43 protein-coding genes (2 of these 43 only partly in view) are annotated in these 57,671 nt (G+C 63.5%); 21 read left to right on the plus strand and 22 right to left on the minus strand.

Features of this window, described 5'->3' with window-relative positions:
* The 4 genes from ACDK93_RS02525 to ACDK93_RS02540 form a co-directional block, all read left to right on the plus strand.
* Nucleotides 1-354, plus strand: partial view of an efflux RND transporter permease subunit gene (locus ACDK93_RS02525; RefSeq protein ID WP_458071013.1) — the end only. It extends 2,853 nt beyond the left edge of the window; the window shows 354 of its 3,207 coding nt (coding positions 2,854-3,207); its start codon lies off the left edge, out of view; it ends in the stop codon at nt 352-354.
* A gap of 76 nt (nt 355-430) precedes the next feature.
* Complete coding sequence (locus ACDK93_RS02530; RefSeq protein ID WP_458071014.1) at nt 431-1,558, plus strand: efflux RND transporter periplasmic adaptor subunit; 1,128 nt, start codon at nt 431-433, stop codon at nt 1,556-1,558.
* The gene (locus ACDK93_RS02535) at nt 1,545-3,044 is read left to right on the plus strand and encodes an efflux transporter outer membrane subunit (protein ID WP_458071016.1); all 1,500 of its coding nucleotides are present in this window, start codon (nt 1,545-1,547) and stop codon (nt 3,042-3,044) included. Before ACDK93_RS02530 ends, ACDK93_RS02535 begins: the two co-directional genes overlap by 14 nt.
* A 225-nt stretch (nt 3,045-3,269) precedes the next feature.
* Nucleotides 3,270-3,665, plus strand: a complete 396-nt coding sequence (locus ACDK93_RS02540) for a hypothetical protein (RefSeq protein ID WP_458071017.1) — start codon at nt 3,270-3,272, stop codon at nt 3,663-3,665.
* A 71-nt stretch (nt 3,666-3,736) separates the two neighbouring features.
* Here the strand turns inward: ACDK93_RS02540 and ACDK93_RS02545 are convergent, their stop codons facing one another.
* Nucleotides 3,737-5,128: a S41 family peptidase gene (locus ACDK93_RS02545; protein WP_458071018.1), complete on the minus strand. Its 1,392-nt coding sequence runs from the start codon at nt 5,126-5,128 to the stop codon at nt 3,737-3,739.
* A 159-nt stretch (nt 5,129-5,287) separates the two neighbouring features.
* The gene (locus tag ACDK93_RS02550) at nt 5,288-6,544 is read right to left on the minus strand and encodes a murein hydrolase activator EnvC family protein (protein ID WP_458071019.1); all 1,257 of its coding nucleotides are present in this window, start codon (nt 6,542-6,544) and stop codon (nt 5,288-5,290) included.
* 324 nt (nt 6,545-6,868) lie between these two features.
* On the opposite strand from ACDK93_RS02550, the gene gltB reads away from it, so the two are divergent.
* From gltB to ligB, 5 genes are all read left to right on the plus strand, one after another.
* Nucleotides 6,869-11,323: a glutamate synthase large subunit gene (gltB, locus tag ACDK93_RS02555; RefSeq protein ID WP_458071020.1), complete on the plus strand. Its 4,455-nt coding sequence runs from the start codon at nt 6,869-6,871 to the stop codon at nt 11,321-11,323.
* Complete coding sequence (locus tag ACDK93_RS02560; RefSeq protein ID WP_458071021.1) at nt 11,320-12,759, plus strand: glutamate synthase subunit beta; 1,440 nt, start codon at nt 11,320-11,322, stop codon at nt 12,757-12,759. The genes gltB and ACDK93_RS02560 overlap by 4 nt, the downstream gene beginning before the upstream one ends.
* A gap of 138 nt (nt 12,760-12,897) precedes the next feature.
* Nucleotides 12,898-14,136: a nucleoside recognition domain-containing protein gene (locus ACDK93_RS02565; RefSeq protein ID WP_458071022.1), complete on the plus strand. Its 1,239-nt coding sequence runs from the start codon at nt 12,898-12,900 to the stop codon at nt 14,134-14,136.
* 34 nt (nt 14,137-14,170) lie between these two features.
* The gene (locus ACDK93_RS02570; protein ID WP_458071023.1) at nt 14,171-14,950 is read left to right on the plus strand and encodes an NRDE family protein; all 780 of its coding nucleotides are present in this window, start codon (nt 14,171-14,173) and stop codon (nt 14,948-14,950) included.
* A 129-nt stretch (nt 14,951-15,079) separates the two neighbouring features.
* Nucleotides 15,080-16,768 (plus strand): NAD-dependent DNA ligase LigB, encoded by a 1,689-nt coding sequence (ligB, locus tag ACDK93_RS02575; RefSeq protein WP_458071024.1) that lies wholly within the window; start codon nt 15,080-15,082, stop codon nt 16,766-16,768.
* A 13-nt stretch (nt 16,769-16,781) separates the two neighbouring features.
* On the opposite strand, the gene ACDK93_RS02580 is transcribed toward ligB, so the two are convergent.
* The 5 genes from ACDK93_RS02580 to dinG all read right to left on the minus strand — a co-directional run bounded on the left by ACDK93_RS02580 (nt 16,782) and on the right by dinG (nt 20,888).
* Nucleotides 16,782-17,180: a YchJ family protein gene (locus ACDK93_RS02580; protein WP_458071025.1), complete on the minus strand. Its 399-nt coding sequence runs from the start codon at nt 17,178-17,180 to the stop codon at nt 16,782-16,784.
* A gap of 42 nt (nt 17,181-17,222) precedes the next feature.
* Nucleotides 17,223-17,819, minus strand: a complete 597-nt coding sequence (locus ACDK93_RS02585; protein ID WP_458071026.1) for a DUF938 domain-containing protein — start codon at nt 17,817-17,819, stop codon at nt 17,223-17,225.
* A gap of 64 nt (nt 17,820-17,883) precedes the next feature.
* Nucleotides 17,884-18,081, minus strand: coding sequence for a hypothetical protein (locus ACDK93_RS02590; RefSeq protein WP_458071028.1), 198 nt, complete (start codon nt 18,079-18,081; stop codon nt 17,884-17,886).
* Nucleotides 18,082-18,207: 126 nt separating this feature from the next.
* The gene (locus ACDK93_RS02595) at nt 18,208-18,786 is read right to left on the minus strand and encodes a HutD/Ves family protein (RefSeq protein WP_458071029.1); all 579 of its coding nucleotides are present in this window, start codon (nt 18,784-18,786) and stop codon (nt 18,208-18,210) included.
* Nucleotides 18,783-20,888 (minus strand): ATP-dependent DNA helicase DinG, encoded by a 2,106-nt coding sequence (gene dinG / locus ACDK93_RS02600; RefSeq protein ID WP_458071030.1) that lies wholly within the window; start codon nt 20,886-20,888, stop codon nt 18,783-18,785. Before dinG ends, ACDK93_RS02595 begins: the two co-directional genes overlap by 4 nt.
* Nucleotides 20,889-21,130: 242 nt before the next feature.
* Between dinG and ACDK93_RS02605 the strand changes: the two genes are divergently transcribed.
* Nucleotides 21,131-24,085 carry an EAL domain-containing protein gene (locus tag ACDK93_RS02605; RefSeq protein ID WP_458071031.1) on the plus strand — a complete coding sequence of 985 codons (2,955 nt, stop codon included), beginning with the start codon at nt 21,131-21,133 and terminating at the stop codon, nt 24,083-24,085.
* 30 nt (nt 24,086-24,115) lie between these two features.
* Here the strand turns inward: ACDK93_RS02605 and ACDK93_RS02610 are convergent, their stop codons facing one another.
* The 8 genes from ACDK93_RS02610 to hemH form a co-directional block, all read right to left on the minus strand.
* Nucleotides 24,116-24,808 carry a DsbA family oxidoreductase gene (locus tag ACDK93_RS02610; protein WP_458071032.1) on the minus strand — a complete coding sequence of 231 codons (693 nt, stop codon included), beginning with the start codon at nt 24,806-24,808 and terminating at the stop codon, nt 24,116-24,118.
* 83 nt (nt 24,809-24,891) lie between these two features.
* The gene (locus ACDK93_RS02615; RefSeq protein ID WP_458071033.1) at nt 24,892-26,553 is read right to left on the minus strand and encodes an NAD(P)/FAD-dependent oxidoreductase; all 1,662 of its coding nucleotides are present in this window, start codon (nt 26,551-26,553) and stop codon (nt 24,892-24,894) included.
* Between the two features lie 170 nt (nt 26,554-26,723).
* Nucleotides 26,724-27,161 carry an outer membrane protein assembly factor BamE domain-containing protein gene (gene bamE / locus ACDK93_RS02620; protein WP_458071034.1) on the minus strand — a complete coding sequence of 146 codons (438 nt, stop codon included), beginning with the start codon at nt 27,159-27,161 and terminating at the stop codon, nt 26,724-26,726.
* Nucleotides 27,162-27,423: 262 nt separating this feature from the next.
* Complete coding sequence (locus ACDK93_RS02625) at nt 27,424-27,642, minus strand: hypothetical protein (protein ID WP_458071035.1); 219 nt, start codon at nt 27,640-27,642, stop codon at nt 27,424-27,426.
* A 144-nt stretch (nt 27,643-27,786) separates the two neighbouring features.
* Nucleotides 27,787-28,293, minus strand: a complete 507-nt coding sequence (locus ACDK93_RS02630) for a DUF1993 domain-containing protein (RefSeq protein WP_458071036.1) — start codon at nt 28,291-28,293, stop codon at nt 27,787-27,789.
* Nucleotides 28,290-29,669 (minus strand): TCR/Tet family MFS transporter, encoded by a 1,380-nt coding sequence (locus tag ACDK93_RS02635; RefSeq protein ID WP_458071037.1) that lies wholly within the window; start codon nt 29,667-29,669, stop codon nt 28,290-28,292. The genes ACDK93_RS02630 and ACDK93_RS02635 overlap by 4 nt, the downstream gene beginning before the upstream one ends.
* Before the next feature lie 90 nt (nt 29,670-29,759).
* A complete protein-coding gene (locus tag ACDK93_RS02640) occupies nt 29,760-30,605 on the minus strand; it encodes an alpha/beta fold hydrolase (protein WP_458071038.1) in 846 nt (281 codons plus the stop codon).
* The gene (gene hemH / locus ACDK93_RS02645) at nt 30,589-31,722 is read right to left on the minus strand and encodes a ferrochelatase (protein WP_458071039.1); all 1,134 of its coding nucleotides are present in this window, start codon (nt 31,720-31,722) and stop codon (nt 30,589-30,591) included. The genes ACDK93_RS02640 and hemH overlap by 17 nt, the downstream gene beginning before the upstream one ends.
* 122 nt (nt 31,723-31,844) lie before the next feature.
* Here hemH and ACDK93_RS02650 point away from each other — a divergent pair, with 122 nt between their 5' ends.
* The 4 genes from ACDK93_RS02650 (at nt 31,845) to tatC (ending at nt 34,215) form a co-directional block, all read left to right on the plus strand.
* Complete coding sequence (locus ACDK93_RS02650) at nt 31,845-32,534, plus strand: lipid-binding SYLF domain-containing protein (protein WP_458071040.1); 690 nt, start codon at nt 31,845-31,847, stop codon at nt 32,532-32,534.
* Nucleotides 32,535-32,597: 63 nt separating this feature from the next.
* Nucleotides 32,598-32,864: a twin-arginine translocase TatA/TatE family subunit gene (tatA, locus tag ACDK93_RS02655; RefSeq protein ID WP_458071041.1), complete on the plus strand. Its 267-nt coding sequence runs from the start codon at nt 32,598-32,600 to the stop codon at nt 32,862-32,864.
* A gap of 24 nt (nt 32,865-32,888) precedes the next feature.
* Nucleotides 32,889-33,455: a Sec-independent protein translocase protein TatB gene (tatB, locus tag ACDK93_RS02660; protein WP_458071042.1), complete on the plus strand. Its 567-nt coding sequence runs from the start codon at nt 32,889-32,891 to the stop codon at nt 33,453-33,455.
* Nucleotides 33,442-34,215, plus strand: coding sequence for a twin-arginine translocase subunit TatC (gene tatC / locus ACDK93_RS02665; protein WP_458071043.1), 774 nt, complete (start codon nt 33,442-33,444; stop codon nt 34,213-34,215). The genes tatB and tatC overlap by 14 nt, the downstream gene beginning before the upstream one ends.
* A gap of 25 nt (nt 34,216-34,240) precedes the next feature.
* On the opposite strand, the gene ACDK93_RS02670 is transcribed toward tatC, so the two are convergent.
* Nucleotides 34,241-36,415 carry a primosomal protein N' gene (locus ACDK93_RS02670; protein WP_458071044.1) on the minus strand — a complete coding sequence of 725 codons (2,175 nt, stop codon included), beginning with the start codon at nt 36,413-36,415 and terminating at the stop codon, nt 34,241-34,243.
* Nucleotides 36,416-36,848: 433 nt separating this feature from the next.
* On the minus strand, nt 36,849-38,054 hold the full coding sequence (locus tag ACDK93_RS02675) for a DUF3667 domain-containing protein (protein WP_458071045.1): 1,206 nt from the start codon (nt 38,052-38,054) through the stop codon (nt 36,849-36,851).
* 135 nt (nt 38,055-38,189) lie between these two features.
* On the opposite strand from ACDK93_RS02675, the gene ACDK93_RS02680 reads away from it, so the two are divergent.
* Nucleotides 38,190-39,593: an MATE family efflux transporter gene (locus tag ACDK93_RS02680; RefSeq protein ID WP_458071046.1), complete on the plus strand. Its 1,404-nt coding sequence runs from the start codon at nt 38,190-38,192 to the stop codon at nt 39,591-39,593.
* A gap of 42 nt (nt 39,594-39,635) precedes the next feature.
* Nucleotides 39,636-41,516 (plus strand): signal peptide peptidase SppA, encoded by a 1,881-nt coding sequence (sppA, locus tag ACDK93_RS02685; protein ID WP_458071047.1) that lies wholly within the window; start codon nt 39,636-39,638, stop codon nt 41,514-41,516.
* A gap of 39 nt (nt 41,517-41,555) precedes the next feature.
* Here the strand turns inward: sppA and ACDK93_RS02690 are convergent, their stop codons facing one another.
* Complete coding sequence (locus tag ACDK93_RS02690) at nt 41,556-41,759, minus strand: hypothetical protein (protein ID WP_458071048.1); 204 nt, start codon at nt 41,757-41,759, stop codon at nt 41,556-41,558.
* Nucleotides 41,760-41,873: 114 nt separating this feature from the next.
* On the opposite strand from ACDK93_RS02690, the gene ACDK93_RS02695 reads away from it, so the two are divergent.
* A complete protein-coding gene (locus tag ACDK93_RS02695) occupies nt 41,874-42,656 on the plus strand; it encodes an SDR family oxidoreductase (protein ID WP_458071049.1) in 783 nt (260 codons plus the stop codon).
* 37 nt (nt 42,657-42,693) lie between these two features.
* On the opposite strand, the gene ACDK93_RS02700 is transcribed toward ACDK93_RS02695, so the two are convergent.
* Entirely contained in the window at nt 42,694-43,638 is a 945-nt protein-coding gene (locus tag ACDK93_RS02700; RefSeq protein WP_458071050.1) for a DegV family protein, read from the minus strand.
* Between the two features lie 604 nt (nt 43,639-44,242).
* On the opposite strand from ACDK93_RS02700, the gene ACDK93_RS02705 reads away from it, so the two are divergent.
* The 3 genes from ACDK93_RS02705 to ACDK93_RS02715 all read left to right on the plus strand — a co-directional run bounded on the left by ACDK93_RS02705 (nt 44,243) and on the right by ACDK93_RS02715 (nt 49,644).
* Nucleotides 44,243-47,137, plus strand: a complete 2,895-nt coding sequence (locus tag ACDK93_RS02705) for a TonB-dependent receptor plug domain-containing protein (protein ID WP_458071051.1) — start codon at nt 44,243-44,245, stop codon at nt 47,135-47,137.
* Nucleotides 47,138-47,216: 79 nt separating this feature from the next.
* A complete protein-coding gene (locus tag ACDK93_RS02710) occupies nt 47,217-49,058 on the plus strand; it encodes a tetratricopeptide repeat-containing sulfotransferase family protein (protein ID WP_458071052.1) in 1,842 nt (613 codons plus the stop codon).
* Nucleotides 49,036-49,644, plus strand: a complete 609-nt coding sequence (locus tag ACDK93_RS02715; protein WP_458071053.1) for a 2OG-Fe(II) oxygenase — start codon at nt 49,036-49,038, stop codon at nt 49,642-49,644. Before ACDK93_RS02710 ends, ACDK93_RS02715 begins: the two co-directional genes overlap by 23 nt.
* An 80-nt stretch (nt 49,645-49,724) precedes the next feature.
* Here ACDK93_RS02715 and ACDK93_RS02720 read toward each other — a convergent pair whose 3' ends face one another.
* From ACDK93_RS02720 to ACDK93_RS02730, 3 genes are all read right to left on the minus strand, one after another.
* Nucleotides 49,725-51,344 carry a tetratricopeptide repeat-containing sulfotransferase family protein gene (locus ACDK93_RS02720; RefSeq protein ID WP_458071054.1) on the minus strand — a complete coding sequence of 540 codons (1,620 nt, stop codon included), beginning with the start codon at nt 51,342-51,344 and terminating at the stop codon, nt 49,725-49,727.
* 21 nt (nt 51,345-51,365) lie between these two features.
* Entirely contained in the window at nt 51,366-52,955 is a 1,590-nt protein-coding gene (locus ACDK93_RS02725) for a tetratricopeptide repeat-containing sulfotransferase family protein (RefSeq protein WP_458071055.1), read from the minus strand.
* A 260-nt stretch (nt 52,956-53,215) separates the two neighbouring features.
* On the minus strand, nt 53,216-54,520 hold the full coding sequence (locus ACDK93_RS02730) for an aspartyl/asparaginyl beta-hydroxylase domain-containing protein (protein WP_458071056.1): 1,305 nt from the start codon (nt 54,518-54,520) through the stop codon (nt 53,216-53,218).
* A gap of 740 nt (nt 54,521-55,260) precedes the next feature.
* Between ACDK93_RS02730 and ACDK93_RS02735 the strand changes: the two genes are divergently transcribed.
* A protein-coding gene (locus tag ACDK93_RS02735; RefSeq protein WP_458071057.1) for a TonB-dependent receptor crosses the window boundary here: on the plus strand, nt 55,261-57,671 show its 5' portion. 844 nt of this gene lie beyond the right edge of the window; the window shows 2,411 of its 3,255 coding nt (coding positions 1-2,411); its start codon is at nt 55,261-55,263; its stop codon lies beyond the right edge, outside the window.

The raw sequence follows: 57,671 nt of genomic DNA on the forward strand, positions 1-57,671 counted from the left end.
GTGGCCACGGCCAACTCGATCCTGGTGGTGAGCTTCTGCCGCGAGCGCCTGCACGATCACGGCAACGCGCTGGATGCGGCGCTGGAAGGCGGCTTTGTCCGTTTCCGCCCGGTGCTGATGACCGCGCTGGCGATGATCATCGGCATGGCGCCGATGGCGCTTGGCCTCGGCGAGGGCGGCGAACAGAACGCGCCGCTCGGTCGCGCGGTGATCGGCGGCCTGATTTTCGCGACAACCGCGACCCTGCTTTTCGTGCCCGTGGTGTTCAGCATGATCCACGCGCGCTATGTGCATAAACCCGATCCCCACAAACCCGATCCGGCGCCCGCTTCCGGAGAGCCTGCCCATGTCTGATACAAGCCGGTCCGAGTCAAACTCAACCTTTCCCGCGCCCCGGCCGCCTTCGCGTCGAGGAGTTCGGCTGGCCGGCGTGATCGCGCTTGTCGTGATCGTCGTCGTGGTGATTCTCGGCCTCGCCACGCGCGTGTTCGATGCCAGGCGTCTGAAGACCTGGACCGACGAGCAGAACGTGCCGACGGTCAACGTCGCCATGCCCGAGCAGAAGGGCGCCGGCGCATCGCTGCAGCTGCCCGGACGCATCGAGGCGTATACGCAGGCGCCGATGTACGCGCGCACCGGCGGCTATCTCAAATCCTGGAAGGTCGACATCGGCGGCAAGGTCAAGGCCGGCCAGCTGCTGGCCGAGATCGAAACGCCCGATCTGGACCAGCAGCTGCTGCAGGCCAAGGCCGACCTGGCCAGCGCGCAGGCGAACGAGGCGCTGGCAGCGACGACCGCCAAGCGCTGGCAGGCGATGCTGGCTTCCGATTCGGTGGCCAAGCAGGAGGTCGACGAAAAAACCGGCGACTACACCGCCAAGCGCGCGCTGGCCAACGCGGCCAAGGCCAACGTCGACCGCATCGAGGCGACCAAGGGCTACTCGCGTATCGTGGCGCCGTTCGACGGTGTGGTCACCGCGCGCAACACCGACGTCGGTGCGCTGATCAACGAGGGCAGCAGCGGCGGCGGTCAGCCGCTGTTCGTGGTCTCCGATGTCAGCAAGCTGCGCGTCTACGTGCAGGTACCGCAGGCATTCGTGCCGTCCATCCCGGCCGGTGCCACCGCGCAGCTGACCGTACCGGAATACCCCGGCCGCACGTTTACCGCCAAGGTCGAGGCGTCGGCGCAGGCGGTCAACGCCAGCTCGGGCAGCACGCTGATCCAGCTGTCGGTCGACAACGCCGACGGCAAGCTGATGCCGGGCAGCTTCACCAACGTGCAGTTCAAGCTCGACGCCCATGCGGCCGGCTTGCGCGTGCCGGCCAGCGCGCTGATCTTCAACGCCAGCGGCCTGCATCTGGCGACGGTCGGCAGCGACAACAAAGTCACCTTCAAGACGGTGACGATCCAGCACGATTACGGCAAGACGGTGGAAATCGGTTCGGGTATCAGCGCCAACGATCGCGTGATCGACAGTCCGCCCGATGGGCTGGTCGACGGCGACCAGGTGAAGATTGCCCAGCCGCAGGCCAAGGACAAGCCCGATGCCAAAGCCTGAGATGCCGGGCCGATTCCGCGCGGCGCGCCCGGCCCTGTTTTCGCGCAGCCTGCCGTTGGCGTTCATGGTTGCGCTGGCCGGCTGCTCGCTGGCACCGCCGTACAAGGTCCCGGCTGTGCCCGTGGCGCCGTCGTACCAGAACGCGCCGGCCGACGGCAGCCTGTGGCAGGCCGCGCAGCCGTCCGACCAGCTGCCGCGCGATCGCTGGTGGCAGCTCTATCACGACCCGCAGCTTGATCAGCTGCAGCAGCGCCTGCTGGCCAGCAACGCCGACATCGCCGCCGCGCTGGCGCACTACCGTCAGGCCCAGGCGTTCGATCTGCAATCCCGCTCGGCACTGTTTCCCACGGTGAGTACCAACGCCAATGGACAGCGCGATCGGCAGTCGGACACCAAGCCACTGCGCGGGCCACTAAGCGGACCGAACGCCTCGCCTGCCGACTACAACGCCTTTACCGTCGGTGCCGAGGTCGATTACGAGATTGACCTCTGGGGCCGCATCCGCAACACGGTCGAGGCCAGCAGGGCCGAGACGCAGGCGTCGGCCGCCGATCTGGCTTCGGCGCAGCTGAGCCTGCAGGCGCAGCTCGCCGACAACTACATCCAGCTGCGTGGGCTCGATCAGCAGATTGCGCTGTTCCAGCAAAGCATCGATGCCTTTCAGAAAGCGCTCACCCTGACCCAGACCCTGCACACCGGCGGCATTGTGTCCGGGCTGGACGTGGCGCGCGCGCAGTCGCAGCTGTCCTCGGCCAAGTCGCTGTGGTCGCAGGCGCAGGCGCAGCGCGCGCTGATCCAGGACGCCATTGCGGTGCTGGTCGGCGAATCGGCCAGCACCTTCAAGCTCGCCGCCCGGACCGACATCATCAAGCTGCCGCCGGTGCCGACCGGTCTGCCAAGCACCCTGCTGCAGCGCCGGCCGGATATCGCCGCCGCCGAACGCCGTGTGGCCGAAGCGAACGCGCGCATCGGCATCGCGCGTGTGGCCTATTTTCCGTCGCTGACGCTGAGCGCACAGGGCGGCTTCCAGAGCGCGCAATATCCCAGCCTGCTGACCGCGCCCAATCACTTCTGGGCGATCGGGCCGTCGCTGTTCGAGACAATTTTCGACGGCGGCAAGCGCAAGGCCGGCGTGCGCGCCGCCAAGGCGGCCACCGACGAGGCCGGCGCGCGCTATCGCGGTGTGGCGCTCAATGCGTTCGCGCAGGTCGAGGACAACCTCGCCCAGATCGATCACATCGGCGTCGCCCGTACCGACCAGAAAGACGCTGCCGACGCGGCCCAGCATTCGGTCGACCTGTCGCTGGAGCGCTACAAGCAGGGCGCGGTCGGCTATCTCGACGTGGTGCAGGCCCAGACCACCGCGCTGGACGCCCAGCGCAGCCTGCTCAGCCTCAACACAAACCAGCTGCGCGCCAGCGTGCAGCTGATCAAGGCGCTGGGCGGCGGCTGGTCAACCGCCGAGATCACGCCAGCCACGCGTTGAGTGGCCTATAGTCAATGCGCAGGGCGCGGTTTGAACTGCCCGTCGTGAAGCGGACGACGGCCGTGCCGGGTTGCGTCCCACGTCGCAGCCACTCGTGTATGGCGCGCGATACCATGATCGCGGCTTGTCACGCGCTGTCTGCCGATCCACGGGTTATGGGTGGATCGGCACCCGAGCCGAAAGGCGGACGAGTTCACGGTCCTCGCATCAGGAACATTTCTACCCATGACCGATCCCAAACCGCCGACAAAAAAATCGACCAGCCGCGTCGATTGGAGCGATCCCCGGCTTGAGGCTCTGCTGAAAAAGACGGAGAGCTGGCAGCTGGACAACCGTGGCAGCTTTCAGCCACAGGACATCGGTGTTCAGATTGGCTGGAGCGGCGACGCCGGCGTCGGCGCCGTGGATTCCAGTCGGCCAGGCGTGCTGGTGTGGGAGCACCAGCAGGTGATGGTGATAGAGACGAATTTTCCGATCGAGCAGGGTGAGCTGGTACGGATCGATCGTCTGGTGGGCGACGGCGTACAGATCGTCTGGGGAAGCCTGATCGAAAGTCGGCCCGGCCTGCGTACCGAGGACGGCGAAAGCGGCATCCATGTGCACTGGGTCAACATGCGCTGATACGTTGATGCGTCATCGCATGCCTTCGCTGCTGGCCAGTCCCGCGTTTTGTCGCAGGGCTCTTTGCCCCATCAGCGATGCACGCCAGCCGCACGCCCCAGGGCCATGCCTTTCAACACGTTCAGCGCCTGCGACAGCGCGTAGTCGCCGGTGGCGAGTTTGGCGTCGTCGGCGCTGCCGTCGTTGTTGATGTCACCGCTGGCGTTCTTGTTCTCGTTGGCCAGGTGGTTGGGTAGATCGGACTCGGAGTTGATCAACGAAGCGGGGCTGTCGGCTTTCTTCACCGTGAGATCGGCCAGCGCGATATCCGGCTTGATGCCTTCGGCCTGGATCGAGGTGCCGTTGGGCGTGTAATAGCGCGCTGTGGTGATCTTTACCGCGTGGTCGGCGTCCAGCGGCAGTACGGTCTGCACCACGCCCTTACCGAAAGTGCGCTGGCCCATCAGCAGCGCGCGATGGTTGTCCTTCAGCGCGCCAGAGACGATTTCGGCGGCCGATGCGGTGCCGTTGTTGGTGAGCACGATCATCGGCGCACCGTTGAGCAGGTCGCCCGGATGCGCGCTGAAGCTCATGTTGGAATCCTGCAGCCGGCCGCGCGTGCTGACGATCACACCACTGTCGAGGAAATCGTCGCTGACCGCGACGGCGGCGGTGAGCAGGCCGCCAGGGTTGTTGCGCAGGTCGAGTACCGCGCCTTTCTGCGGGCCGCTCTTCCTGATCAGTTCGCCCAGCTTCTTGTCGAGATCTTCGCCGGTATCGTCCTGGAACTGGCTGATGCGGATGTACGCATAGCCGGGCTCCAGCTCGCGCACCTTGACGCTGCTGACCGCGATGGTTTCGCGCACCAGGTGCAAGTCGATCAGCTTGTCGCTTTTGGCGTGCACGATGGTCAGGTCGATCTTGCTGCCGGGTTTGCCGCGCAGCTTGGCGTACATGTCGTCGATGTTTTCCGAGTTGATCACGGTACCGTCGATCTTGACGATGGTGTCGCCGGCCTGGATGCCGGCGCGCGAGGCGGGCGTGTCGTCGATCGGCGACACGATGCGCAGCACGTCGCCGTCCTGCAGCACCTCGATACCTAGGCCGCTGTACTGGCCGGTGGTGTCCTCGTTGAGCTGCGCCAGGCCGTCCTTGTCGAGGTATTCGCTGTGCGGATCCAGCCCGCTGAGCATGCCGGTGATCGCCGCTTTCATCAGCGTCTTGTTGTCGACCTTTTCCACGTACGCCTGCTTCACCACTTCGTAGACGCGGCTGAAGTTGCGGATGTCTTCAAGATCCACCTGATCGGCGCCGGCGGAGCTGGCGCTGGCCGGTGCTGCCGCGGTGCCGGCGGATGCCGGAATATCGGCAGGCGCCGCGCTGCTCGCGGCGGCGGGTGCCGTCTGCGACTGCGCGAACGGCAGCGCTAGCAGCAGGGGTAGTGAGGTCAGCAGAGCGATCTGGCGGCGAAGCGAACGACGCATGAAATGACTTCCTGTAACCATTGACGATGGAGCGATGGGACGCCGCGCCGTAGCGGGGCGAACGAGGTTGGCGGACGGTACCGCCAGGCGTGTGACAACCAAATGCCGGCGTAATTCATCCTCCGCGCGACGCTAGCCTGCGTCGGCATGCCGGCGGCGTCAACGGCGCTGGCTCAGCCAGCTGCGCGGGTCGACCGGCTGGTTGTCGCGGCGCAGTTCGAAATACACGCCGGTGTTGACGCCGGTGGTCGGGCTGGCGGTGCCGATGGCGGCGCCTGCCTCGACCTGATCGCCGACGCCGTGCAGCAGGGTTTCGTTATTGCCGTACATGCTGAGCCAGCCGTTGCCGTGGTTGACGATCAGCAGCATGCCGTAGCCGCGCAGAAAGCCGGCGTAAATGACTTTGCCCCGCGCGACCGCGTGGATCTCGCTGCCGCCGGCCGCCTTGATCAGCACGCCGTTGCCGAAGGTATTGACGACGCCGGCGGCGGGCCATGGCAAATTGCCGCGGATGTTGGCGCTGGCCTTGCCCACATCCATCGGCGGCGGCGGCGCGTTCTTGCCAGGGTGGCTGCGGCGCGCCGCCTCCCGCGCAGCGGCGGCCTGCGCCTGCGCTTCGCGCGCGGCATCGTCGATGGCTTTCTGCAGTTTGGCGACCAGGTCGTTCAAGGCCTGCGCGTTCTGCTTCAGCACGGCCAGCTTCTGCGCCTGATCCTTGTATTGCGCGTCAGTCTCGGCGGCCAGCTTCTGCTGGGCGAGGCGCTGTTGCGCCAGGGTTTTGGCCTGCTGCTGGCGCTGATCGCGCGTGGCTTCCAGCGACTGCTGCTCGGCGGTGATGGCGGTCTGCAGCTCCTGCAGCTTGGCCAGGTCGGCCATCAGCTGCTGCACTCGCTGCACGCGATCCTGCTGGAAATACTTCGAATACATCAGCGCGCGGGAAATCTGCGCCACGTCTTCATCGCCCAGCAGCAGGCGCAGGTCCGAACCCTGGCCCAGGGCATAGGTGGCGCGCAGCAGCTCGCCGATGGCCGCGTGCTGGCTGTCCAGACTCTGCTTCAGCGTGGCCTGCTGCTGTTGCAGCTCATCCAGCTGCTTTTGTTTGGCGGCCAGCTCGGTATCCGTCTGGTGCACCGCGCGCGCGGCGGTCGCCAGCGCGGCGGCCTGCTTGGCCAGTTCGGCGTTGGCGCTGTCGCGCCTCGCTGCGGTGTCGGCCTGCTGTTTGGCCAGCGCATTCATCCTGGCCTGGATAGCGGCCAGCTTCTGCTTCGCATCCGCCTGCTCGCTGCCGCTTTTGCCATCCTGCCGCGCCTGTGCCGACGAGGCGGCCAGCGCACAGCCCAGCGCGACAGCGACCAGCAGTCCACGGATGATGGGTCGGGATGCGGGCGGTCGGGTAACGCGGGCGGTTGGCGGCATCCGGCAATTATCACCGAGCCGGGGATGCGTAGCGAGCCGTCTGACGAACCGGCGTCGCCGAACTGGTATGCCCGCGCAGACCGCGCCAGCCAAGGGCTGGCGTTGTTGTTAAAACAAACGTAGCCAGATACAGGCTGCGACAGGTGCTGCGGCGCGCCGGTCCATTGCTTCGGCAGCGTGCCGCATGGTCGCCGTATGGCCGTCCAAATGCTTTGACGCTTCGCAGCAAGTGTGTTTTAGTCGGGATCACCCTGCTCGTCGTCAAGGCGCTAATCACTTCGCCGGCTTCGTGCGCTCAGTCATTCCATCTGCCGCGGAGGCCCGATGGCGCAGCAAGTGTCCACCACGTTGTACGACCCGGCTTTCGAACACGATAGCTGCGGCTTTGGTCTGGTCGCGCAAGTCGACGGCCGCGCCAGCGCGTGGGTGGTCGATACCGCATTCGAGGCGCTGGCCAAGCTGTCGCATCGCGGCGGCGTCAACGCCGACGGCATCAGCGGCGACGGCTGCGGGGTGCTGATTCATACGCCCGCGCCGTGGCTGCGCGTGCTGGCCGAAGAGGCTGGTATCACTTTGGCCGAACGTTTCGCCGCCGGCCTGGTGTTTCTCGATCCCGCACGCAGCGATGGCGCCGCGGTGCTGGAAACATTTCTGGTCGAAGAGGGACTCAGCGTTGCCGGATGGCGCGAGATCAAGGTGAATGCGGACGCCTGCGGTCCGATGGCTTTTTCCAGCTGCCCGCAGATGCGCCAGGTATTTGTCGACGTTGCCGAGGGCATGGACGATGAGAAGTTCGAGCGCGCGCTGTTTCGCGCCCGCCGCCGTGCCGAAGCCGCGCTGAAGGACGATCCGTCGTTCTATGTGGTGACGCTCTCCTCGCACGTCATTGGCTACAAGGCGATGGCCGCGCCGGGCCAGCTGCGCGAGGTGTTTGCCGATCTTCGCCATCCGGCGCTGGTCAGCGATGCGGTGGTCTTTCATCAGCGCTTTTCCACCAACACCTCGCCGCAGTGGCGGCTGGCGCAGCCGTTCCGTTTACTGGCGCACAACGGCGAGATCAATACCATTCGCGGCAACCGCCGCTGGATGCAGGCGCGCGAAGCGATCCTGCATTCGCCGCTGGTGGATCTCAGCGACATCGGCCCGCTGGTGCGACAGGTCGGCTCCGATTCGGAGAGCCTGGACAACGCGCTCGAAGTGCTGCTGGCCGGTGGCCTCGACATGCTTACCGCGATGCGCGTACTGGTGCCGCCGGCCTATGCCGCACGCGAGGACATGGACGAGGATCTAGCCGCGTTCTACGAGTATTACGCGCTGCATATGGAGCCGTGGGATGGTCCCGCGGGGCTCGTGATGTGCGGCAGCCATTACGCCGCCTGCGCGCTGGACCGCAACGGCCTGCGCCCGGCGCGCTGGGCGCTGTCGGATGACAACCATCTGATCGTCGCGTCCGAAGCGGGCCTGTGGGACATGCCTGCATCGAAAGTCATCGGCAAGGGCCGGCTCGGGCCAGGCCAGATGCTGGCGGTGGATTTTCGCGCCGGCAAGCTGTTGTTCGATGCCGACATCGACGCGATCAACCGCAAGCGCGCGCCGTTCCAGCAGTGGCTGCGCGAAGGCATCACCTACCTCGAATCCGACCTGATCGATCCCAGCCTGGCAGCCGAGCCGCTGCCGACCCAAGAGCTGCATCGCTGGCAGAAGCTTTACGGGCTCACCCGCGAAGAGCGCGAAACGGTGCTCAAGGTGCTCGCCGAAACCGAAGCCGAACCGACCGGGTCGATGGGTGACGACACGCCGATGGCAGCGATGTCGCGCCAGGTGCGGCCGCTGTTCGATCGTTTTCGCGAAGGCTTTGCGCAGGTCACTAATCCGCCGATCGATCCGCTGCGCGAGCTGCTGGTGATGTCGCTGATGACGCAGATCGGCGCCGAGGGAAATATCTTTGAGCTGTCGGCGCAAAACGCCAAGCAGATCCTGCTCAATTCGCCGATCTGCTCGCAGCGCAAGCTGCGTCAGATTCTGGCGCTGCCGCAGTACGTCAACGGCACGGTGCAGATCGATCTTTGCTACTCACCCAGCGAAGGACTCGAAGCGGCGCTGCGGCGCTTTTGCCGCGAGGCCGAAGCCGGCGTGCGCGGCGGCGCGGGCATTGTCTTCATCACCGATCGCTACCCGAATAAAAAAACCCTGCCGGCGCACGCGCTGCTCGCCGTCGGCGCCATCCACGCGCATCTGACCGAAAGCGGCCTGCGCTGCCAGTGCAACCTGCTGGTCGAGACCGCTACCGCGCGCGACGCGCATCAGTTCGCCTGCCTGATCGGCTTCGGTGCCACGGCGATTTATCCATGGCTGGCGTATCAGAGTCTGTTCGAACTCGGCCGCGATGGGCATATCCATCATGGCGACAACAACCAGCGCGAAATCGGCCGCAGCTATCGGCGCGGCATCCGCAAAGGCCTGCTGAAAATCCTCTCGAAGATGGGCATCTCCACCGTCGCCGGCTATCGCGGCTCACAGCTGTTCGAGATCATCGGACTGGCGCCGGAAGTCGTATCGCTATGCTTCCCCGGCACGCCGTCGCGCGTGGGCGGCGCGGGTTTTGCGGAGCTGCAGAACGATCAGCGCCTGCTCGCGGCCGAGGCGTTCAACGAGGCCAAGCCGCTTCACGCCGGCGGACTGTACAAATTCGTCTACGGCGGCGAGTACCACATGTACAACCCCGACGTGATCGACACCTTGCAGCACGCGGTGCGTACAGGCGAGATGGCCGACTATCGCCGCTACGCGCAGCAGGTCGATTCGCGGCCGCCGTCGGCGCTGCGCGACTTGCTGTTGCCGCACGGCATGGGCGAGCCGATTCCGCTGGACGAGGTCGAGCCGGTCGAGGCGATCCTCAAGCGCTTCGATTCCGCCGGCATGTCGCTCGGCGCGCTGTCGCCGGAAGCGCACGAGGCGCTGGCCACCGCGATGAATCGTCTCGGCGGCCGCAGCAATTCCGGTGAGGGCGGCGAAGATCCCGCGCGCTACGGCACCGAGCGCATGTCGAAGATCAAGCAGGTGGCTTCGGGCCGCTTCGGCGTCACGCCGACGTATCTGATCAACGCCGAAGTGCTGCAGATCAAGATCGCGCAGGGCGCCAAGCCCGGCGAGGGTGGCCAGCTGCCCGGCCACAAGGTGGATGCCACCATCGCGCGGCTGCGCTTCGCCAAGCCCGGCATCGGTTTGATTTCGCCGCCGCCGCATCACGACATCTATTCGATCGAGGATCTGGCCGAACTGATCCATGATCTCAAGGAAGTGAATCCGACTGCGCTGATTTCGGTGAAGCTGGTCTCGCACGCTGGCGTCGGTACGGTTGCTGCGGGCGTGGTGAAAGCCGGCGCGGATCTCATCACCATTTCCGGCCACGACGGCGGCACCGGCGCCAGCCCGCTCACCTCGATCAAGTACGCCGGCACGCCGTGGGAACTGGGCATGGCCGAGGTGCAGCAGACGCTGCGCCGCAACGGCCTGCGCGGCCGCGTGCGCCTGCAGACCGACGGCGGCCTCAAGACCGGCCTGGACGTGATCAAGGCCGCGATGCTGGGCGCGGACAGCTACGGCTTCGGCACCGGCCCGATGGTCGCGCTGGGCTGCAAATACCTGCGCATCTGCCATCTGAACAACTGCGCCACCGGCGTGGCCACGCAGAACGAGCGGCTGCGCAAGGATCACTTCATCGGCCTGCCGCAGATGGTGATGAACTACTTCCGCTTCGTCGCCGAAGACGTGCGCCTGCACATGGCCGCGCTGGGCGTGCGCACGCTCGGCGAACTGGTCGGCCGCAGCGATCTGCTGACGCAGGCCGAGGGCAGCACGCCGGTGCAGCGCAAGCTCGATCTGTCGCGGCTGATTTCCAGTGATGGACTCGGCGTAGACGTCGACAGCGCCTGCGTAATGCCGCGCAACCCGATGCGCGATCCTGCCGCGCTCGCCTCGCGCATCAGCGCTGACGCCGACGAGGCGATCACCAGCGGGCACAGCGCAAACTTCAGTTACGCCATCGCCAATACCGATCGCGCGATCGGCGCGCGGCTGTCGGGCGATATCGCGCGTCTGTACGGCGACCACGGCATGGACGCCACGCCGATTACGCTGAAGCTGGAGGGCGCGGCGGGCCAGAGCCTGGGCGCGTGGAACGCGGGCGGCGTGCATATCGATCTCACCGGCGAAGCCAACGACGGCGTGGGCAAGGGGATGACCGGCGGACGCATCATCGTGCGGCCGCCGCCGGAATCGCCGTTTGCCAGCCAGGACGCGTCGATTCTCGGCAATACCTGCCTGTACGGTGCGACCGGCGGCGAACTGTTTGCTGCTGGTCGCGCCGGCGAGCGCTTCGGCGTGCGCAACTCCGGCGCGCTGGCGGTGATCGAAGGCGCCGGCGACCACTGCTGCGAATACATGACCGGCGGCGTGGTCGCCGTGCTCGGCGCGTGCGGCCTGAATTTCGGCGCGGGCATGACCGGCGGCTTCGCCTACGTGCTCGATCTGCAGCGCACCTTTGTCGACTGCTACAACCACGAGCTGGTCGACATCGTGCGCATTTCGCCCGAAGGTATGGAGAACTATATGCAGCATCTGCGCGGACTGATCGCGCAGCATGCCGAACATACCGGCAGCGCCTGGGCTCGACATTTGCTGGGCGATTTCCGCGGCCTGCTGCAGCGCTTCTGGCTGGTCAAGCCGAAAGCCGCGAGCCTGGCTGCACTGGCCGATGAACTGCGGAGAGCCGCGTGAGCCACAAGTTATTTCGCTTCATGGATTTACCGCGACAGCCGCCGCGCTACGTGCCGGTGGCCATTCGCGTGCTCGGCTACGGCGAGATCAGCGGCGACTTCGCCTCGACCGAAGCCAGCGCGCAGGCGGGGCGCTGCATCGACTGCGGCAACCCGTATTGTGAAAACGCCTGCCCGGTGCACAACTACATTCCGAACTGGCTGAAGCTTGTCGAAGAGGGCCGCCTGTTCGAAGCCGCCACGCTGATGCACGAGACCAATCCGCTGCCGGAGATCTGCGGCCGCGTCTGCCCGCAGGATCGCCTGTGCGAAGGCGCCTGCACGCTGGAGCAGGGCGACTTCGGCGCGGTGACCATCGGCAGCATCGAGCGCTCGATCACCGACGAGGCATTTCGCCAGGGCTGGCGGCCGGATCTGTCGCACGTGGTCGAAAGCGGTCGTCGCGTGGCCGTGGTCGGCGCGGGGCCCGCGGGTCTGGCCTGCGCCGATCGGCTGCGTCGCGCGGGTATCGCCGCCGACGTGTTCGATCGCCAGCGCGAAATCGGCGGCCTGCTGACCTTCGGCATTCCGCCGTTCAAGCTCGACAAGAGCGTGGTGCGCACGCGCCGCGACGTGCTCGAAGGCATGGGCGTGCAGTTTCATCTTGGTGTGGAGATCGGTCGCGATATCGCGTTCGAGCAACTGCTTGCCGACTACGATGCCGTGTTCATCGGCACCGGCGCCTATACCTTTGTCGATGGCCAGCTGCCCGGCGCCGAGCTCGACGGCGTGCATTACGCGCTGTCGTTTCTAATCGCCAACGTCGATCGGCTGATCGACGAGTTGCCGGTGCCGGCTGCGCTCGACCTCAACGGCAAGCATGTGGTGGTGCTCGGCGGCGGCGACACCGGCATGGACTGCAATCGGACGTCCATACGTCTGGGCGCCGCCTCGGTGACCTGCGTCTACCGCCGCGACGAAATGAGCATGCCCGGCTCGCGTCGCGAAGTCGGCTCCAGCCGCGACGAGGGCGTGCAGTTTCTGTTCAATCGCCAACCGACCGCATTGATCGGTGAAGGCAACAAGGTGCGTGCGGTGCAGGTCGTCACCACCGAACTCGTCGACGACGGCAAGGGCGGCGTGCAACTGCGCAACGTGGAAGGCAGCGAGAAGGAGCTGCCCGCCGACGTGGTGATCCAGGCCTTCGGCTTTCGCGCCAGCCCGCCGGCGTGGTGCGACGCCTACGGCATCGAGCGCGATCGCAGCGGCCGCATCCTCGCCGGCCACGAGGGCAGGCTGCCGTTCCAGACCAGCCACCCGAAGGTGTTTGCCGGCGGCGACACCATGCGCGGCGCTGATCTGGTCGTGCGCGCCGTGTATGACGGGCGCGAGGCCGCCGGGTCCATGGCGCAGATGTTCAGCGAGATGGGGCTGGCGGAAGTCGAATACGCGGGCTGATCGAAGGCGAGGCTTTTGGATGCAGTGACCTTTAGCGGCATGCGCGATCACTCGCCCAGGGGCTTCGCTCGGCGTCCGCTGTCCAAGTGCCCGCGCGGCCGCTAAGCTCCTGCGTGATGACAGCCGACGGCGCGTTGCGTGCTCAATAGACTCTGGTTTGGATTTTTTCTGGTGGCCGCCGTGGCGGCGCTGTCGCGCTGGCTGATCGGTGGCGATGAGACCGTCTTCGCCGCGGTGGTCGGCTCGCTGTTCGACATGGCCGATCTGTCGGTCAAGGTGATGCTGCTGCTGTTCGGCACGCTGGCGCTGTGGCTGGGCTTTCTCAATATCGCCGAGGACGCCGGGCTGGTCGAACGCACGGCGCGCATGCTGGGTCCGCTGTTTTCGCGCCTGATGCCGGGCGTGCCGCGTGGTCATCCGGCGATCGGACTGATCACCATGAACTTCGCTGCCAACGCGCTGGGCCTGGACAACGCAGCCACGCCGATCGGCCTGCGCGCGATGCGCGAGCTGCAGACGATCAATCCGTCGGCGGATACGGCCAGCAACGCGCAGATTCTTTTCCTGGTGCTGAATGCGTCGTCGCTGACGCTGCTGCCGGTCACGGTGTTCGTCTATCGCGCGCAGGCCGGTGCGCACGACCCGACCCTGGTGTTTCTGCCGATCCTGCTGGCGCACTTTGCGGCCAACCTCACCGGCCTGCTGTCGGTGGCCTATATGCAGCGCCTGAGGCTGTGGGATCCGGTGGTGATCGCCTGGCTGGGCGGCGGCGCCCTGCTGCTCGCTGGTTTCATCGCGCTGCTGACCTCGCTCACGGCGGTGGCGCTGGCATCGTTCTCGTCGCTGCTGGGCAACCTGATGCTGTTCGGCGTGATCATCGCCTTTTTGTGCGCGGGTGCGTGGAAGCGCGTGCCGCTGTTCGAAAGCTTCATCAACGGTGCCAAGCAGGGCTTCGACGTGGCGAAGGACATCCTGCCTTACATGATTGCAATGCTGTGCGCCGTCGGCGTGCTTCGTGCGTCGGGCGCGCTGGACTTTGTGCTGAACGGCATTCGCTGGCTGGTGCTGCATGCGGGCCTGGACGATCGTTTCGTCGACGCGCTGCCGACGGCCCTGGTAAAACCTTTCTCCGGCAGCGCGGCGCGCGCGATGCTGATCGAGACGATGCATCACTCCGGTGTGGATAGCTTTCAGGCGCTGCTCGCGGCGGTGATCCAGGGCAGCACGGAGACGACGTTCTACGTGGTCGCCGTGTACTTCGGCGCGGTCGGTATCAAGCGCGTGCGGCATACCATCGGCTGTGCGCTGCTGGCCGATCTGGCCGGCGTGCTGGCGTCGATCGGCGTGTGCTACTGGTTTTTTGGAGCGATCAAATAATGCGGCAGCGTGTATTTGCTGGAGCGCCGCGGCCGTGTGCGTAATTGCGCTGGCCTGGAACGCGCATCCGCGCTGGCGGCTTGTGCTGGCCGGCAATCGCGACGAGTTTTATGCACGGCCCAGCGCGGCGCTGGCGCAATGGCCCGACGCCGATATCATCGCTGGCCGCGATCTGGAAGCGGGTGGCACCTGGCTCGGGGTAACAGCCCAAGGTCGATGCAGCGTGGTTACGAATGTGCGCAATCCCCGCGATGCGCAAACCGGCTTGTCGCGTGGTTTGCTGGTAACCGATTACCTTGCGCATTCTGATGACGCCGCCAAGCATGCCGTGCGCCTGCAGTCGGCTGCAGCGGGGTATCGGCCTTTCAATCTGCTGATATTCGATGCAGATCGGGCGTTTCATATCGGAAATCGTCCGCTGCCAGTCATTCATGCGTTGAGCGATGGCATACATGGCCTGTCCAACGCCGAGCTGGATACGCCGTGGCCGAAAACCCGCCGGCTGTGTGCACGCATGCGGGAGTGGATCGACGGGAATCGCGGCGCGACTGATGCCGAGGATTTCACGGCGCTGTTCACCGCGCTGGCCGATGAGGAAATCGCCGCGGACGCGGACCTGCCGGATACCGGCATTGGGCTGGAACGCGAGCGGTGGCTGTCGGCGGCGTTTATCCGCGGCGAGTCGTACGGCACACGCGCCAGTACGGTCGTGGCGATCGGCAACGATGGTCGTGGTGTGATCATCGAACGCCGCTTCGGACCGAATGGGCGCTTCGATGGTGAAACACGGTTGTCTATCGAAGGGCCGCCGTGACGCTGGCGTTTTGAGCCGGGGCGCACCCGCCATCGCGCCGCCTGCCTACGCAAGCCGTCGGCGCGTTCGCCTTGGTGCCGGACCTCCTTCGGCCTAGGCTTCGGTTTCCACCACGGACGGGTGATATCGATGCGCAAAGCATGGCTGCTGCTGATGGTTTTTCTCACCGTACGCTGCAGTCCCGACGTGCGAGCACAAGATTGCCCGGCCTGGTCGCGTGCGCAGGCAAGCGCAGAAATGCTCGCCTTGCACGATCGGCTGGACGGCTGGAATCGTGCGTATCGTGCGGGCGATCAGTCGCCCGTCGACGATGCGGTTTACGATCAGGCCCTGCAACGTTTTCTGCACTGGCGACGCTGCTTTCCGGAACAGGCGCTGGCGGTTCCTGCGCATCTGGCGGATGCGAGCGGCAACGTGCGTGCGCCGGTCGCGCAGACCGGCCTGGCCAAACTGCCCGATGCGGCGGCGGTCGCCGCGTGGATGCGTGCGCGCGGAAACAAGGATCTCTGGGTGCAGCCGAAGGCCGACGGCGTGGCCGTGACGCTTTTGTATATAGACGGCCAATTGAGCGAAGCCATCAGCCGGGGTGACGGCGTGCACGGTTCGGATTGGACGGATAAAGCCCAGGCCATCGATGCGATTCCCAAGCATCTGCCGCATGCGCCGGCGCGCGTGGTGCTGCAGGGTGAAATCTACTGGCGCATTCCTAATCATGTGCAGGCCGAGGATGGCGGCATCAACGCACGCTCGGCCGTCGCAGGCGCGATGGCGCGCGACACGCTCGACGCGGCGACCGCCGCACGCATCGGACTGTTTGTCTGGGACTGGCCGACGGGCCCTGCCGACATGCCGTCGCGACTGGCAGGCATGCAGGCCATGGGCTTGAGCGATGGGGTGAAATACACGCAGGCGGTGCATTCCATCGACGATGTGCAGCGCTGGCGCGAGCAATGGTATCGCCACGGCGTGCCGTTCGCGGCCGATGGCACGGTGGTGCGTGAGGGTCACCGGCCAGCCGCATCGAGCTGGCAGGCCACGCCGCCGGCGTGGGCCGTGGCGTGGAAATATCCGGCGGCGCAGGCGCTGGCCGAAGTGCGGGCGGTAACCTTCACCGTGGGTCGCAGCGGCCGCATCACGCCCGTGCTGGAACTGGAGCCGGTGCAGCTGGACGATCATCGCGTGCAGCGCGTCAGCGTCGGTTCGGTGGCACGCTGGAAAGCGCTCGATATCCGTCCCGGCGATCAGGTCGAGATTGCGCTGGCCGGCCTCACCATTCCCCGGCTGCAGTCGGTGGTCTGGCGTACGCAGGTGCGCGCGCCGGTGACTGTGCCGGACCCGGATGCGCACGATCCGCTGAGTTGCTGGGCGATAGCGCCGGAATGCGAAGCACAGTTTCGCGCGCGGCTGGTCTGGCTCGGCGGCAAGCAAGGCCTGCATCTGGATGGTATCGGCGCGGATACCTGGCAGGCATTGATCGACGCGGGGCTGATCCACGATCTGCTGGACTGGCTTAGCCTGACGCCGACGCAGCTGGCCAAGGTGCCGGGTCTGGGTCAGGCGCGCGCTACGGCGCTGGCGCAAACCTTTGCCGACGCGCGCAAACGGCCTTTCGCCGACTGGCTGCGAGCGATGGGCATGCCGCCGGCGGCCGGTATGGCGTTGCCGGACTGGCCTGCGCTGGGCGCGCGCAGCGCGGAGGACTGGCAAACGGCGGGTGCGGGTCGTGCAAAGTCCGCGCATCTGGCGGCATTCTTCGAACATCCCGAGGTGCGCGCCCACGCGGCGCGGCTGCATGCGATCGGCGTGCAGGGTTTCTGATGCTCCCAACGAATCAGCGCTTCAAGTGCCCATCGAGGTAATACCACCGGCCGTCTTCCCGTACGAAACGGCTCGTCTCGTGCTGGCGCTGCGCGCGCCCGCCGCCAAGCCGATAGCGTGCGACGAACTCTACGCTGGCGTGGCTTTCATCCGCGTCGTGATGCTGACGAACGTCCAGTCCCAGCCAGGTGGGTGGGGGCCGCTGCGCCGATAGATTGAGTGATGCGGGTCGCGAGGTGGCGTGCCAGCTGGCCAGCAGAAAATCCTCGCGCTTCAGCACGTAGGCGCTGTAGCGGGCCCGCATCAGCTGCTCGGCGGACGCCGTCGGCTGGCCTTCGTGCCAACGGCCGCAGCAGGATTTGTATTCGCTTGGCATGCCGCAGGGGCAAGGCATGGTATCGATCGACTTCATGGCGTCTTTTTACGCGAATCGCGGAGCTTTACCCAGTGCGCATCAAACATCGTGGCGACGCCATACCCGGCAGCGATTGTTGGCCGGCATCGCAACGTCCTCGACCAGGATGAAGCCGGCGTGTGTCGCCAGCGCGTCCACTGCTTCAGTTTCGCGTATACCCATATGCGAGCCACGCGCCCGCAGCGATCGATCGAACGCGGCGTTGCTTTCGCTGCTGTAGCGGCCGCCCTCGTTGAACGGACCGTAGATGATCAGCGTGGCGCCAATCTCTGTCACGTGTGGCAACCGGGCGAACAGCTGCTGGACCTCGGACCACGCCATGATGTGCAGCGTGTTGGCACTGAACACGGCGTCGAAGCGATCGTCGGGCCATGGACCGCTCACGTCCAGCGGCAGCGCGGTCGGAGTATTCGACAAATCGGCCTCGTGCAGCCAGGCGCGAATGCCGGGAAGATTTTCCTCGCGGTCCGAGGCCTGCCAGATCAGCTGTGGCAAATGGCTGGCGAAATACGCTGCATGCTGGCCGGTACCGCTGCCGATTTCCAGCACCCGTCGGGCACCGGCAAAGTGCTCGCGCAACACGGCGAGAATCGGATCGCGATTGCGTTCGCAGGCAGGCGAATGTGGTTTGTTCATACCGTCAGTGCAACCGGAACAGGACGGTCGAGCCAGCCGCGGACGCCGGAATTACGCGAGCTACTCAGGCCGCATGGCCGCGCAGCACGCGCGCCGGCAGAAAAAGAATGGCGGTGAGCAGTGCGAATACGGCGCCGACCGTGATGCCGACCAGCCGGAACGGCAGGGCGATCAGCCAGACGATGGGATAAAGCACCAGCGCGAGCAGCGCCAGCGGCCAGCAAACGACCAGCAGCAATAGCCAGAGCACGAACCCGACCATGACACGCCCTCCGCGTAGGTAGTGCGACAACTCTAGCGCAGACGGCTGGCGCTGCGTAGATGACTCTCGACACCCTGCGGGGGCGATGTTCGGCATCTGGCGTATCGCCGGCGCGATGCCGAAGCCTCAGCCCCTGGGGCAAACGTGGATGACCACCGCCACGGCGCCATGATGAAGTGTGACGCGGCTCGGCGAGGAGCCGCTCAGCCAGGCGTCCCCGGCTTGCAGGACGCCGTCCGATGTCCCGATGTCGCCCCGTGCCGCATAGACCAGAACCACGTCCGACTCGAGTCGGTGTAGGCCGGGTTCGTCTAGCACCGCGACGTCGCCGCAAGCGTCGGAACGGCGCACCATCAGGTTGAAATCACGCGTCGGGCCGTCGATCAGCGCGACCGCCACGGTGGATTCGCCGGCAAATGCGAACGGCTTGAAACGCGTGTCCAGCGTATGCGTGCGATCGCCGTCCAGCGTCATGCGGAAGCCCGCGCCGTCAAGCAGCGCGATGTGCCGCTCGACGCCAGGGAAAGAAGAAAATGGCGCGGCGCTGTTTACTTCAGCAACGCTGACGCGCCATAGAAAATCATCCGTTCCGGATAGGGACGGCTGGACGGCTATTTCCCGTGTCGTGCCCATGCCGTTCTTCCACGGCGCGATGGGACAATCGTGTCCGCGAATAATCGAGGAGCGTTCAAGCGGCTTGTTCATGCGGTGCGCTCGATCACGCGCTGAAACGGCGGCAGCGCACGCAGCATGCCGGCGCCGTAGCGCTTCAGGATTACCCGGCGATCCAGCAGCACGATGCGGCCCTGGTCGGTTTCGTTGCGGATAAGGCGGCCGCAGTATTGCGTCAACAAGCGCGTCGCCTCGGGTACGCTCACTTCAAGGAAAGGATTGCGCCCGCGCGATTCCAGCCACTCGGCGTAGGTAGCGCCGACCGGGTCGGTCGGCACGGCGAACGGCAGCTGGGTGATCACCACGGTTTCGCACAGCTTGCCGGGCAGGTCCAGGCCTTCGCCGAATGAGGCCAGACCGAACAGCGTGCTGCCCTTGCCTGCCTCGATGTCGGCGCAGTGTTCGGCGACCAGCTGCGATTTGCCCAGTGAGCCCTGCGCGCGCACCTTGCGCACGTGGGCGATCGGCAGCTTCTGCAGCACGCGATCGAGCTTGGCGCGCGAGGTGAACAGCACCAGGTTGCCGGCGTCCCAGTCGAGGTTGTCGGCGAGCCACTCGCTGATTTCCTCGGCGTGCGCCTCGCGCGCTTCCGGCAGGGTGCGCATGGCAGGAATCTCCAGCCGCGCCTGGCTGGCCAGGTCGAACGGCGAGGGCAGGCTGAGGCAGACCGCGTCATCGGGCAGGCCGACCGCGTCGGCGAAGCCGCGAAAATTGCCGCCCGCGCTCAGCGTGGCCGAGGTCATCACCACGCCGCTGGCGTTGCCCCACAGCACGGCGCCGAGCATGCCGCCAGCAGATACGGCCGAGGCGTGGCAGACCAGCTGCTGGTCGCCGGTGAGGGTGACCCAGCGGGCCAGCGGCGGCGCGTTGTCGCTGTCGGTGGCGGCCCAGGATCGCCAGCAGCGCGCCTGTTTCTCCAGCCGCTCCAGCGCAATGCCGAGTTCGCGCGACAGCGCTTCCTGCGTCGGGCCGCCGTCGGTCATCTCGACCACGGCGCGGCGCACCGCATTGAGCCAGCGCTGGATCTCGTCGGTATAGACGCTCAGCACCCGCGCATGTTCTACCCAAGGCTCGGGCAGCTGGCCGAGCGAGCCGCGGTATATCGGCTCGGCCTCGGCGGGATCGGGCAGCCAGCCGAGGCGGATCTCGCGTTCGAGTTCTTCCAGCGCGTTGCTGAGTTCCTGCAGTTTTTCGTCGCCCTTGTCGAGGCTGATCTTGCCGATCGACTCCTTGTCGGTGAGCGAATAGGCGGCGTGCACCTGCCGGCCGAGCCGGCTGAGCTGGCGCGCGCTGAGGTTCATGTAGACCTCGGCGGTGCCGCGATCAATCGCCTTGGCCGCCACGTGGTGGCCCTCATCGAAGATGTACAGCGTTTCGTCCGGCCGCGGCAGGATGATGCCACCCCAGCCTTCGTCCTCGCCCGGCATGGTGAGGTCGGCCAGCACCAGATCCTGATTGGCAACGATGATCTCGGCGTCGTCCACCGCGCGGCGCGCGGCGAAAAACGGGCAGACCATGAAATGCGGGCACTTGCGGCTGGTGCAGCCACCGGCGCTGGTGGTCACCATGGGACGCAGCAGGTCGCTTACCGGCTCCGGCGCGGTGTCCATGTCGCCGTCCCATTCGCGGTGATCGAACGCGGCGCTGAGCTTGACCAGCGCCTGCTTGTCGCGCGGCGCCGGCGGCTTGAGCCAGATCGCCAGGTCGGCGTCCATGCCGGCCAGACCCATCTGGCCGGAGTCGTTGAGGCTGGCGGTGGCCGTGGCGAGATTGCGCGGGCACAGGTAGCGCCCGCGGCCCTTCGCCAGCGCGACCTTGGCCTCGATACCGTTCAGACGCAGATACTGCGGAATATCCCGCTGCACCAGCTGTTCCTGCAGGGCGACGGTGGCGGTGGCAATCAGCAGCCGCTTTTTCTGGAAACGCGCCACTTCGACGCCGGCAATCAGATAGGCCATCGACTTGCCGGTGCCGGTAGGCGCCTCGATCACCGCCACGCCGCCGGTTTGCGCGAGCGCCTTAGCGACCTCGGCGATCATCCTTCCCTGCGACGCACGCGCACGAAAACCCGGCAAGCCGCTTTTGATGCGTGCATAGGAAGCGCGGATGGCATCTTTTGTGCTGTCAGCGAGCATGTCGGGTGGAACGGCCTGTCAGGGGGCAGTGAGCGTGTCCGGCTTTCGGCGCTGCGGATGGACCATCGGGTGCGACTTGCGGCGCAAGATCATCCGGGCGGCGATCGGATAGTTTATCGGTATTGACGGTCGAACCTCTGCGCACGGCCGGTGCCGGCAGTGTGCCCATTGCCGGCAGCGTCGAAAGGGTATGCTAATCAAATGGCGCAAGCCGGCGAGCGGGGGCTCAGCAGAAACCGATAATGAACGATCACGGTGCGGTAACACCGGCGCCAGCCAGCAGTCAGATGCAGCTGAGCTGGCTGACTCGTCTGATCAAAGCGGTGAGCCCCGACGAAGTGGCCGGCGTTATCGTGAGGATTATCCTCGAACGGCCGACCTGCGAAGACGCATCGGTCGTATGGCGCATCGACAAGCCGGGCAAACATCGCAGCGTTCCCGCCACGTTGATCCACGACGAGGACTGGTCCTGGCTGCGTGCCAGTGTCGGTGCTGACCACGGCCTGTGGAGTCCGGCTGGCGATCGTCTGGCCATCTGCCTGTGCAAACGGCCGGAGCCGGCGCTGTTGATCGTGCGGGTGAAGCCCGGTTTTGAACGCGCTCCGGTGCCGGAAGAACTGCGCGCGCCGATCACGCTGGCCGGACAATATCTGCGCCGGGCCCTGGAATGGGCGCAGTTGCAGCATTCGCACATGCAGCTCGAACGCTCGGAAACGCTGCAGCGCGCGCTGTTCGCCATTTCCGATCTGGCCGGCTCCGATCTCGACATGCCGGACATGCTGCGTGGCATCCACGCCATCGTCAGCACGCTGATGTACGCGAAAAACTTCTACATCGTGCAGCTCAATCGCGAGCGCCAGACCATCCGTTTCCTTTACTTCGTCGACACCGAAGATCCGGTGTCGCCGGGCAACGGACAGGACATGCCGCTGCAGGACATCGAGCATTCGCTGACCTGGTACGTGATCCACGATGGCAAGGCGCGCATGGGCACCGCGGAGCAGCTGCTGTCGCAGGTGGAGGGGCCGGTCATCCAGATCGGTTCGGACAGCTGCGACTGGCTGGGCGTGCCGATGCTGCGCGATGGCGAGCCGGGCGGCGCCCTGGTGGTGCAGAGCTATCAAGCCGGCATCGAATTCACCCGGGATGACATGAACCTGCTGGAATTCGTCGGCAGCCACATTCTTACCGCGCTCGAACGCAAACAGACCAAGGAGGATCTGGAGCGCCGCGTGGAACAGCGCACGCTCGAACTGGCGAATGCCAATCGCGGCTTGCAGCAGGAGGTGCTGGAACGCCAGCGTGCCGAGCATCTGCAGACGGCGCTGTTCCGCATCGCGCAGCTGGCCACGGCCGACATCGATCAGCAGGAGTTCTATCGCCGCGTCCACTCGGTGGTGGGCGAGCTGCTGAATGCGGAAAACTTTTTCATCGGTCTGCTCTCCGACGATCGCCAGCAGCTGATGTTTCCCTACGCGGTCGACGCGGTCGACGAGCCGCCTCCCAGCCGCAAACTAGGCCGCGGGCTGAGCGAATTCGTGCTGCACAGTGGCATTGCGCTGCGCGCCGACAATACGGACATCGAACGGATGGAAACGCTCGGCCAGATTGCCTCGGGCCGCACCGGCTCGCCTGCGCGCTGCTGGCTCGGCGTGCCGCTGATCGTCGGCGACGAGGTGATCGGCCTGGTCACCGTGCAGAGCTATACCGCGGAAAACGCCTACGGACCGGCGGACCAGGAGCTGCTTACCTTCGTGGCCACGCAGATCGCCAACAGCCTGACGCGTCGTCGCTCGGCCGAATCGTTGCGCCGCGCCTACGAGCAGCTGGAGCACCGGGTCGAGGAACGCACCCAGGCGCTGCGCAAGGAAATCATCGAACGCGAACGCATCCAGGATCAGCTCAAGCATCAGGTGATGCACGACTCGCTGACCGGGCTGCCCAACCGCAGCTATCTGCGCGATCGCATCAATCGCGTGCTCAACCTGCTCAAGCACGAGCCGCTGCACCGCTGTGCGCTGCTGTATCTGGACGTGGATCGCTTCAAGATCATCAACGACAGCCTGGGTCACCTGGCCGGCGATGAAGTGTTGAAAGAGGTGGCGGCCCGATTGGCCAGCTGCGTGCGCCATCCCGACCTGGTGGCGCGACTGGCCGGCGACGAGTTCGCCATCCTGCTGGAAAGTGTCGAAGACGCTTCGATTGCCACCGCGGTGGCCCAACGCGTGCTCGATACGCTGAGCGCGCCGATGCCGGTGGCCGGCAAGGAACTGCAGCCCACGGCCAGCGTCGGCATCGCCATTGGCGACAGCCATTATCACGACGCCGACGAAGTGCTGCGCGATGCGGACATCGCGCTGTACCGCGCGAAGGAACTGGGCCGCAAGCGCTACGAGCTGTTCGACGAGACGCTGGCGAAAAACGTGGTCGACGTGCTGGCGATGGAGGTCGACCTGCGTCGGGCGCTGCAGCAGCAGCAGTTCGAGCCGTACTTCCAGCCCATCTGCCGGCTCGACGGTGGCCAGGTCGTGGGGTACGAGGCGCTGATCCGCTGGAACCATCCGCAGCGTGGCGTGCTGCTGCCGGCGGATTTTCTCAAGATTGCCGAGGACAGCGGCCTGATCGAGGAGATCGACTGGCGCATGTTTGAACTCAGTTGCGGCCTGCTTGCCGGCCACGGCTCTGACGAGACCTTCATGACGTTCAACGTGTCGGCGCTGCATCTGCGCCACGTCGATTTCGATACGCGGCTGATCAAGATGCTGGAGCGAACCGAGCTGCCGCCCGCTCGACTGGTCGCGGAAGTGACCGAGGGCGCACTGCTGGACGACCCTGAACGTGTGCGCGGCACGCTCGATCGTCTGCGCAGCATCGGCGTCGGCGCGGCGCTGGATGATTTCGGCACCGGCTATTCCTCACTGAGCTATCTGCATTCGCTGCCTCTGCGCATGCTGAAGATCGATCGCGCCTTCGTGCTGGAGCTGGACAAGGAGGGCAACACCAACAGCACGACGGTGGTCGCCGCCATTCTTGCGCTGGCGCGCGCGCTCAACATCAAGGTGATCGCCGAAGGCATCGAGACAGCGGCGCAGCGCGACGCCCTGCTGGCGATGGGCTGCGAGATGGGTCAGGGCTATCTGCTCGGTCACCCCGCGCCGATCCGGCAGTGGCTGGAGCCGCATCCGCCGACCGCGTAGGCCCTAGTCGGCGCGCGTCGGCAATGCGGATCAGGCCGGCTGGATGATCTGCCGCAGCGCCTGCTCGAAGGCCTCCGGCGGCTGGCCGCCGGAAATCAGATGGCGATCGTTGATGATCGTGGCAGGCACCGACTGGATGCCGTGCTGCAGATAGAACTGCTCCTGCGCACGCACCTCATCGGAATACATGTCGCTGGCGAGAATGCGCGCCGCCTCGGCTCCATCGAGGCCAATTTCTTCGGCCAGCCGCTGCAGCACGGCGTGGTCACTGACATCGTCGCCATCGGTGAAATACGCGCGCAACAGCACCTGCTTCAGCGGCACGTGCTTTCGCTCAAGCTCCGCCCAGTGCAGCAGCCGGTGCGCGTCGAAGGTGTTGTAGACGCGGCTGTTGCGATCCATGCGAAAGGTTACGCCCAGCGGCGCGCCGCGCGCGCGGATGTTTTCGCGATTGACGTCGATCTGCTCGGCCGTGCTGCCGTACTTGCGCATCAGGTGATCGGTGGAGTTCTCGCCTTCGCGCGGCATGTCCGGATTCAGCTCGAACGGCTGGAAGTGAATGTCGGCCGCCACTTCATCGCCAAGATTGGCCAGCGCCTGGCGCAACGAGGCCAGTCCGATCGCGCACCAGGGACACGACACGTCGGAGACGAAATCGATCCTGATCGAAACGGGTTTGACGGGCGCCGGTTTGGCGGCAGAGGTTCTGGCTGGATCGGTCATGGGATTACCTGAGCGCGCGTGCGTGAAACCAACATATAGGGCCGCGCGGCGCCGCAATCAATTCCGCGGAAACGATTCGTGGTTCAGCGTGCGACGATGCTCAGCGCCACCGCTTCGGCGACCTTGATGCCGTCGACCGCCGCGGAAAGAATGCCGCCGGCGTAGCCCGCGCCTTCGCCGGCCGGATAGAGTCCGCGCGTGTTGAGACTCTGGAAGCTCTCGTCGCGCTTGATGCGCACGGGCGACGAGGTGCGCGTTTCCACGCCAGTGAGCACCGCGTCGTGCAGGGCAAAGCCTTTGATCTGACGATCGAACGCGGGCAGCGCTTCACGAATCGCTTCGATGGCATAGGCCGGCAGCGCACTGTCGAGGCTGCCCAGGGTGACGCCGGGCTTGAACGAGGGCTCGACGTCGCCGAACTCGCGCGAGGGCTGTGCGGCAATAAAGTCACCGACCAGCTGGCCGGGCGCGTTGTAGTTTTCGCCGCCCAGCGCGTACGCGTGACTCTCCAGCGCCCGCTGCAGCGCGATGCCGGCCAGCGGATGGATATGCTCGTCGGTGGAGGCCGGATCGAACGGCACGAAGTCCGCCGGCTCGATGCCCACCACGATCGCCGCGTTGGCGTTGCGCTCGTTGCGCGAGTATTGGCTCATGCCGTTGGTGACCACGCGGCCGGGCTCGGACATCGCGGCCACCACGGTGCCGCCGGGGCACATGCAGAAGCTGTAGACCGAGCGCCCTTTGCCGGCGTGATGACCCGTGACGTGATGCACCAGCTTGTAATCGGCGGCGCCGAGCAGCGGATGGCCGGCCTGCGCACCGAAGCGCGAACGGTCGATGATCGACTGCGGATGTTCGACCCGAAAGCCGATCGAGAACGGTTTGGCTTCCAGATAGACGTTGCGCTTGTGCAGCATCGCGAACGTGTCGCGCGCGCTGTGGCCGATCGCCAGCACCACGTGGTCGGCGAGGATTTCTTCGCCGCCTTCCAGGCTCACGCCGCGCAGCTGGCGCGTGCCGTCGGCAGCGATGTCGATCAGCAGATCGTCGACGCGGCTGCCGAAGCGGATCTCGCCGCCCAGCGACTGGATGGTGGCGCGCATGTTCTCCACCATCGTCACCAGGCGAAAGGTGCCGATATGCGGCTTGCTGACGAAGAGAATTTCTTCCGGCGCGCCGGCCTTGACGAATTCGGTGAGCACCTTGCGGCCGTGGTGCATCGGATCGCGAATCTGGCTCCAGAGCTTGCCGTCGGAAAACGTGCCGGCGCCGCCCTCGCCGAATTGCACGTTGGATTCGGGGTGCAGGTTGCGCTTGCGCCACAGGTCCCAGGTGTCCTTGGTGCGCTCGCGCACGGCCTTGCCGCGGTCCAGGATGATCGGACGAAAGCCCATCTGCGCCAGGATGAGGCCCGCGAACAGGCCACAGGGCCCCGTGCCAATCACGATCGGCCGCCGCGGTAGCGCGGCCGGTGCCTGGGCGACGAAGCGATAGCTGGTGTCTGGCGTCGGGCCGATATTTCTATCGTCGGCAAACTGCTGCAGCAGCTCGGCTTCGCGCGGCGTGTCGACATCCAGCGCATAGATCAGCAGGATCGCGCCGCGCTTGCGTGCGTCGTAGCTGCGCTTGGCCATCGTGAAGCTCAACGGTTCTTTCGCGCCCAGCTTCAGCCGCGCGCGGATGGCCTTGGGCAGCGCTTCGTCGGCGTGGTCCAGCGGCAGCTTGAGGTCGGTGATACGCAGCATGAGGGCGGGATGGGGTCGATCAAAGCGGCTGAGCGAGAAAGCTCGGTCGGCTATTGTCGATGCGATCGTACGGTCGGACAAGGCGCTTGATCAGCAGGGATCCCTGCCGCGCTCACCCGTACGCTTCGCCATCCGGCGCTGCGCTTGCGGCCGCTCGGTTATCGCCCGCCTTACGGCTGGCTCCACTGCTCCACGCGGCCGTTGCGGTCGAACTGGACGCTGCGGCCGTGCGTGTCCGGGTAATACCAGGTCGACGACCCCGGCAGCACGCGCGTATCGCCGGGCTTGCCGAGCAGCGCGGTGACCTGGCTGACGGTCATGCCCCGATGCAGCGAGCCCCAGTCGGCAGCGGTAGGGGCTGAAGGAATGGGCGGCATCGGCGGCACGGGAGCGACCGCAGGCGCCTGCATGGCGGCTGGTGCAACGCCGGGCGCAGCCGCGGCGGCAATGCCGGGTTTGATGCCCTGCAAGCGCTCCAGCGTGGCCACGCGCGCTTCCAGATCACGAATGCGCTGATCGGCGCTCGCGTCGATTGTTTGGGCAACCGCCCCTGTGCTGACAGCCAGGCCGAGAACCACCCACGTTGCCTTCGCCAGTGCATGTTGCATAACGCCCCCGAATGCTGAAGATGAACTGAGCCTAGCAGCAATCCGCCATCGGCCGGCGACGGCCAGAATCATCCGGCGCTGCCGCCGACGGATTCGACCTGGTGGCCTGAGACAGCGTCGAAATGCGCTCGCCGGTTGATCCACTACGTGCCGGTCACGGCGCGCGAGCGCCGCCCGCTGGCGGCGATGCGCCGTCATTTGCTCCGGCCGAATCGACGGCAAAACGGCCAAGACGTTCGACGTGCTGCCCGACCGCGTCAGCCTAGGCGCCCAGCATGGTCAGAAATTGCTCACCGGTGGCCTGGGGGTGCAGCAACAGGTAGCGCGTGCCGATGCTGCCTTGCCGGCGCGCAGCCGCCCTGCAGAGCAGACCATCGCAAGCGGGTTCCCATAGTGGCGTTTTCGCATCCGCCGCCCATGGGCGATGGCTGATCAGACCGTGCTGCGGGCCGCCGACGATGACGTATTCGATATCTTTCATAACTGCGTGCTCGCTGAGGGTGGAACCGCCGGGTTCCCCGAAGTCGAAGCAGGGGCCGAGCCAGCGCCGCAGCGCAAAAAGTCGAGCCCATCACAGTTCCGAATTCACGTGGCGACGGCGCGCAGCCATCGCCACGTGAAGGCATCAGGCCTTGCCGATGAAGTCGTGCTTGCCCAGCTCAGCACCCGTCTCGCGCAGAATGTTGTAGGTGGTGGTGCAGTGGAAAAACAGGTTGGGCAAAACGAAATCCAGCAGGTAGCTCTGGCCTTCAAAGTTCAGCTCGCCGTTGCGGGTTTTCATGCTGATCGCGCGCGTTTCGCTGCCGTCGATCTGCTCGGGGGTAAAGGTCTTGATGTACTCGACCGCGCGGGCGATGCGTGCCTGCAGTTCTTCCAGATTGGTCTCGGTATCGTCGAACTTCAGCGGCTCCACGCCGGCGAGGCGGGCCACGCCGTTCTTGGCCATGTCGGTGGCGATCTGCACCTGCTTGACCAGCGGCAGCATGTCGGGGATCAGCCGCGTCTGCAGCAAAGTCTGGTCGGTGACGCTCTTCACCGCGGCGTGCTCGCCGCCCTTCTTCAATACATGGGCGAGGTTTTCGAGCGCGCGCACGGTCACAGGTACGGCGGTCTGATACATCGAAATGGTCACGGGAGTAGCTCCTTAGGGTCGTGCGGAAAAGTAGGTTTCTGTCGGGCGTCGCCGGCGTGCGGCTCCTGGCGCGGCGTGTCGGGTGCAACGTGCTTGAAGGGCACCGCCGGCGCGATATTTTCGCCGGCAGTTGGCGCCACTATCTTGTCGGCGCGCGTCATGTTGAAGGCGATAAGCGCGGAAACCAGCAGCAGCGCGGCGCTGAGAATGAACGCCGCGCCCGGCAAGTGCACCGGCGCGTGGTCGCTGATGAACAGCGCGAAGATATTGGCGAACAGCGCCGGGCCGAAGATGCCGGCAAGGCTGGCCAGACTGGTCAGCGCGCCCTGCAGCCGGCCCTGTTCGTGCGGATCGACCTGCTGGGTCATCATCGACTGCGCTGGCGGACCGGCCAGTCCGCCCAGGCATAGAAACGGAATGCCGGCCAGGAAAACCCAGGCGACCGGCGCCAGCCCCAAGAAGAAGTAGCCGACCACGCACAGCAGCAGACCGCCGATAATCAGTCGCCGTTCGCCGAACGTCGGCATCAGTCGCCGCACCAGCACTGCCTGCACCAGCCCGCTGCACAGGCCGACCAGGGCCAGCGTGTAGCCCACCGCCTGCGGCCCCCAGCCGTAGCGATAATCGGTGTAGAGCACGTAGGTCGAATTGAGTGAGAACTGCGCCAGGTTGATCAGAAAAAACACCGCGGCCAGGCCGAACACTTGCGGATAGCGACGCAGCAGCATCAGCGCGCCCAGCGGGTTGGCTTCGCGCCAGGCGAATCGCGCCGTGCGTTTCTCTTTGGGCAGCGACTCGGGCAGCACGAACAGCCCGTACGCAAAGTTGATCAGCGACAGCACGCCGGCGATCCAGAACGGCAGGCGGATCGACAGGTGGCCGAGAAAGCCGCCCAGCGCCGGGCCGATGATGAAGCCGACGCCGAAGGCCGCACCGAGCGTGCCGAACGCGGCGGCGCGCTTCTCCTTCGGCGTGATGTCGGCGATATACGCATTGGCGGTCGAAAAGCTGGCCGCACACACGCCGGAAACCGCGCGCCCGACAAACAGCAGCCACAGCGACGGAGCCACCGCCATCACCACAAAGTCGACGCCCAGCCCGAAGCTGGAAATCAAGATTACCGTGCGCCGCCCGTAGCGATCCGATAGCGCGCCCTGCACCGGCGAAAACACGAACTGCATCAGCATGAACAGCGCGCCGAACGCGCCCGACCACACCGCCGCCTTCGCGATGCTGCCGCCGATCAGATCCACGATCAGATGCGGCAACACCGGGATGATGATGCCGAAAGCCAGCATGTCGACCATCACCGTGACGAAGATGAACGTCAGCGCGGCGCGACGGTGGTGAGAAGGGGAAGTCGGCAGCGAATTCATGAGGGATGACTGGTCAATGAGACGTGCACGATAACCGAACGCTGCCGCACAATCCTGCGGTCGAAACGCATTCGGGCCTGACCGGCGGAGCTAGGCCGGCGAGACAATCCAGTCGGCCACGGCGGCCGGTTGCTCCAGATGCAGATGATGGCCGCCGGCGAGATGGCTGACGACGATGTGCGGCACGCCATCGGCGCGCGCCTGCATCGCGGCGCCGGGCAGGTAGGGCGTGGCCGGCTCCGCCAGCAGCAGCGCGCTGGGCGCCTCGATACCGCGAAGGATGGCGTGGATCTGCGACTCGGCCTGGCGCACGGCGCTGGTCTGCATCAGCCGCGAATCGCTGCGCCAGCGCCAGCCGCCGTCGGTCTCGATCAGGCCGCGCGTCACGATCGGTCGCGCCAGCTCGGCCGCCAGCCCGCTGGCCATCACCCGCGCGCTTACGGCCTGCTCGACATCGCGAAACACGCGCAGCGGTTTACGGCTGCTGACGTGCGGGGTCATTGCTTCGCGAAAGCGCTTCAAGGTCTGCGAGCCGTCGTCGCCGAGCGGACCGAGGCCTTCGATCAGGCGCAGCCGTTCGATTCGCTGCGGTGAGGCAGCCGCGACGAGCGACGCGATGCCCGCGCCCATCGAATGACCGAGCAGGGCGTAGCGATCGAGCTGCAGCGCATCGACAGCGTCGAGCACCGCGCGTACGTAGTCGAGGTAGTGGTAGTTCGCGCCGGGCGCCAGGTGATCGGAATGGCCGTGACCGGGCAGGTCCAGCGCGATCACCCTGAACCACTCGGTCAGCCGCGGCGCGAGCAAGGCATAGCTGCCGGCGTTGTCCAGCCAGCCATGCAGGGCCAGCAGCGGCGGGGCGCTATCGTCACCCCACACCTGCGCGGCCAGCGCGAGGTGCGGCAGCGCGATGCGGCGCTCAGTCGGCGCGAGCACGCAGGGCCTCCGCGCGACGGTCGGCGTCGATCACGCGCTGTTTCGCCGCGGCGGGATCGTAGTCGGTGGCAAATTCGTCCCAGCCCTGGCCGTGGCGCAGGATCAGTGCAGTGAGACTACTCACCTGCTCGGCGCTGTCATTCAGCGCGGGGATGTAGCGCAGCATGCTGCCGCCGGCCTCAATGAAGAACTCGCGGTTCTGCATCGCGATTTCTTCCAGCGTTTCCAGGCAGTCGACCGAAAAACCGGGGCAGGCGACGTCGAGACGTTTCACGCCCTCGGCGGCGAGCTTGCGCACCATCTGGTCGGTATACGGGTGCAGCCAGCGTTCGCGTCCGACGCGCGACTGAAAGCTGATCACCAGCTGGTCCTCGGTCAGACCCAGACGTTCGCGCAGCAGGCGGGCGGTCGCATGGCACTGGCAGAAGTACGGATCGCCGGCGTGCAGATAACGCTCGGGGATGCCATGGAACGACAGCAGCAGCTTGTCGCCGCGGCCGTTGACCTGCCACCAGCGCTCGACGCTGGTCGCCAGCGCGTCGATATGCGCCGGATCGTTGTGATAATCGTTGATGAGGCGCAGCTCGGGCGGCCATCGCAGCTTTTTGTACGTGTCCATCACCGCGTCGATCACCGAGCCGGACGACGTGGCCGAATACTGCGGATACATCGGCAGCACCAGCAGTTTGCGGACGCCTTCGCGCTGCAGTTGTTCGATGGTGTGGGCGACCGACGGCTCGCCGTAGCGCATCGCCAGGGCGACGCGGATCGGACTATTCGGGCGCTGGCGGTTCAGCTCGGCCTGCAAGCCGGCGGCCAGCGCCTCGCTGCCGACCCGAAGCGGCGAACCCTGTGCGGTCCAGACCTTGGCGTAGGCGTGCGCCGAGCGCGAGGGCCGCAGCCGCAGAATCACCCCGTGCAGAATCAGCCACCACAGCCAGCGCCTTATCTCGATGACGCGCGGGTCGCTGAGAAATTCGGCCAGATACGGCCGCACGGCTTTGGCCGTCGGTGCGGCCGGTGTTCCCAGATTGACCAGCAGCACGCCAGCCTGAACGGGCGGCATGGGTTGCCCGTTGGAATGACCGGCAACGCCGGTATAGTTGTTGTAAGGCATGGTGGCATCGCGCTTGAAGCAGGCGTATGAGTCTGCCACAAGCCTCACGCACTGCGACGCGCTGCGTCATTGCCTCATTGGTCCCCAGCCTCAAATTTTCCCCACCTCTAGCGGAGCACTCCATGTTCAAGACACCACTGCATCGCCTGCTGCTGATCGGCGCGGCCCTGTTGCTGCCTGCCATGGCCGTGCATGCCGAGGACCCGCCGCTGGTGCGTGCGAAGAATGCCGTGCGCGTACTGACCGAGATCATGGAAGCGCCTGACAAGTCGATCCCGCAGGATCTGCTGCGCGATGCGAAAGCGATTGCGGTGATCCCCGACGTGCTGAAGGTCGGCTTCGTGTTTGGCGGACGCCGCGGCGAGGGCCTGATATCGGTGAAGTCGCCGGACGGCACCTGGTCCAACCCCAGCTTTGTCACCGTCACCGGTGGCAGCATCGGTTTCCAGGCCGGCGTGTCGTCGACTGACGTAGTGCTGGTGTTCCGCACGCAGCGCGGCGTGGATTCCATCGTCAACGGCAAGTTCACCGTCGGCGCCGATGCGTCGGCTGCCGCTGGCCCGGTGGGCCGCACGGCAACCGCCTCCACCGATGCGCAGATGAAGGCCGAGATCTACTCCTATTCGCGCTCGCGCGGCCTGTTTGCCGGCGTGGCCATCGATGGCGCGGCGCTGCGCATCGACTACGACGCCAACGAGGCGGTGTACGGCGCCGGCATCACGCCGCGGCGCATCTTCGAGGGCGGCGTCAGCAATGTGCCCGGGCCGGTCGTGGATTTCCGCGACCGCCTTGAGGAGTACACTTCGCGCTAGTTATTGCGCTCGGGCTGGCGTCTGAGCTTCACGGGTTAATTCGGAATCGGTTCAGAGGTCATCATGGGTTTTGACAGTATGTGGCACTGGATCATCCTGCTGGTCGTGGTGCTGCTGGTGTTCGGCACCAAGAAAATCCGCAATCTCGGGCCGGATCTCGGCGCCGCCATCCGCGACTTCAAGAAAAGCGTCAGCGGCGACGACGAAGCCAAGCAGAAGGAGGCTGAAGCCAAGCGTCAGGAAGCCGAGCACCTGCGCGCCGACCCGCCGGTGGACACCACGCGCACCGGCACCACGCAGGGCCAGCGCGACTCCAGCGAAACCAGGTAGGCGCGCGGCAGGCGGAGCGCGGCAATGATCGAGCTTAGTCTCGGCAAAATGGTGCTGCTCGCACTGATCGCCTTGATCGTGCTGGGCCCGGAAAAACTGCCCGGCGCGGCCCGTACCGCGGGCGCGCTGCTGCGCCGCGTCCGCAGCGGCTGGGACAACGTCAAAGCCGAGGTCGAGCGCGAGCTGGAGATCGAAGAGCTCAAGCGCAGCGCGCGCGAGGCCGTGGCCAGCGCCGAAGCGGCGCAGCAGCACGTCAAGAACACCCTGAAGGAAACGCACGATCCGTTTGCCGAGGCGGCTGCGATGGTCAAGCTGCAGCCATCGGCATCCAAAGCGGTGTCGCAAGATGCGGCGTCGCCGGAGAAAATGACCACCGCAGGTCCGTTGGCTCCGTCGCCGGCCAATGCCGATGCCGAAAGCGTGGTGCCGGCAAGCCCGCCGCACCTGGCCGATGTGTCGGATGAACACATGGTTGCCGATGGCGAGCCATCGCCTGAGGGTGTTCAAGCCGAGCTGCCGCTGGATAAACCGCGGCCCGGTCCGGAACACGGGCCGTCACTGCACAAGGACGCTCCGCATGACAACGCCTGAGGCGGACGTTTCCGACGCGGAGGAAGGCCTGCAGGGGCTTTTCTCGCACCTGCTGGAACTGCGCCTGCGCCTGATGTGGGCGGTGGGTACGGTGCTGGTCGTGCTGATCGCACTGGTACCGTTTGCCAACCGGCTGTATGCCGAGCTGGCCAAGCCGCTGGTGGCGCGCTTGCCGCAGGGTGCGCACCTGATTGCCACCGAGGTCACCAGCCCGTTCATTACGCCGCTGAAATTGGCCTTCTATACGGCTTTATTTATCAGTATGCCGATGGTGCTTTATCAGCTGTGGGCGTTTGTCAGTCCCGGCCTGTACAAGCACGAAAAGCGGCTGGCGCGACCGCTACTGGCCGCGGCGCTGGTGCTGTTCTACATGGGCGGCGCGTTTGCGTATTTTCTGGTGCTGCCGGCGGCGTTTCGTTTCCTCACGGCGGTAACGCCGCAGGGCGTGGAGATGATGACCGACATCACCCACTACCTCGATTTCGTGATGCTGATGTTCTTCGCCTTCGGCCTGTGTTTCGAGGTGCCGGTGGCTGTGGTGATCATCGCGGCGATCGGACTGGTCGATCTGGAAAAGCTGCGCAATGCGCGGCGCTACGCGATCTGCGGCGCGTTCGCGATCGCCGCCCTGATCACGCCGCCGGACATCACCTCGATGCTCATGCTGGGCATTCCGATGTGTCTGCTTTACGAGCTGGGCATTCTGGCGGTGCGCTGGCTGGTCAAGCCCGGTTCGCTGCGGCACGATCTGACGGAATAACTGTGTTGCCGAATCGTTCGGCTGATCAGTAAAGATCGATGGGGTCGACGTCCAGCGACCAGCGCACGTGCCGCGCCTGCGGCATCGCCGTGAGCGCCAGCCGCCATGGCCGCAGCAGTCCGTGCAGCGCGCTTCGGCTGGCTGCTTCGAGCAGCAGCTGACCGCGATGGCGGCCGGCGCGCAGCGGCATCGGTGCGGGCATCGGCCCGGCAATCTGCAGCTCGGTACTTTCCGCCAGCGCGGCGTGCGCGGCGGCGAGAAACGCATCGACCGGCTCGCGTGCGGATGCATCGGCGCGCAGCAGAATTTGATGGCTGTACGGCGGCAGCTGTATCTGCCGGCGCTCGGCCAGCAGGTCGCGTGCGGCCGCGGCGTACCCGTGAGCGAGCAGGCCGCGCAGCAGCGGATGCTCGGGCTGATGAGTCTGCAGCAGCACGCGTCCGGGCTTGCGCGCGCGTCCGGCGCGGCCGGCGACCTGCACGACCAGCTGGGCCAGCCGTTCCCCGGCGCGGAAATCCACGCTGTGCAGACCCTCGTCCACGCCGACGATGGCGACCAGGGTGAGGTTGGGCAGGTCGTGCCCCTTGGCCAGCATCTGCGTACCGACGAGGATCGCCGGCTGATCGTTCTGCAGCGTGGCCAGCAGCTGTTCGAACGCATCGCGCCGGCGCGTGGTTTCGCGATCGACGCGCAGCACCGGCACCTGCGGAAACTGCGCGATCAGCGCCTCTTCCAGACGCTCGGTGCCCTGGCCCTGGGGCTTGAGATCGGCTGAGGCGCATACAGGGCAGGCAGCGGGCACGCGCTGGCGAAAATCGCAGTGATGGCAAAGCAGCTGACGGCGACCGGCGTGCAGGGTCAGCGGCCGGTCGCAGTGCGGGCAGTCGGCGTGCCAGCCGCAGCTGTGGCACAGCAGCACGGGCGCGTAGCCGCGGCGGTTGCGAAACACCAGCGCCTGTTCGCCGCGCGCCACGGTTTCCGCGACCGCCGCCAGTAGGGCCGGCGACATGCCGTGCTCCAGCCGCTGTGCGCGCATGTCGACGATCTGCACCTGCGGCGGGCGGATCGCGCCGGGCCGCGCGCGCAGATGCAGCGTCCGGTAACGGCCGGTCTCGGCGTTGGCCAGCGATTCCAGCGAGGGCGTTCCCGAGCCCAGCAGTACCGGCACATTCAGCGCGCGCGCGCGCACCACGGCCAGATCGCGGGCGTGATAGCGGAACCCTTCCTGCTGCTTGTAGGCGCTGTCGTGTTCCTCGTCGACGATGATGATGCCGGCCTCCGGCAGCGGCGTGAACATTGCCGAGCGCGTGCCCAGAATGACCCGCGCGCTGCCGGCGCGGGCGCGCAGCCAGGCGCGCGCGCGGTCGCCTTCGGACAGGTTGGAGTGCAGCACTTCCACGATCACGCCAAGCCGCTCGCGCAGGCGGCGCACGGTCTGCGGCGCCAGGCCGATTTCCGGCACCAGCAGCAGCGCCTGCCTGCCCTGCGCCAGCACCTGTTCGATCAGGGCGAGATAGACCTCGGTCTTGCCGCTGCCGGTCACGCCGTCGAGCAGGAACGGCTGATATTCGCCCAGGTGCGCGCTGACGGCCGCGACCGCCTGCTGTTGTTCGTCGTTCAACTGCGGCGGCAGCGACGCTGGCAGGGCATGATTCAGCGGCGGCCGTTCGCTGCGCTCGATCAGGCCGGCCGCGGCCAGCCGCCGGCTGGCGTCGCGCCAGCCCGGTAGGCGTTCGGTCAGCTCCTGCGCGCTGAGGGCGCGTTCGGCCAGCACGGCCAGCAGCTGCCTGCTGCCGCCGCGCCGGCTGCCGGCGTCGTGCGCGCTCTGGCCGGCGGCGCTGAGCGACCAGTACTCCTCGCCGATGGCCGGCAGCGGCCGCGGCTCGCGCAAGGCCAGCGGCAGCGCGTTGGCGTAGGCCTCACCCGGCGCACCGAGCCAGTAGTCGGCGGCCCAGGCCAGGGTCTGCATCAGCTCGGCATCGAGCAGCGGTGCGTCATCGAGCACGCGAATCACCGACCTCAGCCGGCCGCTGCCAACCGCGGTGTGTGCGTCGATCTCCACCACCACGCCAACCAGCTTGCCGCGACCGAACGGCACCCACACGCGGCTGCCGACCTGGGCCGACCCGTCCTGCGGCGGCAGGTAGTCGAACAGGGTCGGCAGGGGCACCGGCAGGGCAACGCGCAGAACGTCAGGCATGCTTTCCTCGTGGACGATCAGTGTAATCGGGATGCTCCTGCATTCACCTGACGGGCAATGCCCGCGCCGAAAGAGCCGTTTGGCGAGCTTGCGCGCACCTGCTGCCCACCTATCGAGAAAGGCGGGCTAAGTGGCTCTGGCAGGTAAGGTTTTGCGCTTATCCACAAGACCTGTGGATAAGTCTGTGGATGCAAAGGGGAGCGCAGCCCTCAAGGCCCGCCGTGACGCCCTTCAGGACGGCATGGCCAAGATTTCATCAAGAAAAAAAAGTACCATAAATCAATAATTTGAAATTTTGCGTCACCTGGCGTTCACGCAATTGACCTAAGCCCTTCACATCGCTTGACAGTCCGGTGACGCTGTGCAAAACCAACTTCCGCGTTCGCCCATAGATCCTATTTTCAGGCCACTTCGCCCCCGCGGGCAGGCCGTTTCAGTAGGTAAAACTGAGCACGCCAGCGATCACCAGCGCGAACGTCAGCAGCACGAAGTAGCACCAGCCGGTCAGCACGTATTTGACGATCGTCATCGGCCAGCCCTGGCGATAGACCCGCTTTTGCATCAGCAGAAGATAGATGGGTGCCCAGATCCAAAGCGCCACGTTGATCCAGCCCAGCGGCGCGGCCAGCCAGGGGGCGACGGGTTTGGCCCAGTCGGCCATCAGGGCCACCAGCGCGCCCAGCATCAGGCTGAGGAAAAGAAAGGCATGGCTGTGCAGCACCACAATCAGGTGCTCCACGTACAGCCGACGCTTGAAGACGTAAAAAATCTTCAGCAGCAGTGCAAAAATCGGCATCAGCACAAACATGGTGGGCGGCAGAACGCCGAAAAAGCTGCCGATCAGCCGCTGCTTGGCGTCCTCGCGCGCGGCGCCGTCGCCATGTTTGAACGTGCGCCAGTTGGCGAGCATGTGTTCGCCCATCCGTGTAAGGCTGGCGTTGACCATGTTCGGCAGCCAGGCGATATGAATGGGCTGCATCTTCTTGTCATCCCAACTCTTGCTGTCCGCGCGACGGCCCGAAGCCGAGCGCATCGTGGCCGTTGACGCACTCGCGGGCGGCGCGGCGAGCGAGGCCGCCGATATGGGCGCAGCGCCGAGTGCCGTGAGTCGCTGATTGGCCTGTTCGCGGACCTTCTGTGCCGCGATATCCATTTCCGCCAGTTGTGCCTGCGGCATGACGGCAGGCATGCGCGCCTTGTTCAGTGCTTCCAGCTTGGTCTGCAGCGTTTCGCGAACTTCCTGCGCACTGTCGGCATCCTTGAAGTCATCGCCCAGATCGATCGTTGGCGCGTGGTTGCGCAAATCGATCTTGTCGCTGACCGCGTCCATCCGCAGGTGAATGACAAAAAAGGCCAGCAGGCTCAGCGTGAACATCAGCCGGAAGGGTGCGATATAGCGCACACAGCGGCCACTGAAATACTCCAGCGTGAGAAAGCCCGGCTTCAGCAGCAGCGGGGGAATCGTGTGGATGACCCGATGATCGACGTTGAAGATGATGTCGATGGTGTCTTCCAGCATGCCGTGGATCGGCTTGATGGCGCTGTGGATCGATTGTCCACAGCGATAGCAGAACTCGCCCTGCATGGGCGTGCCGCAATTGGCGCAGTGCCGACCTTCGTAATGGGTGAGCTGTTTCATCGCGATCCCCGTGCGGTGCTCCCGCTGCCTCGTTGATCTTTGCACACGCCGCCGCGTCTGGCAGCCAGGGTGTTGTGCCGACGGCCAGAGCCGGCGGCTCGGGTAGAATGCCCCGCTCATGAATACGCCACGTCGATGAAAGCCTTCCGCCCCGAGCGTGCGCGTCTGACGCACGAGCTGCATGCCACCGTACGTCTCGCGCTGCCGCTGGTGTTCGCCCAGCTGGCGGCGATCGGCAGCAACGTCATCGATGCGCTGCTGGCCGGACATTTCAGCGCGCACGTGCTCGGCGCCGTGGCGGTTGGCGCGAGCATCTGGTCGCTGGCCATCGTCAGCGGCATCGGCATGATGATGGCGGTGCCGCCATGGGTGGCGCAGCTCGATGGCGCCGGCCGACGGCTCGAAGTCGGTGCGGTGTTTCGTCAGGCGCTGTGGCTGGCGATCGGCATGGGGGTGCTGCTGTGGTTTGCCGTGCGCCATGCGATGCCGTTGATCGAGCTGATGGGCGTGACTCCCAGCCTGCGCCATGACGTGCAGGCGTTTCTGCTGGCGATCAGCTGGGGCGCGCCGGCGCTGACGTGTTATTTCGCCCTGCGCGGTTTGTCCGAGGGTTTGTCGCTGACCCGGCCGTCGATGTATTTCAGCCTGGGCGGTCTGGCGCTGCTGGTGCCGCTGGGCTATGTGCTGATGTTCGGCAAGTTCGGCTTGCCGCCGCAGGGCGCGCACGGTTGCGGCATGGCCACCGCGGCCGTGCTGTGGATCGAGATGCTGGGATTGGGTCTTTACGTGCTGAAACATCCGAACTATCGCGGCCTGGGTCTGCTCGATCATTTCGAATGGCCGCATCTGCGGCGCATCGGGGCGTTGGCGCATGTCGGTCTGCCGATGGCGGTCACCCTGCTGGCCGAGGCCGGGCTGTTCGTGGCTACGGCGCTGATCATCAGCTCGCTGGGCGAAGACGTGATCGCCAGCCATCAGGTGGCGATCAATATCGCCTCGCTGTTTTTCATGATTCCGCTGGGCCTGGCCATGGCGATTACCGTGCGGGTCGGCAACGCCGTGGGCCGGGGCGATGCGCGCGGCGTGCGCTACGCGGGTTTTTGCGGCATCGGCCTGACCCTGGGCACGCAGCTGGTCTCGGCGGCGCTGATGCTCGGCCTGCCGCATTTCATCGCCTCGTTGTATACGCACGACCCCAAGGTGATCGCGCTGGCGGTGCAGCTGATCATGCTGGCCGGGCTGTTTCAGTTTTCCGACGGCATCCAGGTGGCGTCGAACGGTGCGCTGCGCGGGCTGAAGGACACCCGCGTACCGATGGCGATTACCTTGTTTGCCTACTGGGTGATCGGCATGCCGCTGGGCTGGTGGCTGACGTTCCACCGAGGCATGGGCGCGCGCGGCATGTGGATGGGGCTGATCGCCGGCCTGTCGGTCGCCGCCGTGCTGTTGTTTGTTCGATTCTGGCGCAGCGCCTGGCGCCATCGCTGGCAGCGTGCCGCAGTGACCGAGCCGATTTTACCGGCTACGCTTGGGCTCTGAATTCGCCCATCAACCCCTCACTACCTCACACGAGCAGCACGCATGACGCCACCACTGCCGCCGCCCCGCCGCCCGCGCGGTTTCTGGGCTTTTATCCGCTCGCTGGGGCGAGGCATCAACGTCGTGCGGCTGGTGATCATCAACCTGCTGTTTTTTACCTTGCTGTTCATCGTGGCATTGGCGATCGCCGGTGGTGTGGCCGGCGGCCGCGTGGCGCGCACGCTGCAGAACGACAGCGTGCTGGTGCTCAAGCCGCAGGGCCAGCTGGTCGAGCAATACAGCATCGACCCGCTGCAGCGAGCGCTCGATGGATTGTCCGGCAACGAGCCGAAGCAGGTGCAACTGCGCGACATCGTCGGCGCGATCGACGCGGCGGCCAAGGACAAGCGCATCACCCGCATCGTGCTGCTGCCGGATGAACTACAGGGCGGCGGTTTCGCCGCGCTGCACGAGGTTGGCGCGGCGCTGGACCGGTTCCGCGCCACCGGCAAGCCGGTGATTGCGTGGGCCGTGAACCTGGACCAGAGCCAGTATTATCTGGCCGCGCACGCCGACCGCCTGCTGGTTGATCCGCAGGGCGGCGTGATGCTTGCCGGTCTGGCCGATTACCGCCTTTTCTACAAGAACCTGCTGGACAAGCTCGGCGTCGACGTGCACCTGTTCCGCGTAGGCCAGTTCAAGAGTGCGGCCGAGCCGTACATCCTCGAACAGGCATCGCCCGAGGCGAAGCAGGCCGATAGTTACTGGCTGGGCGGCCTGTGGGATCAGTACCTCGCCGAGGTGGCTACGCTGCGCAAGATCGATCCGTCGACGCTGCGCGCCGATATCGACAACCTGCCGCAGACCATCGCCAGCACGCAGGGCGATCTGGCCCAGCTGGCGCTCAACGAGCATCTGGTCGACGGCCTGGCCACGCGTGCCGATCTGATTACGATGCTGCGCAAGCAGGGCGTGCCCGCCGACGCCAAGGGACACGGCTTCCGCCAGGTGGATCAAGCCCGCTATCTGGCAACTCAGACGTCTTCGGCCGGCGGGTTTGATCCGGGGGTAGCCATCGTCGTGGCCGAAGGCGAGATCGCCGGCGGCAAGCAGTCGCCCGGTTCCATCGGCGGGGAGTCCACCGCCGCGCTGATCCGGCAGGCGCGCGAGGATCGCAAGACCAGGGCGCTGGTGCTGCGGGTCAACTCGCCCGGCGGCGAAGTGTTCGCGGCCGAGCAGATTCGCCGCGAGGTGCAGCTGACGCGCGAGGCCGGCATTCCGGTGGTGGTATCGATGGGCGACGTGGCGGCCAGCGGCGGCTACTGGATCTCGATGAACGCCAACAGGATTTTCGCCGAGCCGAACACGATTACCGGCTCGATCGGCATCTTCGGTCTGTACTACTCCATCCCCAACACGCTGGCGAAGTTCGGCGTGCAGAGCGATGGCGTGGCAACCGGCCCGATGGCCGGTGCGTTCGACATCACCCGCCCGCTGGACCCGAAAGTCGGTACGGTGATCCAGGCGATCATCAACAAGGGCTATCACGACTTTGTCGGCAACGTGGCTACCGCGCGCGGCAAGAGCTACGACGCGATCAATGCCATTGCGCAGGGCCGCGTGTGGACCGGGCAACAGGCGCTCGACCGTGGCTTGGTCGATCAGCTCGGCGGTCTGGGCGACGCTGTGTCCGATGCCGCGAGCCTGGCGAAACTGGGTAACGACTATCCCGTGCGCTACATCGAGCCGCCCACGGGCGGGTTCCAGCGTTTTCTGCTCGGCCTCAATCAGAGCGCCGGTGTCCGCATCCTGCAGTCCTGGGGTCTGCGCCTGCCGAGCTGGGTCGCGCAGATCCCGGCACTGGCACCGGAGCTGCAGCTGCTGCGCAACGCCAGGGCGGGTACGCCCAACATCTATGCCGACTGCCTCTGCAGCCCACACTGAATCGCGGCGTCTGCTGCGCGTTCGGGATGCGCGTGACAACTATTGTTGCTGCGCCTCGATCTGCTTGCGCTGCTCCTCGGCCTGCCGGTCGACGGTTTTCTGCACGTCCTTCGCCCGCTGCTCATCGGCGCGCATCGCATCGAAGGGAGTTTCGACCGGCGGCGCTTTCGCCACTGGCTCGGGTGGCTTGCTGGAGCAGGCGGCCAAGGCAAGCGCGCCGAGCAGGATCGGTAGCGGCTTCATGAGATTTTCTCTGGCGGGTTCGAGTAATCCAGTGTCCTGCCACGGACTCGGCCGGGCAAGGTTTGTCTTGCCGGCAACGATGCGCGCGAACGGCAGAGGCTTTAAGCTGCGCGCATGAACAGCCGCATCGATGCCTGGCAACTTCAGGGCCACACCGCTTTGATCACCGGTGCCAGCAAGGGCATCGGTTATGCCGCCGCGCGCGAGCTGGCCGGCCTTGGTGCCAACTTGCTGCTGGTCGCCCGCGATCCGGATTATCTCGAACAGGTGATGGTCGAACTGGCCGACGACTTCCCCGAGGTCGAGGTGCTGGCCTTTGGCGCGGATCTGACCCAGGCCGAAGAACGCCTGGCTGTGTTCGACTGGATTGCCGACCTTGGCGCGCCGCTGTCGCTGCTGATCAATAACGCCGGTGGCAACCAGCCGCTGGCCACGCTGGATTATCGCAGCGACGAATACCGCCAGATATTCGAGCAGAACGTGTTCGCCGCGTTCGAGATGTGCCGGCTGGCGCACCCGCAGCTTGTGCAACATCCGAACGCGGCCATCGTCAACGTCGGCTCGGTGTCCGGTATCACGCATGTGCGCACCGGCTCGGCCTACGGCATGAGCAAGGCCGCGCTGCATCAGCTCACCCGCAATCTGGCTGCCGAATGGGCAGTGGACGGCATCCGCGTCAACGCGGTCGCGCCCTGGTATATCCGCACCCAGCGCTCGGAGCCGGCGCTGGCCGACGCCGATTACCTGGACGAGGTTTTGGCACGCACGCCACTGAACCGGATCGGCGAGCCCGAGGAGGTCGCGGCGGCGATCGCGTTCCTGTGCCTGCCCGCTGGCAGCTATATCACTGGTCAGGTGCTGGCGGTCGATGGCGGCTTTCTGAACTACGGGTTTTGAGAGGTTGTGGCGGTGCTTAACCGCCGACGTGCCCGCTCTAAAAGTCCGCTTCGTGCTCTTCGGCAGCGAAACCCAGCGTAACGGCGCCTTCGCCGACATTGACCATGCCGGTGATGCCCATTGGCGCCTCCATCAGCTCCACGCCGCACTCCTGGCAAGCGGCCTGCAAACCGGCGTAGCCGGGCAGGGTTGCCAGCACCGCCAGATCGCCGCCGTAGCTCACGCATACGAAAGGCACTAGCAGGCCGTTTCGCACGCGTTGCGAGGCATAGGCGAACAGCGCTTCGGCGCCGTGCTCGAAACCGCGCACCTTGCCAACCGGCCCGGTTTCGCCACGATAGCCACGCAGCAGCGGCTTGATGTCCAGCGCCGAACCCAGCATGGCGCTGAAAAGGCTGACGCTGTGATCATTCTTTTTCTTGGCGCGCGCGCGCAGGTAATAAAGATCGCGCGGCAGCATGTAGCCGTAACTGTTGTCCGCGATATAGGTCAGGCGTTCGCGAATCGCCCCGGGCGTCTCGTGGGCTTCGATCATCCGCGCCGCCTCGTATACCGCAGGCGCCGATCCCGCAAAAATATTCCGTGTATCCACCACCCGCATCATGAAGGGCCCCGGGACGGCAGCGGCTTCGCGCACCTTGCGATAGTTCTTCAGCACCGCAAAGCTCGCGCGGTTCACGCGCTCATTTATCGTGCTGCGTGTCGCCATGATGGTGAGGCAGAACATGCAGTCGTGGTCGAGCACGAGCTTTTCCAGAAACAGGCTCTCGACCTCTTCAACCGAACACGGCTCCGTTTCCGCCGAGTGACTGCGACTGCCCAGACGGCGATCAATGAAGCGCTGCATTTCGGCCGGCTCGCGGTCGTCCATGAAAACCTCGCCGTCCACCCGCACGGTAATCGGCATCACGACGATCTTGTGCCGCTGCAGAAACGCCTGCGAAAGATCGCACCCTGCATCGATAGCCAGACCCATCCGCATCTCTCGTCCCCCTCATGAAAGGCAGGCGAAACATAGCATGCAATGTTATCGACAGCGCGGGGAGGTGGTGCATCAGATCCACCGGGTCGATGTGCTTGACAGAAATAACGAGCAGCAAAGTCATCTGGCGAGCGGATCCAATGGCGGTTTGATCGCTCTTGTTGAATGCGGTCATCTCACCTGTGACTAGATGACCGTATTGCAGTTGACACCGTGCGCTACTAGGCGGCGTACGGGACGAGAGCATTTCTCGGCGTAACTTGTTGCGTTCTTGTTCTTGGCAAATATGTCCATAACAGGTTGTTTAGAAACGTTGTTCATGTACAAATTTTGTTGACAACGCGTAAAATACGCGTGATAAATGCAGCATAGGGTGAAGTTACGTTAAGCGCGTATACGTGGGACGCCCGTTTCTGCGCGTCATTTATGCGCCGCAGCTGAAAAGTGGCTAAAGTGTTTATAAATCGCTAACATATTGTTAGTTGGTCTGGGTTTCGGGTTCGGTTGTTGAAAAACATTGGCTTAGGGGAACTTTAGGCCGGGTCGCATTTTTTTGGGCAGATCACTTCTGACCCATAGACGATAATTAATCGGAGGGTGTCGCATGAAACTTGGGGTCACAAAACTTTCTTCAGCAGTGCGTCTGGCGCTGTCTTTCGGCGCTGTTGTCGCCGTCGGCATGTCGGGAACGGCATTCGCACAGGACACCAGCAGTTCCAGTACTGACGCGGCCAACCAGCCAGCCAAAAAGACCTCGACGCTGGATACCGTGGTCGTCACCGGCTCCAACATCCGCCGCGTCGATCTGGAAACGTCCAATCCGGTGCAGGTCATCGATCGCGCTGCCATTCAGCAGAGCGGCAAGCAGACGCTCGGCGATCTGGTTCAGGAAATTCCGTCCGTCGCTGGCGCAGGGGCCAACCCGCGCGTCAACAACGGCGGCGGTACGGGTTCCTCCACGGTCTCGCTACGCGGCCTCGGTGCCCAGCGTACCCTGATCCTGGTCAACGGCCATCGCGTCACCAACAACGACGTCAACACGATTCCGGCCAGCATGGTCGAGCGCATTGAAGTACTGAAGGATGGTGCCTCGGCGGTTTACGGCTCCGATGCCATTGGTGGCGTGGTCAATTTCATCCTCCGTAACGATTTTCAGGGTGCGCAGATCAGCGCGAACGTGGGTCAGTCTGATCGCGCAGACGGCGACAGCTCTGGCTACACAGCCACATTCGGCACCTCATCGGACAAGGGCAATGTCGTTGCTGGTATCGATTACAACAAGTTCGATGCGATTTCCTCGGCAAACCGCGCTTTCTCGAAGAACGCTACCTATCTGTACTCCGGTTCAGTGTTCAATGGCGGCTCAAGCCGTACCCCAAGCGGATACTTGCAGTTTCCGAAGGCGGTAGCGGCGGCCAATGGCTGCAAAGGCGGCACGCTTTCCTCGACTCAGCCTGGGGCGGTGACAGCGGCCGACTATCGCTGCTACACCGGCACCGATGGCTACAACTACGCTACCCAGAACCTGATCCAGACTCCGCAGGAACGCACCAACGTTTTCGCGTTGGCCAACTACAATTTCTCGGACAACGTCACGGGCTACTTCGACGCCTTTTACAACAAGACTTCCTCGCAATTCGCGCTGGCGCCACTGCCATTTGACGCGCAGACGGACGGCGTCACTATCTCCGGTCAGAATTATTACAATCCGTATCCGGGTCAGGAATTCGGCCCGAACGGCAACGAGTTCAAAACTCGTTTCACGACGCTCGGTCAGCGCGTGGGCGCCTACAACACCACCACCGGCCAAGCCGTTGCCGGACTCAAGGGCAATTTCGGCCAGGACAGCAGCTGGCAGTGGAACGCTGACGTCGACTACGGTCATCTCAGCGAGCTGCACCAGAGCGGTGGCTATTTGTACCTGAACGGACTGGCTGCGTCGGGTGCTTTTGGCCCGTCGTATCTGGATCCGACCACCGGTACGGTGACCTGCGGCCAGCTCGGCGCACCTATCGCCAACTGTACTCCGATTAACATTTTCAATGTTAATGATCCGGCGACCATTACTGCACTCAAGCAGTATGCTGCATCGCCGTACTATACGACGACGTATATCTCCAAGCGCGGAGAGGTCAGTGCCAACGGCAACTTGTTCAGTCTGCCGGCTGGTGAAGTCAGCCTCGCAGTCGGCGCCGACTACGACAAGGAATACCAGAACAGCGGCGTTGACTACATCGCCCAGACCACCGGGTCGGCGGGTACCTGCTTCGTATCGCAGTCGGCTTGCTCCACTCCGCTCTCGGGCGGTTACAACTACAAAGAAGCATATTTCGAACTGTTTGTGCCGATCCTGGCCGATGTGCCGCTGGTCAAGTCGCTGAATGTGACTGTGGGTTCGCGCTACTCGAATTACTCGTCCGCTGGCACAACGCGGAACGACAAATTTGCTCTTGAATGGCGTCCCTTCACCGACCTGCTGCTGCGCGGCACGGTGACCGGCGTGTTCCGTGCCCCCCAGGTGAGCGATCTTTATGCCGGTGGTACGGGTAACGCTCCGCAGATCAACGACCCGTGCAACGGCTATACAGGCGGGCACGCCGCGGCCTGCGCGAACGTTCCGACTGACGGCAGCTACGCCCAAGTTGGTTCGCAAAGCACGGGCGTCATCTCTGGCTCTGTAGCCGCAGGCTATAACCTCAAGCCGGAGTACGGTAAATCGTTCGATTTTGGCTTCGTGTATGACCCCAGCTGGGCACCGGGCATGTCGTTCAGCGCCGATCTGTGGCGTGTGCAGCTGAATGACACGATCACGGCGATCGGCGCGCAGACGGTACTGAATGCTTGCTACAACGATGCAACCAGCCCGTTCTGCCCGTTTATTCACCGCAGCACTAGCGGCGGCAATATCCTTTATATCGCTCAGCCAACGGTGAACCTCGGCGAGCTCAACACCAAGGGTATTGATTCCAGCTTCAAGTATAAGATCCCGCACTTTGACGTTTTCGGTCAGAACTACGGCGATCTGGGTTTCTCCCTGGATACGACCTACCTGATCCGCTACAACAACGATACGGCTCCGGGTACGGTAGGCGACGTTACTGAACACCTTGCCGGCAAGTACAACAACAACTACGGTAACTTCTCTCGTTTCCGTGGTCTGGGTATGCTGACCTGGACAGACGGTCCATGGGACGCCAGCTGGCGCACGCAGTACGTAGGTTCGGTAACGATCGGCTCGGCGGATCTGACGCAGGGGTCCAGCGCTGACATTGGCATTAAGGGCGTTGAGATTCGCTACGGTGCGCAGATCTATCACAACGTATCGATTGGTTACAATCTTGCGGCTTATCACACCCGGTTCGACTTCGGTGTCAACAACGTGTTTGATCTGCAGCCGCCGCTGATGTATCAGAACAATGTGCTGAACTCCAATACCGATACCAACACGTACGACACGATTGGTCGCTATTTCTGGGGCCGAGTCACCGTGACGTTCTGATCCAAGATGGCGTCGTTATAATCCAAACCGCGTGGCGTAGGCCACGCGGTTTTTTTTCACCCATTGAACAGGCTCGGTAATGGCAGATTTCGATATCGAACGCATCGTTACGCTGTTGCAGACAGGGCATGCCGACCTCGCTGAACAAGAATGTCGTCGTTTACTAATGGCGGAGCCCGATCACGAGCTCTTACTGACAATGCTCGGAATGGCGCTCCAACAAAAGGGTAAGGCTGATCAAGCAGGTCACATCTATGAGCGCCTCACCTGGTTGTATCCGGGAGTAAGCGAACACTGGAGCAACCTAGCCACGGTACTTCGCGAAGCGGGCAAAATGCCTGATGCTGAGCGAGCCTATTTGGTAGCGCTAAAACTGGCACCCGATAACGTCATAACGCTCGGCAATATAGGACTGCTGTACAAGGAGCTCGCGGACTACGTCAAAGCTCGTGACTATCTTCTGAAAGCACTGCGCGGCCGGCCCGACGACGTTCAAATGCGTCTGTATGCAGCGATGGCATGTTTTGAATGCGCTGACAGCAAGCAGGTGGACAGCTTGATTGCCGACTGGCATCAGTGGCCACCCCTTGATGATGAGCTTCGTCTTGACCTTGCATGGCTGCTTGCGCAAATGGGCCGCATCGATGAGGCCGAACGCCTGCTCAACGAATCATTGGATACGGAAGGAAAGCAGATACGTGCACGTGTACGCATGATTCTGCTGCTGGAGCGGGTGAATCGGCTCGACGAGGCGCGTGCGATTTTGAGCACACTGCCTGATCCGCTAAGCATCAGCGACAAAAGTGAACGCAATGAAGTGATCGGTGCCATGGGCGCGATGGCTCAGCGCGGACCCGATCCAGCAATTACGCGCCAACTTCTTGAACAGCTTCTCGCGCTCGCTCCCGAATCGCGTGAACAGAGCAATCTGTACTTCGCACTGGCCAAGGCGTGCGACAAGGATGGCGATACGCAGGCCGCACTGGCTGCACTTGCGCTTGCGCATACTTTGCAAATGAAGGGCGCCGCACAACTGGTGCCGGAACTGCTGTTGCCGGAAGTGCAGCCTCTCGCGCCTTCGTTGATACGAATGACCACCAAGCAGGCAGCGGGATGGCAATTTCCCGTCAGGTTGGACGCACAGCCGATGTCCCCCATTTTTGTGGTTGGCTTTCCGCGTTCTGGCACCACGATGCTTGAACAAATGCTTGACGCTCATCCGTCCCTCGCCTCCATGGACGAACAGCCGTTCATGCAGAATCTCGCCGAGCAGGTCATTGACCGAGGGTTACTCTATCCGGAAGCATTGGGCGACCTCGATGTCGCCGGTTGTGAGTCGCTGGTGAGGGCGTATTGGGAACAAGTTAATTCGGTTGCTAAGTTGAAACCCGGCCAGCGCCTGGTAGACAAGAATCCGCTCAACCTGCTGCACATTCCCCTCATCTGTCGACTCTTTCCGGATTCGCCAATCATCCTCGCCCTGCGGCACCCTTGCGACGTGATTTTGAGTTGCTACATGCAGAATTTTCGTGCCCCCGGGTTTCAGGTGCTGTGCTCGTCGTTGGATCGCCTGGCGCGTGGCTACGTCAACGGAATGAACTACTGGATCTACCATACGGAATTGCTCAAGCCGCGCGTATTGAATTTACGCTACGAAGACTTGCTCGATGATTTTGATGCCGAGGCCGAGCGCATCGGCCGGTTCATCGAGATCGAGGACGTGACGCCGCTGAAGAGTTTTCATCAGCATGCGCAGCGGAAAGGCTTCATCAGCACGCCGAGTTATTCGCAAGTTACGCAGCCGCCAAACAAGTCGGCAGTGGACAGATGGCGTCGTTATGAAAATGCCTTCACTCCTATACTTCCGCTATTGAAAAAAACCATGGAACATTGGGGTTATGAAAGCCGAGCCAACGCCTGATAGACCGTGGTCAGCCCTGAATGCAAAAAGCTACGTCCAGACTTTTGACGACGCTCTACCAAAGGCTTTTTGCGAACAGCTGATAGCGTCGTTCCAGCAGACCACAGATCGCCATTTGGTTCGAAGCCCCGGCTGGCGCGCGGGGCTCGATGCGAGCTCATGGACCGAACTCGACATTTCGGCACTGGCAGATGACGCTTTCAAGGGCTATTTCTACAAGCAGGTCGAAGATCACCTGGCTATATACAACCAGCGACTCGGCCTGACTCTTCCCGTGCCATCATCGCCCCTGATTTCGGAAATGCGCATCAAACGCTATCGTGCGGAAGCACGCGAGGAATTTCAACCTCACTTCGATGCCATATACGAGGTGGCAAATCGTTACCTGGTCTTTCTCTGGTACTTGAACGACGTTGCTGAAGGTGGAGAGACAGAGTTTTGCGATCTTGGCATCAAGGTTTCGGCTCGGGCGGGACGTTTGTTGATGTTTCCTCCTTACTGGATGTATCAGCATGCAGGGCGGCCGCCGCTCTCCGGCGATAAATACATCCTGTCGATGTATATGCTTTTCCCTGGTAACCGGTAACGTTTGCCAACGTATGTTGCCGCTGCCCTATCGCAGGGCATCGCCTAGTCGGCGCATAAGCAATCAGGGCGTAACGACAGTCAGACCTCTGGGATCTTCAGCAGGTCCGGAAGGTAGGTCACGTAGTGGCGCCAGCGGTCGACAGACGACGTGTATACCGGCTGGCGGGCCTGCCAAAGGCTTGCCGTGCTGATCGACGCCTGGGCGCCGGCTGATCTGGAAAAATCGTGCGGTGCCAGGTCCAGCCAGGACACAAGTTGGCTGAGGCATGAAGCAGGGTCGGCTGCCAGTGCTTCGTACTTGAGTACCTGTATCGCCTGGGGATATCGAGCGAGCCAGTGCTGCTTCATTCTCTTGCAGCCGTCCAAGACGACGCGTATGTCGGAGAGGTCGTATGCATAGCCCTGCGTTCCGCCACTGAAATATTGTGACCAGAGAGATACCGCTGTATCGCGCGGATTGCGTTCGCAGAACACGATCTTTGCGTTGGGATACATCGCCATGATCACGTCCACGCGCAGCAAGTTGAGTGGCTCCTTATCGACAAACCATTTTGCGTCGAAGCCGTCGTCTTGAAGCAGATGAGGTTCGTAAATGCATCTCGCTTTCTCCAGCGACGTTACGTCCGCGTAACCAGACAACTCAAGGGTTTGCGCAAGCTGTGGAAGCCACGGAAGCTCCCCGCGATTGCAGACATCGGGGTGGCGCGAGAGAAGCTCAGCCGCAAGGGTAGTACCGGAACGTGGTACTCCCACAATGAAAAGCGGAGCCCAGTTCGCCGGTCGCTTCTTCAGTGGAGACCTGGCGCGTGCCGTCAATCGCGAGGCAATGGCGTTGTGCCAAAATTTGCGTGACCAGGGCTTATTTCTTCTCACCAACGCGTTGGCTTCAAAGAAATACTTCGCCGCCAGCGCATAATTTTCGAGATCATCGTGTGCCTTGCCTAGCGCGAAAAGCAACGAAGCGCGCGCCGACGCATTCATGTCGACTCTATCAAGAGCGGCTTTGAAAAGCACAAGATCCGGGTGTTCCGCATCCCTGTAGCGCTGCAGGTTGCTTAAAGCGACAGCCGCATTCCACTCGAACGCCTGAGCATGATTGTTTATCGCGTACAGATAGCGTTCCCTGGCAACGTCGAACGACCCGAGCTGAATCTGCAGCATGCCCGCGTAAGCGTGCAATCGCGCATCTGTTGAGCCGGCCGCAATCCGGGCTTCGCAGATCGATGCTGCGTCCGCTTGCTTACCAGCGCCGTCAAGCAGCTCAATGGCAGCGATGGTCAGGTCAGCGTCGTCGCACTCGCTACCCGGCTTAAAAAGCGCTCTCAAGGTTTCCGCCATCGCTTTCGCACGGCCCTGCGTGTCGAACATGCGCGCCAGCAAAAATGCCGCGGCAGCGTCGTTGGGGCAGTCGAGGAGCAGCGCTCGCAGCATATCTTCCGCCTGCAAGGTGCGCCCAGTCTGCAGGTAGACGCTGGCCAGCGATCGCCGCAGGTCGACCGAGCGGGGATATTTGTCAACTGCGGTCTCCAACAACTTGCTCGCCGCATGAGCGTCATTTTTGAGAATGAGTTTTTGCGCGGAGTCCAGCCAGTCAGCCTCCATGGAGTTCGTTAGCTTCAATGCGAGCGTATCGAGTGCGGCGTCCCGCACTCGATGGCTATCGGAAGTTGGAACGCCAGTGCGATTGACTGCGGTCACGGGCAGACAGCCATGCAATTTTCACCCACCTCTTTCACTGCCTGCCGCTGACGCCTCGATATTCAGTGCGGCGCGCAGGGGATCAAGCAGTGCACCGTATCGAGCCGCGCGGGAGGTATTGTGCAGCGGTCGGCGTACCTGCGTGGCACTGGGGGAGCGCACCTCTCTATCCGTCCTGTGAAAGTTCACGCAAGCCGATTCGAACGGAAGTCCACAGAATGTGAGCAGCCGCCTGATCTGCGCCTCCGGTTCTGCAAGTAAAGTTTCGTATTGATGATCGAAAACAGCGTTCGGATAAGCCGCAGTGGCGGCCGCAATACTGCGGTCAAAGCTGTGCCAGAAATTCGCTATATCGGCGAAAGAGCGCGTGTATTCGTTATTTGCAAGATGCTGGCGATAGCACGAAAAACACGTTTCAAGAGGATCGCGGCGGCAGGCAATAATGCGCGCCGCTGGCAACATGGCGCGAATGGCTCCTACGTACATCCAGTTGTTGAGCAGCTTGTCGATGAAAATGGGACGGTCTTTTCTCCAGCGTGCTGTGCGTTCGAGATAACGCTGGCCGAGCCTTTCCCAATCAGCGGGAACCATTGCGGGCGCCCACTTGGGAAATGCCATGCCCCTTCTGCGTGACTCTTCGTTGAGGACTAAAGGCAGGTCTGGAAGCTCTCCTGCTCCAGCAATCGACGAATGCGAAGCGAAGATCTGCTCAACGAGGGTAGAGCCGGAGCGGGGTAGGCTTGTGATGAATATCACCTCCTTTCCGAGATCTTTACCCGATCGACTTATCGGTTTTGAAAAAGCGTCGCTGATCTCCTCGACCGCATCGGAGAATTTCGTGGCATCCCACGCTTGCCTGCTGCGCGCCATCGCGTTGGCTTCGGCAAGCAGATGGAGTGACTCGGCATAGTTCTGGGCGTCTTCCATCGCTCTTGCCAGAGCAAAGCGGATGGCGATCAAGTCATCGACGGTGGCTTGGGGGTCTCCTAGTGCTGCCCTCATCTGACTCACGTCGTTCGCGGAGAACGGTTCGCCCCTTAGATCTGCCAGCCCCCACCAGGCGGTTCCTGTAGATGGCCGTTCGGCGAGTAATTTTTTGTACTCCGACCGGGCCTCATCGACCTGACCTTGCGTGCGCAACATATCCGCCAGCAGCGCCCGTGCATTCCAATGATCCGAAGCCAGATCGACTGCACGTTTGAGCGCCGATATCGCTTCATCGTTGTAGACAGACCGAGTCAGCATCACACCGAGGTTGTACCAGGCGATGGCCAGATCAGGCTTCAGACCACAGGCGTTCCGTAACGCCTTTATCGCCAACTCATAGTCGCCGGCAGCGCCAAGTAACGTGCCCATAGTGTTGTGATAGAGCGCGTTCTGCGGCTGCATTCGGATTGCTTTCTGCATGGTCCTGACGGACTGGGCATGTTGACCCCGCAGGCTCAACAAGCCTGCCTGCAGTCGAAGCACTTCTGGATGATCGGGGTGCTCGCTAGCCAGCGACTCAAGCTTCTGTTCGGCTTGATCGGCCCGCCCCATATGCAGCAACTCACCGGCCGCTTCAAGTTGCTGTAATGCGGTAACGCTCAATGTCGGCGACGGTGTATCCATGGGAACTCTCTTTGGAACAAAATGCAAAAGCGCGGGCTGACTCGCATTGGGATGTATCCGGGCCTGATTGCGCCCCCACCTAGGCAGCTATCTGAGTGGTCCCGAATATTAAGTGACTCAATCAGTAACGCTCCGTATGGCAATCGCGGGCTTTGACCCCTGATGCTGGAAAATTAGGGTGGCTTCGCAGTAGACAATTCATCCAATCTGGCTAGGAACTTGTCCTCGCAAAAAGATCCGTTCAGGCCGACAGACGGCACTTAAAGCCCCACTTCGCGATTCAGATCGCCAATCGCGCAGACGAGATCGGTTACCGCAGCACGCTCCGCCTCGCTAAGATCCGGATTCCAGCTATCGATGATCAGAACAACTCGCGTTCGATCGCTGCGATTCCATGCTTCGTGTTCAAACGTGTCATCGAACGTGACACATTGGCCTTGCTTCCATTCATGCAATTCTCCGCCCACGCGAAGCGCGCAGTCGCTCGGTACGATGAGCGGCAAGTGCGTCACTAGCCGGGTATTTGTAACGCCACGATGGGGCATGATGTGCGTGCCCGGACTGAGTACGGAAAACAACGTTTCCGGCGCGTGCTCTCGAATGCGCACCAGCGGCATGGAATCAAGCAGTTCAGCAGTATGTGGACACCGCTTGCAGTTTTCGTCGTAACGATTGCCATGACGATAGAAAAAGTAAGCGTCCCACGCCGCGGCTTGATCGCTTGAAGAGGTCAGTAGCACTCCCCCCGCGGAGGGCTGGCCGGACTGAAGAAACGCTTCCAGTGCTTGTGGCTGCTCCATGATTGCGAGTAACTCCTCCCGGACGATGCCGCTGGACGATTCCAGCTCTGCTTGCCAGTGGAATCGATCACGCGGATAAAACGGTTGCGAGGGAATCCCTGGAAAGTAGAGAAACTTTGGCTGCTGACGAAGATCGGGCAAGTTGGCCGGCTGCTCGCCAAGATAAATGGCCAGACACTGGCTGACACGCTTGAGCTCCGACAAGCCATAGCGTTGTCGCAGCGGATCCAGGACGCTTTCGAAAATCTGTTTTCTGCCGGCGTCGACATAGTCCATGGCGTATTTGACGCTCTGGCGCAGGGCCGGAGCGGTGGTCGCATCGCTCAGCCAGCGCCCCTGCGCCTGCGCATCGTTAATCGCGCGAAAATAGGCGAGCAGCGCTTCCGCAGGTTGTTCCAGCGCTTCAAGTGCAGTGGCGAGGCGCAATCGCGCCACAAACATCGTGGGGGATATTTGTACGGCATGTCGTAAACTTTGCGCGGCCAACGCAACGTTTCCGCATTCCAACTGTGCAGCGCCCAGGTGGTGCCAAGTCGCCGGGTCGTTCGGTTGGGCGTCCCGTGCCTGCGTCAACAAAGTTATGCCTTTGTCGGTATCACCGCGTGCAAGATGCTCGGCCGCCAGAAACTGGAGCGCTTCGACGTCCTGCGGGTTTGCATGCAGCAACCGCCAATACGACTGCTCTGCCAGGAGCATGTCCTTGTTTCTCGCATGCATCCGTGCCCTGTCCCGGTGCATGGTGCTGTCGGTTGGCGGGGTGTTCATTCTTGACGTCGAGACCGGAAGGCAACGGAGACCTGGGAACACGATTATAGGGTGCCGATTGAAGAGTCGAGGATTCTGTACTTCTGCGAACGGGCTGCCGGAAGTTCGAGCACGCGTCCGTCTCCCAACCCGAAGGCCTGATCAAGAGCTGCGAACGTGCTTCGCGCGCCCTGTCTATGGTGTAGGACCGCATCATTAGGGAGGCGAGCCGCGTCCTCCAACTGATCCGCGCTTCGTCTGGCGTTTTCAATCGCGTCTGCGCGGACCGCTGCCGGTTCGAACCGGTTTTAACGAAACGGGTTCTAGTTAGAGGCAAAGCTCGCCATGACGTTACCTATCTTTACAAGGAAAACCTCACATGAAAAGATTTTCATGTGAAATATATTGCGATTAACTTTCTTTGAAACTCCAGTAATTCAGCGCAACAGGCGCATCGGCTTCCGGTAAAATCAACATCTTGCGGTTTATTCGTAATAACGTGCGGCCACTGGTGCGTTATCCCCTTGTTGACTTTCTGTTATTCCAAAGTTTATGGTCGGGGTGTATTCAGATTGCTACAAGCGTGTGAAAGCAGAGCATCCGTAGCAGCTTTTTTGCACTACCCGCCATATGCCGAAAATATAGAAGTTTTGGAATTGGAGCTGGCGAATTCAGTCAGCGGCTGGCTATGGGATTGGCTTCATTTGCTGTTTTTTTAAGTGTTTTTAAGGGTCGACATTTTTGCCACTGGGGATCTATTGATGAATTCTAAAAAGCTGGTACTCGCATCTGATGGGAAGAGCGTTCGGCGTAACGGCGTCACCGTTCGTCATACTGCCTTGGCACTCGCAATTGCCGTAGGGTTTGGTATTTCGGGTCAGGTGCTTGCGCAGGCCACTACGGGATCGGTGTTTGGTACGGCGCCAGTGGCAGCCGGTGAGACGGTCAGGGTCGTTAGCAGTAGCACCGGATTGACGCGTGAGGTGAAGGTAGGCAGCGATGGTCGCTACGGTGCGAATCAGTTGCCGGTCGGCGATTACACGGTATCGCTGCTGCAAAATGGCAAAGTGGTGGCCTCACACGAGCATGTCCAGGTCAGCGTATCCGGCGGCACGGCGGTGCCATTTGCCGCTTCGGATCTTAGCGGCAGCAGCGTCAACGCACAGAATCTCTCGACTGTGACGGTGTCGGCGAACAAGCTGCCGCCGATCGATATTTCTTCCACGCGTCAGAATCAGGTGATCACTGCGGAGCAGCTGAAGACGCTGCCGGTGGCTCACAGCGCTGAAGCCATTGCGCTGCTGGCCCCCGGCACTAACCTGGGCGGTTCCACGCTTGGCTCGGGCCCGACGGGCGCGCCGCTCGTTTCCTTCGGCGGCAACAGCGTCGTGGAAAACGCCTATTATTTGAACGGCTTCAACACCACCGATCCGATCGGCGGTGCGGGTGGCATTTCCCTGCCATTCTTTGCCATCGCCGAACAGCAGACCATTACCTCTGGTTACGGCCCCGAGTACGGTCGTTCCACCGGCGGCGTGATCAGCCAGATCGGCCAGCGCGGCAGCAACGACTTCCATGCCGGCGTCTACGCGTCCTGGCAGCCGTCCTGGGCCGAAAGCAACTACGGCAACATCCATTACAACAATCCGCTGACACCCGTCGGTGCCATGGGCAATCCCACCGTCGGCTCTTATCTGGCCCCGAGCCAGGGCACCACGAACTACGCGCCAGGTTACGGCCAGATCGAAAACGGCCGCAAGCAGAACAGCGATTGGGAAACGGTGTACGACGCCTACCTCAGCGGCGCGCTGATCAAGGACAAGCTGTTCTTCTTCATTACGGCTGAGTGGCAGCACGACAGCAATCAGGGTGGCCTGGCGAACTACGGCATAACGTCACCGCAGGGTTTCTATCAATCGACGGCCCACATTAGCCCGAAGCTGTATGGCAAGCTCGACTGGAACATCAATGACAACAACGTGCTGGAGTTCACCGGCGTCCAGACCCAGCGCCAGGAAACGACCAACAACTTCTACAACTATGATTACACCGATCAGAAAGTCGGTTCGCTTTACGGGCCCGGCGTAACGACCAAGGATACGTACAAGGTCGGCATCCTCAAGTACACCTCGTACATCACCGACAATCTCACGCTTGAAGCGCAGTACGGTGTGATGACTGGGCAGTATTACTCCGGTCTGTCTGGCGAGAATGTGGCCCCGGTGACCTTCTCAGGCGTTCCTGTGCCGGCAGGTGTCAATGTCCCCAACCTTGTGGACACGACGATCGGCAATCCGGGTCACAAAACCAAGACCGAAAACCTGCGCGTCGACCTGGACTGGAAGGTCACGCCCGACCACGACGTCAAGTTCGGTATCGACAACGTGCAGTACCGTGACGATGACGACGGTACCTCGATTCTTGGTGGCGGCGCGTATACCTACGTCAATGCCATTCCATCTAGCTTCTCGAGCGCGCCTTTTGCCGGTAATCCTGGGCTCGGCAACTACGTCGTCGAGAACCTCGTGCAGCAGAACGTGACGATTGCGGCTCGCCAGAAGGCACAGTACGTGGAAGACAAATGGCAGGTTACCCCGAACCTGTTGCTTGACCTTGGCCTGCGCAACGACCAGTTCGAAAACCTTGGTCCCGCCGGTGTTGCATATGTTCGCGAAACCAGCCCGCAGTGGGCGCCGCGTCTGGGCTTCAGCTGGGACGTGTTCGGCGACAGCACGATGAAAGTGTTCGGCAACGCAGGGCGTTACTACCTGGCATTGCCGGCAGGTCTGGCCGCACGTAACTCCGCATTCGGCTCGATCAACGGCACCATCACGGGTACCTATACCGGCATTGATGCGAACGGCCTTCCGATCGGATTCAAGCCGCTTCCGCTCACGGCGCAGGCTCCGGGGACGCCGGTGGGTTATTTCTCGTCGGATGGTGAGAATGGTGTCCCGGGCAATATCAAGGACTATGCCTCGTCCAACCTCAAGCCCCAGTATCAGGATGAATACGTCCTGGGCTTCGAGAAACAGCTTGGCGATACCGGTCTGGTATTCGGTTCGCAGGCGACTTATGAAAAGGCCGGCAATCTGGTGGATGACACCAACGTCGTTGGGCCCGATGGCTTCGTTATTCCAGGCCTGGTTAATCCGGGGAAGACCAACTACAT

This window comes from Rhodanobacter sp. BL-MT-08, from assembly GCF_054161255.1.

Coding starts and splice junctions, on each gene's coding strand:
- tatB (WP_458071042.1), top strand. CDS start 32,889: ATGATCGAGCTTAGTCTCGGCAAAATGGTGCTGCTCGCACTGATCGCC.
- ACDK93_RS02710 (WP_458071052.1), top strand. CDS start 47,217: ATGGCAGATTTCGATATCGAACGCATCGTTACGCTGTTGCAGACAGGG.
- ACDK93_RS02690 (WP_458071048.1), bottom strand. CDS start 41,759: ATGAAGCCGCTACCGATCCTGCTCGGCGCGCTTGCCTTGGCCGCCTGC.
- tatA (WP_458071041.1), top strand. CDS start 32,598: ATGGGTTTTGACAGTATGTGGCACTGGATCATCCTGCTGGTCGTGGTG.
- ACDK93_RS02545 (WP_458071018.1), bottom strand. CDS start 5,128: ATGCGTCGTTCGCTTCGCCGCCAGATCGCTCTGCTGACCTCACTACCC.
- ACDK93_RS02540 (WP_458071017.1), top strand. CDS start 3,270: ATGACCGATCCCAAACCGCCGACAAAAAAATCGACCAGCCGCGTCGAT.
- sppA (WP_458071047.1), top strand. CDS start 39,636: ATGACGCCACCACTGCCGCCGCCCCGCCGCCCGCGCGGTTTCTGGGCT.
- ACDK93_RS02705 (WP_458071051.1), top strand. CDS start 44,243: ATGAAACTTGGGGTCACAAAACTTTCTTCAGCAGTGCGTCTGGCGCTG.
- ACDK93_RS02730 (WP_458071056.1), bottom strand. CDS start 54,520: ATGAACACCCCGCCAACCGACAGCACCATGCACCGGGACAGGGCACGG.
- bamE (WP_458071034.1), bottom strand. CDS start 27,161: ATGCAACATGCACTGGCGAAGGCAACGTGGGTGGTTCTCGGCCTGGCT.
- ACDK93_RS02585 (WP_458071026.1), bottom strand. CDS start 17,819: ATGAACAAACCACATTCGCCTGCCTGCGAACGCAATCGCGATCCGATT.
- ACDK93_RS02695 (WP_458071049.1), top strand. CDS start 41,874: ATGAACAGCCGCATCGATGCCTGGCAACTTCAGGGCCACACCGCTTTG.
- hemH (WP_458071039.1), bottom strand. CDS start 31,722: ATGCCTTACAACAACTATACCGGCGTTGCCGGTCATTCCAACGGGCAA.
- ACDK93_RS02650 (WP_458071040.1), top strand. CDS start 31,845: ATGTTCAAGACACCACTGCATCGCCTGCTGCTGATCGGCGCGGCCCTG.
- ACDK93_RS02700 (WP_458071050.1), bottom strand. CDS start 43,638: ATGCGGATGGGTCTGGCTATCGATGCAGGGTGCGATCTTTCGCAGGCG.
- dinG (WP_458071030.1), bottom strand. CDS start 20,888: ATGCTCGCTGACAGCACAAAAGATGCCATCCGCGCTTCCTATGCACGC.
- ACDK93_RS02675 (WP_458071045.1), bottom strand. CDS start 38,054: ATGAAACAGCTCACCCATTACGAAGGTCGGCACTGCGCCAATTGCGGC.
- ACDK93_RS02635 (WP_458071037.1), bottom strand. CDS start 29,669: ATGAATTCGCTGCCGACTTCCCCTTCTCACCACCGTCGCGCCGCGCTG.
- tatC (WP_458071043.1), top strand. CDS start 33,442: ATGACAACGCCTGAGGCGGACGTTTCCGACGCGGAGGAAGGCCTGCAG.
- ACDK93_RS02615 (WP_458071033.1), bottom strand. CDS start 26,553: ATGCTGCGTATCACCGACCTCAAGCTGCCGCTGGACCACGCCGACGAA.
- ACDK93_RS02590 (WP_458071028.1), bottom strand. CDS start 18,081: ATGGTCGGGTTCGTGCTCTGGCTATTGCTGCTGGTCGTTTGCTGGCCG.
- ACDK93_RS02550 (WP_458071019.1), bottom strand. CDS start 6,544: ATGCCGCCAACCGCCCGCGTTACCCGACCGCCCGCATCCCGACCCATC.
- ligB (WP_458071024.1), top strand. CDS start 15,080: ATGCGCAAAGCATGGCTGCTGCTGATGGTTTTTCTCACCGTACGCTGC.
- ACDK93_RS02605 (WP_458071031.1), top strand. CDS start 21,131: ATGAACGATCACGGTGCGGTAACACCGGCGCCAGCCAGCAGTCAGATG.
- ACDK93_RS02625 (WP_458071035.1), bottom strand. CDS start 27,642: ATGAAAGATATCGAATACGTCATCGTCGGCGGCCCGCAGCACGGTCTG.
- ACDK93_RS02580 (WP_458071025.1), bottom strand. CDS start 17,180: ATGAAGTCGATCGATACCATGCCTTGCCCCTGCGGCATGCCAAGCGAA.
- gltB (WP_458071020.1), top strand. CDS start 6,869: ATGGCGCAGCAAGTGTCCACCACGTTGTACGACCCGGCTTTCGAACAC.
- ACDK93_RS02680 (WP_458071046.1), top strand. CDS start 38,190: ATGAAAGCCTTCCGCCCCGAGCGTGCGCGTCTGACGCACGAGCTGCAT.
- ACDK93_RS02725 (WP_458071055.1), bottom strand. CDS start 52,955: ATGGATACACCGTCGCCGACATTGAGCGTTACCGCATTACAGCAACTT.
- ACDK93_RS02670 (WP_458071044.1), bottom strand. CDS start 36,415: ATGCCTGACGTTCTGCGCGTTGCCCTGCCGGTGCCCCTGCCGACCCTG.
- ACDK93_RS02715 (WP_458071053.1), top strand. CDS start 49,036: ATGAAAGCCGAGCCAACGCCTGATAGACCGTGGTCAGCCCTGAATGCA.
- ACDK93_RS02595 (WP_458071029.1), bottom strand. CDS start 18,786: ATGAACAAGCCGCTTGAACGCTCCTCGATTATTCGCGGACACGATTGT.
- ACDK93_RS02610 (WP_458071032.1), bottom strand. CDS start 24,808: ATGACCGATCCAGCCAGAACCTCTGCCGCCAAACCGGCGCCCGTCAAA.
- ACDK93_RS02535 (WP_458071016.1), top strand. CDS start 1,545: ATGCCAAAGCCTGAGATGCCGGGCCGATTCCGCGCGGCGCGCCCGGCC.